The organism is bacterium (assembly GCA_028821235.1).
In the GTDB taxonomy this organism is placed as follows: domain Bacteria; phylum Actinomycetota; class Acidimicrobiia; order Spongiisociales; family Spongiisociaceae; genus Spongiisocius.
The window spans coordinates 1-57,403 of the sequence record JAPPGV010000035.1 but is presented as its reverse complement, the minus strand read 5'-3'; the positions used below and the strand labels follow the sequence as shown (position 1 = coordinate 57,403).

Annotated in this window: 50 protein-coding genes, 3 tRNA genes and 1 pseudogene (1 of these 54 cut by a window edge); 32 read left to right on the top strand and 22 right to left on the bottom strand. The window is 65.4% G+C overall.

Annotated features, from left to right (window positions below):
- The 9 genes and pseudogenes from OXK16_04265 to OXK16_04225 form a co-directional block, all read left to right on the top strand.
- On the top strand, positions 1-1,058 hold the 3' portion of the coding sequence (locus tag OXK16_04265) for an NADH-quinone oxidoreductase subunit D 1 (protein ID MDE0375160.1). Its footprint begins 127 nt before the window's first position; the window shows 1,058 of its 1,185 coding nt (coding positions 128-1,185); its start codon lies off the left edge, out of view; it ends in the stop codon at positions 1,056-1,058.
- On the top strand, positions 1,055-2,050 hold the full coding sequence (gene nuoH / locus OXK16_04260; GenBank protein MDE0375159.1) for an NADH-quinone oxidoreductase subunit NuoH: 996 nt from the start codon (positions 1,055-1,057) through the stop codon (positions 2,048-2,050). The genes OXK16_04265 and nuoH overlap by 4 nt, the downstream gene beginning before the upstream one ends.
- Positions 2,051-2,548, top strand: a pseudogene (locus OXK16_04255) (4Fe-4S binding protein).
- Positions 2,549-2,615: 67 nt separating this feature from the next.
- A complete protein-coding gene (locus tag OXK16_04250) occupies positions 2,616-3,182 on the top strand; it encodes an NADH-quinone oxidoreductase subunit J (protein MDE0375158.1) in 567 nt (188 codons plus the stop codon).
- Between the two features lie 22 nt (positions 3,183-3,204).
- A complete protein-coding gene (gene nuoK / locus OXK16_04245; GenBank protein MDE0375157.1) occupies positions 3,205-3,510 on the top strand; it encodes an NADH-quinone oxidoreductase subunit NuoK in 306 nt (101 codons plus the stop codon).
- A gap of 5 nt (positions 3,511-3,515) precedes the next feature.
- A complete protein-coding gene (gene nuoL / locus OXK16_04240) occupies positions 3,516-5,570 on the top strand; it encodes an NADH-quinone oxidoreductase subunit L (protein MDE0375156.1) in 2,055 nt (684 codons plus the stop codon).
- A gap of 50 nt (positions 5,571-5,620) precedes the next feature.
- Positions 5,621-7,204 carry an NADH-quinone oxidoreductase subunit M gene (locus OXK16_04235; protein ID MDE0375155.1) on the top strand — a complete coding sequence of 528 codons (1,584 nt, stop codon included), beginning with the start codon at positions 5,621-5,623 and terminating at the stop codon, positions 7,202-7,204.
- Positions 7,205-7,207: 3 nt separating this feature from the next.
- Positions 7,208-8,707 (top strand): NADH-quinone oxidoreductase subunit N, encoded by a 1,500-nt coding sequence (locus OXK16_04230; GenBank protein ID MDE0375154.1) that lies wholly within the window; start codon positions 7,208-7,210, stop codon positions 8,705-8,707.
- A gap of 92 nt (positions 8,708-8,799) precedes the next feature.
- Positions 8,800-9,780: an AAA family ATPase gene (locus OXK16_04225; GenBank protein MDE0375153.1), complete on the top strand. Its 981-nt coding sequence runs from the start codon at positions 8,800-8,802 to the stop codon at positions 9,778-9,780.
- A 247-nt stretch (positions 9,781-10,027) separates the two neighbouring features.
- Here the strand turns inward: OXK16_04225 and brxL are convergent, their stop codons facing one another.
- From brxL to OXK16_04210, 3 genes are read right to left on the bottom strand one after another with little or no spacing between them, the layout of a single operon-like run.
- Positions 10,028-12,052 (bottom strand): protease Lon-related BREX system protein BrxL, encoded by a 2,025-nt coding sequence (gene brxL, locus OXK16_04220; GenBank protein MDE0375152.1) that lies wholly within the window; start codon positions 12,050-12,052, stop codon positions 10,028-10,030.
- A gap of 7 nt (positions 12,053-12,059) precedes the next feature.
- Entirely contained in the window at positions 12,060-14,543 is a 2,484-nt protein-coding gene (locus tag OXK16_04215; protein ID MDE0375151.1) for a PglZ domain-containing protein, read from the bottom strand.
- Positions 14,540-15,280 (bottom strand): hypothetical protein, encoded by a 741-nt coding sequence (locus OXK16_04210; GenBank protein MDE0375150.1) that lies wholly within the window; start codon positions 15,278-15,280, stop codon positions 14,540-14,542. Before OXK16_04210 ends, OXK16_04215 begins: the two co-directional genes overlap by 4 nt.
- 162 nt (positions 15,281-15,442) lie before the next feature.
- Between OXK16_04210 and OXK16_04205 the strand changes: the two genes are divergently transcribed.
- Entirely contained in the window at positions 15,443-15,775 is a 333-nt protein-coding gene (locus OXK16_04205) for a hypothetical protein (protein MDE0375149.1), read from the top strand.
- On the opposite strand, the gene OXK16_04200 is transcribed toward OXK16_04205, so the two are convergent.
- The 5 genes from OXK16_04200 to OXK16_04180 all read right to left on the bottom strand — a co-directional run bounded on the left by OXK16_04200 (position 15,767) and on the right by OXK16_04180 (position 23,738).
- Entirely contained in the window at positions 15,767-17,236 is a 1,470-nt protein-coding gene (locus OXK16_04200; GenBank protein ID MDE0375148.1) for a hypothetical protein, read from the bottom strand. The genes OXK16_04205 and OXK16_04200 overlap by 9 nt on opposite strands.
- A gap of 1,155 nt (positions 17,237-18,391) precedes the next feature.
- On the bottom strand, positions 18,392-21,877 hold the full coding sequence (gene brxC, locus OXK16_04195) for a BREX system P-loop protein BrxC (GenBank protein ID MDE0375147.1): 3,486 nt from the start codon (positions 21,875-21,877) through the stop codon (positions 18,392-18,394).
- On the bottom strand, positions 21,874-22,467 hold the full coding sequence (locus OXK16_04190; GenBank protein ID MDE0375146.1) for a DUF1788 domain-containing protein: 594 nt from the start codon (positions 22,465-22,467) through the stop codon (positions 21,874-21,876). Before OXK16_04190 ends, brxC begins: the two co-directional genes overlap by 4 nt.
- A complete protein-coding gene (locus tag OXK16_04185; protein MDE0375145.1) occupies positions 22,454-23,224 on the bottom strand; it encodes a DUF1819 family protein in 771 nt (256 codons plus the stop codon). Before OXK16_04185 ends, OXK16_04190 begins: the two co-directional genes overlap by 14 nt.
- Positions 23,225-23,228: 4 nt before the next feature.
- The gene (locus OXK16_04180) at positions 23,229-23,738 is read right to left on the bottom strand and encodes a BrxE family protein (protein ID MDE0375144.1); all 510 of its coding nucleotides are present in this window, start codon (positions 23,736-23,738) and stop codon (positions 23,229-23,231) included.
- A 337-nt stretch (positions 23,739-24,075) separates the two neighbouring features.
- Between OXK16_04180 and OXK16_04175 the strand changes: the two genes are divergently transcribed.
- From OXK16_04175 to OXK16_04165, 3 genes are read left to right on the top strand one after another with little or no spacing between them, the layout of a single operon-like run.
- Positions 24,076-24,795 carry a DUF433 domain-containing protein gene (locus OXK16_04175; GenBank protein MDE0375143.1) on the top strand — a complete coding sequence of 240 codons (720 nt, stop codon included), beginning with the start codon at positions 24,076-24,078 and terminating at the stop codon, positions 24,793-24,795.
- On the top strand, positions 24,770-25,213 hold the full coding sequence (locus tag OXK16_04170) for a hypothetical protein (GenBank protein MDE0375142.1): 444 nt from the start codon (positions 24,770-24,772) through the stop codon (positions 25,211-25,213). Before OXK16_04175 ends, OXK16_04170 begins: the two co-directional genes overlap by 26 nt.
- The gene (locus tag OXK16_04165) at positions 25,210-26,976 is read left to right on the top strand and encodes an SLC13 family permease (protein MDE0375141.1); all 1,767 of its coding nucleotides are present in this window, start codon (positions 25,210-25,212) and stop codon (positions 26,974-26,976) included. The genes OXK16_04170 and OXK16_04165 overlap by 4 nt, the downstream gene beginning before the upstream one ends.
- 117 nt (positions 26,977-27,093) lie before the next feature.
- Here OXK16_04165 and OXK16_04160 read toward each other — a convergent pair whose 3' ends face one another.
- Complete coding sequence (locus OXK16_04160) at positions 27,094-27,924, bottom strand: polysaccharide deacetylase family protein (protein MDE0375140.1); 831 nt, start codon at positions 27,922-27,924, stop codon at positions 27,094-27,096.
- Positions 27,925-28,138: 214 nt separating this feature from the next.
- Here OXK16_04160 and OXK16_04155 point away from each other — a divergent pair, with 214 nt between their 5' ends.
- On the top strand, positions 28,139-28,501 hold the full coding sequence (locus OXK16_04155; GenBank protein MDE0375139.1) for a hypothetical protein: 363 nt from the start codon (positions 28,139-28,141) through the stop codon (positions 28,499-28,501).
- 32 nt (positions 28,502-28,533) lie between these two features.
- On the opposite strand, the gene OXK16_04150 is transcribed toward OXK16_04155, so the two are convergent.
- The 3 genes from OXK16_04150 to OXK16_04140 form a co-directional block, all read right to left on the bottom strand.
- Positions 28,534-29,295: a methyltransferase domain-containing protein gene (locus tag OXK16_04150; GenBank protein ID MDE0375138.1), complete on the bottom strand. Its 762-nt coding sequence runs from the start codon at positions 29,293-29,295 to the stop codon at positions 28,534-28,536.
- 148 nt (positions 29,296-29,443) lie between these two features.
- Entirely contained in the window at positions 29,444-29,704 is a 261-nt protein-coding gene (locus OXK16_04145; GenBank protein MDE0375137.1) for an acyl carrier protein, read from the bottom strand.
- Positions 29,705-29,939: 235 nt separating this feature from the next.
- Positions 29,940-31,076 carry an amino acid ABC transporter substrate-binding protein gene (locus OXK16_04140; GenBank protein MDE0375136.1) on the bottom strand — a complete coding sequence of 379 codons (1,137 nt, stop codon included), beginning with the start codon at positions 31,074-31,076 and terminating at the stop codon, positions 29,940-29,942.
- A 166-nt stretch (positions 31,077-31,242) separates the two neighbouring features.
- Between OXK16_04140 and OXK16_04135 the strand changes: the two genes are divergently transcribed.
- From OXK16_04135 to OXK16_04125, 3 genes are read left to right on the top strand one after another with little or no spacing between them, the layout of a single operon-like run.
- Positions 31,243-32,685, top strand: coding sequence for a thioredoxin family protein (locus OXK16_04135; GenBank protein ID MDE0375135.1), 1,443 nt, complete (start codon positions 31,243-31,245; stop codon positions 32,683-32,685).
- 9 nt (positions 32,686-32,694) lie between these two features.
- Positions 32,695-33,216: a UGSC family (seleno)protein gene (locus OXK16_04130; GenBank protein ID MDE0375134.1), complete on the top strand. Its 522-nt coding sequence runs from the start codon at positions 32,695-32,697 to the stop codon at positions 33,214-33,216.
- Between the two features lie 29 nt (positions 33,217-33,245).
- Entirely contained in the window at positions 33,246-34,439 is a 1,194-nt protein-coding gene (locus OXK16_04125; GenBank protein ID MDE0375133.1) for an acetate/propionate family kinase, read from the top strand.
- A gap of 21 nt (positions 34,440-34,460) precedes the next feature.
- Here the strand turns inward: OXK16_04125 and add are convergent, their stop codons facing one another.
- The 4 genes from add to OXK16_04105 all read right to left on the bottom strand — a co-directional run bounded on the left by add (position 34,461) and on the right by OXK16_04105 (position 36,862).
- A complete protein-coding gene (add, locus tag OXK16_04120; protein ID MDE0375132.1) occupies positions 34,461-35,570 on the bottom strand; it encodes an adenosine deaminase in 1,110 nt (369 codons plus the stop codon).
- A gap of 12 nt (positions 35,571-35,582) precedes the next feature.
- On the bottom strand, positions 35,583-36,371 hold the full coding sequence (locus OXK16_04115; GenBank protein ID MDE0375131.1) for a nucleoside phosphorylase: 789 nt from the start codon (positions 36,369-36,371) through the stop codon (positions 35,583-35,585).
- A gap of 84 nt (positions 36,372-36,455) precedes the next feature.
- The gene (locus OXK16_04110; GenBank protein MDE0375130.1) at positions 36,456-36,662 is read right to left on the bottom strand and encodes a type II toxin-antitoxin system HicA family toxin; all 207 of its coding nucleotides are present in this window, start codon (positions 36,660-36,662) and stop codon (positions 36,456-36,458) included.
- Positions 36,659-36,862, bottom strand: coding sequence for a type II toxin-antitoxin system HicB family antitoxin (locus tag OXK16_04105; protein MDE0375129.1), 204 nt, complete (start codon positions 36,860-36,862; stop codon positions 36,659-36,661). The genes OXK16_04110 and OXK16_04105 overlap by 4 nt, the downstream gene beginning before the upstream one ends.
- A 250-nt stretch (positions 36,863-37,112) precedes the next feature.
- Between OXK16_04105 and OXK16_04100 the strand changes: the two genes are divergently transcribed.
- Entirely contained in the window at positions 37,113-39,440 is a 2,328-nt protein-coding gene (locus OXK16_04100; protein MDE0375128.1) for a molybdopterin-dependent oxidoreductase, read from the top strand.
- Positions 39,441-39,491: 51 nt separating this feature from the next.
- Here OXK16_04100 and OXK16_04095 read toward each other — a convergent pair whose 3' ends face one another.
- A complete protein-coding gene (locus OXK16_04095; protein MDE0375127.1) occupies positions 39,492-40,559 on the bottom strand; it encodes an inositol-3-phosphate synthase in 1,068 nt (355 codons plus the stop codon).
- A gap of 107 nt (positions 40,560-40,666) precedes the next feature.
- Between OXK16_04095 and OXK16_04090 the strand changes: the two genes are divergently transcribed.
- The gene (locus OXK16_04090; GenBank protein MDE0375126.1) at positions 40,667-41,545 is read left to right on the top strand and encodes a LysR family transcriptional regulator; all 879 of its coding nucleotides are present in this window, start codon (positions 40,667-40,669) and stop codon (positions 41,543-41,545) included.
- Positions 41,546-41,564: 19 nt separating this feature from the next.
- Here the strand turns inward: OXK16_04090 and OXK16_04085 are convergent, their stop codons facing one another.
- From OXK16_04085 to mtnA, 5 genes are read right to left on the bottom strand one after another with little or no spacing between them, the layout of a single operon-like run.
- Positions 41,565-42,482, bottom strand: a complete 918-nt coding sequence (locus OXK16_04085; GenBank protein MDE0375125.1) for an ABC transporter permease — start codon at positions 42,480-42,482, stop codon at positions 41,565-41,567.
- A complete protein-coding gene (locus tag OXK16_04080; GenBank protein ID MDE0375124.1) occupies positions 42,483-43,595 on the bottom strand; it encodes an ABC transporter permease in 1,113 nt (370 codons plus the stop codon). It abuts the gene before it with no gap.
- The gene (locus tag OXK16_04075) at positions 43,588-45,111 is read right to left on the bottom strand and encodes an ABC transporter ATP-binding protein (protein MDE0375123.1); all 1,524 of its coding nucleotides are present in this window, start codon (positions 45,109-45,111) and stop codon (positions 43,588-43,590) included. The genes OXK16_04080 and OXK16_04075 overlap by 8 nt, the downstream gene beginning before the upstream one ends.
- 29 nt (positions 45,112-45,140) lie before the next feature.
- Positions 45,141-46,253 carry a BMP family ABC transporter substrate-binding protein gene (locus OXK16_04070; GenBank protein ID MDE0375122.1) on the bottom strand — a complete coding sequence of 371 codons (1,113 nt, stop codon included), beginning with the start codon at positions 46,251-46,253 and terminating at the stop codon, positions 45,141-45,143.
- Positions 46,254-46,308: 55 nt separating this feature from the next.
- Entirely contained in the window at positions 46,309-47,361 is a 1,053-nt protein-coding gene (gene mtnA, locus OXK16_04065) for an S-methyl-5-thioribose-1-phosphate isomerase (GenBank protein ID MDE0375121.1), read from the bottom strand.
- A 47-nt stretch (positions 47,362-47,408) separates the two neighbouring features.
- Between mtnA and OXK16_04060 the strand changes: the two genes are divergently transcribed.
- The 13 genes from OXK16_04060 to OXK16_04000 all read left to right on the top strand — a co-directional run bounded on the left by OXK16_04060 (position 47,409) and on the right by OXK16_04000 (position 57,267).
- Positions 47,409-48,716, top strand: a complete 1,308-nt coding sequence (locus tag OXK16_04060; GenBank protein ID MDE0375120.1) for an amidohydrolase — start codon at positions 47,409-47,411, stop codon at positions 48,714-48,716.
- A gap of 10 nt (positions 48,717-48,726) precedes the next feature.
- A complete protein-coding gene (locus OXK16_04055; GenBank protein ID MDE0375119.1) occupies positions 48,727-49,173 on the top strand; it encodes a cupin domain-containing protein in 447 nt (148 codons plus the stop codon).
- On the top strand, positions 49,160-49,963 hold the full coding sequence (locus tag OXK16_04050) for an SDR family oxidoreductase (GenBank protein ID MDE0375118.1): 804 nt from the start codon (positions 49,160-49,162) through the stop codon (positions 49,961-49,963). Before OXK16_04055 ends, OXK16_04050 begins: the two co-directional genes overlap by 14 nt.
- A gap of 10 nt (positions 49,964-49,973) precedes the next feature.
- A complete protein-coding gene (locus OXK16_04045; GenBank protein MDE0375117.1) occupies positions 49,974-50,756 on the top strand; it encodes an SDR family NAD(P)-dependent oxidoreductase in 783 nt (260 codons plus the stop codon).
- Positions 50,757-50,808: 52 nt separating this feature from the next.
- Positions 50,809-51,102 carry a putative quinol monooxygenase gene (locus OXK16_04040; GenBank protein ID MDE0375116.1) on the top strand — a complete coding sequence of 98 codons (294 nt, stop codon included), beginning with the start codon at positions 50,809-50,811 and terminating at the stop codon, positions 51,100-51,102.
- 60 nt (positions 51,103-51,162) lie between these two features.
- Positions 51,163-53,136 (top strand): bifunctional aldolase/short-chain dehydrogenase, encoded by a 1,974-nt coding sequence (locus tag OXK16_04035; protein MDE0375115.1) that lies wholly within the window; start codon positions 51,163-51,165, stop codon positions 53,134-53,136.
- Between the two features lie 28 nt (positions 53,137-53,164).
- A complete protein-coding gene (locus OXK16_04030) occupies positions 53,165-53,890 on the top strand; it encodes a nucleoside phosphorylase (GenBank protein MDE0375114.1) in 726 nt (241 codons plus the stop codon).
- Positions 53,891-53,921: 31 nt separating this feature from the next.
- Positions 53,922-54,746: a purine-nucleoside phosphorylase gene (locus tag OXK16_04025; GenBank protein ID MDE0375113.1), complete on the top strand. Its 825-nt coding sequence runs from the start codon at positions 53,922-53,924 to the stop codon at positions 54,744-54,746.
- Between the two features lie 67 nt (positions 54,747-54,813).
- Entirely contained in the window at positions 54,814-55,887 is a 1,074-nt protein-coding gene (locus tag OXK16_04020; GenBank protein ID MDE0375112.1) for an SAM-dependent methyltransferase, read from the top strand.
- A gap of 133 nt (positions 55,888-56,020) precedes the next feature.
- Complete coding sequence (locus tag OXK16_04015; protein ID MDE0375111.1) at positions 56,021-56,881, top strand: zinc metalloprotease HtpX; 861 nt, start codon at positions 56,021-56,023, stop codon at positions 56,879-56,881.
- An 85-nt stretch (positions 56,882-56,966) separates the two neighbouring features.
- A tRNA-Tyr gene (locus tag OXK16_04010) sits at positions 56,967-57,048 on the top strand.
- 33 nt (positions 57,049-57,081) lie between these two features.
- A tRNA-Thr gene (locus tag OXK16_04005) sits at positions 57,082-57,155 on the top strand.
- Between the two features lie 38 nt (positions 57,156-57,193).
- A tRNA-Met gene (locus tag OXK16_04000) sits at positions 57,194-57,267 on the top strand.
- Positions 57,268-57,403: the final 136 nt, after the last annotated feature.

Genomic DNA, 57,403 nt, shown 5'->3' with positions numbered 1-57,403 from the left:
CGGTCGACGGCGAGCGGGCCACCAACGTCCGCCCGGTCATCGGGTACATGCACCGCGGCTACGAGAAGCTGTCGGAGGTTCGCACCTACCCCCAGATCATCACCATCATCAACCGGATCGACTGGGTGTCGGGGTTCGCCAACGAGGTCCCGTTCGTGGTGGCGGCCGAGCGCCTGATGGGTGTCGAGGCCCCGCCCCGTGCGCAGTGGATCAGGCTGGTGCTGACCGAGATGGCGCGGATCTCCTCCCACCTGGTGTTCATGGCCTCCTACCCGCTGGAACTGGGCGCCGCCACGCCGCTCTTCTTCGCCCTCCGGGAACGGGAGAGGGTGCTGGACCTGCTGGAGTCGGTCACCGGAGGCCGCTTCCACCCCAACTTCAACCGTCTCGGGGGGGTCAAGCCCGTCTACGCAGCCGGCCCGGTCACCAAGAAGGCCGGTATGGACATACCTTCCGGCTTCCTGGCCGAGACCAGCGATGCAATGACGAAGGTGCTCGCCACGTGCGACGAGATCGAGAACCTGGTGGCGGGCAACGAGGTGTTCCTGGCGCGCACCAAGGACGTCGGGGTCCTACCCGCCGACATCGCCGCCTCCTACGGGGTCTCGGGGCCCAACCTGCGGGCCTCGGGTGTCGGGTTCGACCTGAGAAAGGTGTCGGACTACCTGCCCTACGCCGACTTCGACTTCGATGTCCCGGTGGGTCGCAACGGTGACTGCTGGGACCGGTGGTGGGTGCGCCTCGAGGAGATCCGCCAGTCGTGCCGGATCATCACCCAGGCCATCGACGGCCTGCCGTCGAGCCCGCTCCAGGCCAAGGTGCCCCGCATCATCAAGGTCCCGGCCGGCGAGACCTACGTTCGGGCCGAGAACCCGAAGGGCGAGATGGGCTACCACCTGGTGTCCCTCGGTGGTCTGGGTCCCTACCGCCTCAAGATCCGCTCCGCCTCGTTCTCCAACCTCTCGATCCTGCCCTGGATCCTTGAGGAAGCCCTGGTCCCCGACTTCATCGCCATCATGGGGTCGCTCGACTTCGTGCTCGGAGACGTCGACCGATGAGCCTGGAGCTGACCTTCTGGTGGCTGCTGGCCATCAAGCTGGCGGTAGCGGCGGCGGTGGTCCCGGTGATCGGCATGGTGATCGGCTATGCCGAGATGAAGCTCTCCGCCCATATGCAGAGCCGGGTGGGCCCGTACTTCGCGGGCGGGCGGTTCGGGTGGGCCCAGCTCATCGCCGACGGGGTGAAGTTCATCCAGAAGGAGGACATCATCCCCGAGGAGGCGGACCGCCCCGTCTTCAAGTGGGCGCCCGCCCTGGTGATGCTGGGGACGATGGCGTTGCTGGTGATCGTGCCTGTCCACCCTTCGCCCAGGTACGGGATCGTGCGCGACCTGGAGGTCGGGATCTTCTACGCCCTGGCCATCTCGTCGGTCAGCACCATCGGCGTGCTCATGGCCGGATGGTCATCGGCCAACAAGTACTCGATGATCGGCGGGCTCCGGGCCGCCGGCCAGCTGATCGCCTACGAGCTGCCGCTGGTGCTCGCCACGGTCGGGGTGGTGATCCAGGCCGGAACTATGTCGATGCAAGGCATCGTGTCGGCGCAGGTGGCCCAGGGCTGGCCTTTCCTCCTGACCCAGTTCATCGGCTTCGCGATCTTCATGATCGCCACCCTCGCCGAGCTGACCCGCCTCCCGTTCGACATGCCGATCGCCGAATCGGAGTTGGTGATGGGCTACGTCACCGAGTACTCGGGGTTCCGCTTCCTGTTCTTCTTCCTGGCCGAGTTCGCCAACATGTTCTCGATGTCGGTGATCGCCGCCACCCTGTTCCTGGGTGGCTACGGCTTTTGGGGCATCAACCCTGAGACCCTGCTGTCGCCGATCATCCTGTTCGCCAAGGTCGGGATCCTGATCTTCCTGATGATCTGGCTGAGGTGGACCCTTCCGAGGCTGAGAGAGGACCAGCTCCAGACCCTGGCCTGGAAGTGGTTGATTCCGATTGCGATCGTGAACATCATCGCGACCGCGGTACTGAAGGTGGTGCTATAGATGAAACTCCCCCGGCTGCCCTCCCTCACCAAGCTGCCCAAACTCGGCATGCTGTCCGGCCTGCGGGTCACCTTCACCACCATGCTCCGGACCTGGGCATTCAACCTGTCCGGCGGGCGGGTGGGCCTGCGGTCCACCGTCAACTATCCCAAGGTCAAGGAGACCCCCGTTCCGCGGGCGCGGGGGGTTATCGCCCTCGATCAGGAGGCCTGCACGGTGTGCATGCTGTGCGCCCGCCAATGCCCCGACTGGTGTATCTACATCGAGGGCCACAAGGAGATCAAGCCTCCGACCCGTCCTGGCGCGAGGCCTCGGGCCCGGGCCACCCTGGACCGCTTCGACATCGACTACGCCCTCTGCATGTACTGCGGTATCTGCGTGGAGGTCTGCCCCTTCGACGCCCTGTTCTGGACTCCCGAGTACGAGTACTCGGAGTACGACATGGGGCCGATGATGCACGACATGGATCGTCTCCAGGACTGGATGGAGACGGTGCCCAAGGGCCTGGGGGCCCAATCGTGACCGCGGCGCCGGTCCGTGGTCGCCGACCGGCAGGACGGGTCGGATGACCTTTTCCGAGTGGATCGCCGAACCCGTCAACTGGGCCTTCCTGGCCATGGCGATCCCAATGGTGATAGCGGCGCTCCGGGTCGTGACCAGCCGGAACGTGGTCCACGCCGCCCTGTTCCTGGTCCTGGCCCTGGCCGCCTCGGCCGGGCTGTTCATCCTGCTGTCGGCCGAGTTCGTGGCCTGGGTGCTGGTCCTGGTCTACATCGGTGCGGTGGTGGTGCTCTTCCTGTTCGGCATCATGATCACCCGAGCTCCGATCGGGCGGGAGACCAACCTCAGCCACGACACCCGCTGGCCCGCTGCGGTCGCCGCGCTCGGGGTGTTCGCGGTGACCTTCTGGCTCATCAACGCCGTCGCCACTCAGATGGGCGGCTTCAGCGAGCCGCTCCCCGCGGTGGGCCGGGCCACCGCCACCGGGATCCTGGGCGAGGGGTTCATCAACCGCTACCTGATCCCGTTCGAGGCGGTCGGCTTCGTCCTGCTGGCGGCCCTCATCGGCGGGATCACCCTGGCCCGCAAGGACCTCACCCCCGCCGAGGAGGAGGAGGGAGCCCGGGTATGACCCCGATCCGCCGGAGCCCGGCATGGTCCTGACCCAGTTCCTGGTCCTGGGGGCGCTCCTGTTCTCGATCGGGGTGTACGGCCTGCTGTCGCGCCGCAACGCCGTGACGGTCCTGCTGGCGGTCGAGCTCATGCTGGCTGCGGTGAACATCAACCTGATCGCGTTCGAGGCGTTCTGGAACACGGCTGCCGCCCACGGCCAGATCTTCGCCATCTTCGTCATCACCATCGCCGCCGCCGAGGTCGGGATCGGCCTGGCCATCATCCTCCTGGTGTTCCGTAACCGCGCCTCGGGCAACATCGACCAACTGGACCTGATGCGATGGTGAGCGCGGTGGCCTCGGCACCCCTGATCCTGGCCGCCGGGGACGGCGGAGCCGGCGACTTGTCGTCCGGCGGTTTCTTCGCCGAGACCGCCTGGATCATGCTGGTGTTGCCCTTCGCGGCCTTCCTGGCCATCATCCTGGTGGGCAAGCGCATGAAGAGCCTCGGCGCCGAGCTGGCCATCGGCGCCATGGGGGTCAACCTGCTGTGGGCCAGCGTGCTGTTCGTCCAGAACATGACCGGAGGCATCTACCGCGAGGTGAACCTCACCATCGCGGAGATCGGCACCCTCGGGATCACCGATCGCAACCTGTCGTTCGAGCTGGGGTTCGTGGTGGACGGCCTGTCGATCATGATGTATTGGGTGGTGGCCTTCGTGGGCTTCCTGGTCTTCGTCTACGCCCACGGCTACATGAAGGGCGACATCCGGGTGCCGTGGTTCTTCGCCTCCCTATCGCTGTTCGCCGGCTCGATGCTGGTGCTGGTGGGAGCGCCCAACCTGATCCAGCTGATCATCGGCTGGGAGGGGGTCGGTCTGGCCAGCTACCTGCTGATCGGCCACTACTGGGAGGAGAAGGAGAACAGCGACGCGGCGGTCAAGGCCTTCCTGACCAACAAGGTGGCCGATGTAGGCCTGATCCTCGGGACGATCCTCCTGGTGCCGGCGTTGGGCACGTTCCGCTTCTCGGCGCTCAGCGCAGCGGCCGATGCCCACAGCGACCTGCTGGGAGGGGTAGCGGTGGCCGGCGCGCTGCTGCTCTTCTTCGGGGCCATGGGCAAGTCGGCCCAGTTCCCGCTGCATGTCTGGCTGCCGGACGCCATGGCGGGCCCCACCCCGGTCTCGGCCCTGATGCACGCCGCCACCATGGTCACCGCCGGCATCTACCTCATGGCCCGGACCTTCCCCCTCTACCACCAGATGGCCACCGAGGCCCGGCCGTGGATGGTGACGATCGCGGTCATCACCCTGTTCGTGCTCGGCTTCCTGGCGCTGGTGGCCGACGACCTGAAGCGGGTGCTGGCCTACTCCACCGTCTCCCAGCTCGGATACATGATGGCGGCGGTGGCGGCCGGCGGGTACACGGCAGGCCTGTTCCACCTGTTCACCCACGCCTTCTTCAAGGCATTGCTGTTCCTCGGAGCCGGGTCGGTCATCCATGCCGTCCACTCCAACAACATGAGCGACATGGGTGGCCTGCGCAAGGAGATGCCGGTCACCTTCTGGACGTTCGTAGTGGGATCACTGTCGCTGGCCGGCGTGATCCCGCTGGCCGGTTTCTGGTCCAAGGACGAGATCCTGGCCACCCTCGGCCACGAAGGGTACACCGCCTTCATGTGGGTGGCGATCCTGGGGGCGTTCGTCACCGCCTTCTACATGACCCGAGCCGTTGCCCTGACCTTCTTCGGCACCTACAAGGGCCACGGCCATCCCCACGAGTCCCCGCCGGTCATGACCGCCCCGCTGGTGGCCCTGGCGGTTCCCAGCGTCATCGCCGGCCTGCTCAACATCCCCGGGGTGTCATGGGGCCCGATCCGGAACTTCACGGATTGGGTGGGCGCCCGCATCGTCCCGATGGGGGACTACCACCCCAAGGCCATCGAATGGGAGCTGGCCGCCTACGGTCTGATCGCGGCGGTGGCCGGCATAGCCCTCGGATGGAGGCTGTTCGCTCCGGACGCTGAGACCCAGCAGGCGAGGGACCGGCTCCGGATCCCCGTGCTGTACCCGCTCCTCCACAACAAGTACTACATCGACGACCTCTACATGAAGGGCGTGGTCAACCCGATCAAGGGTCCCCTGGCCCGGGCGATCGACTGGGTGAACGGCTACGTCATCGATGCGGTCATCAACGGCGCCGGCGCGGTCACCGCCTGGCTGGGAGGGCTGGTCTACGGCCGCTTGGACCAGCAGGGCATCGACCTGTTGCTCAACGCCGCCGCAGGCGGAACGAGAGGTGCCGGCGGGAAGCTGCGGCTCCTCCAGAGCGGCAAGGTGCAGCAATACGCGGGCGCCTTCGTGGTGGGCGCCCTGCTGCTGGTAGTGGCCTTCGTGCTGGTCACCTAGAAGCGCATCCGACAAGGAACCCGAGAGAAGACAGAGGAAGGACGAGCGACATGGACTGGTTCGAATCCGCGGGGCTCAGCCTCATCGTGTTCCTGCCCGCTGCGGGCGCGCTAGCCCTGTTCGCCGTGCCGAAGGCCCGGGAGGACGCCCAGAAGTGGGTGGCCCTGCTGACCACCGGCCTGACCGCGGTGCTGGCCGTTGCGGTGGCCGCCAACTTCAACTACGGAGGGTCGGAGAAGTTCCAGTTCGAGGTCTCCCAGAGCTGGATCCCGGCCATAGGCGCCCGGTACCACATCGGGGTGGACGGCATCAGCCTGCCGCTCCTGGTCCTCTCCGCGGTGGTGACCGTGCTGGCTGTCATCTACTCGTGGGACCACTGGGAGGAGCCCCGCAACGTCCGGGGCTTCCTGGCCCTGATCCTGCTCCTGGCCACCGGCATGAACGGAACGTTCGTGGCGCTCGACCTGGTGCTCTTCTTCATCTTCTTCGAGCTGGTCCTGCTGCCCATGTACTTCATGATCGGGATCTGGGGGGACAGCGCCAAGCGCCGCATCCCGGTGCTGGGCCGGACGGTGACGATGCGGCTGTACGCGGCCATCAAGTTCTTCCTCTTCACCCTGTTCGGCTCGGCCTTCATGCTGCTCGGTTTCCTCGCCCTCTACTTCCGGTCCGGCGACTTCCTCGGGGACAACACGTTCGACATCCCGACCCTGATCGAGCTCGGGTCGCGGAACGCCTTCGGGAGCGGCACGTTCGCCTTCCTGGTGTTCGGGGCGATGTTCCTGGGCTTCGCCGTGAAGGTGCCCATGTGGCCCTTCCACACCTGGCTCCCCGACGCCCACACGGCCGCGCCGACGGTCGGCTCGGTGCTCCTGGCGGCGATCCTGCTGAAGCTCGGTTCCTACGCCTTCCTGCGGATCAGCATCCCGATCCTCCCCGACATGGCCCGGGAGTGGGCGCCCTTCATCGGCCTGCTGGCGGTGATCGGCATCATCTACGGCTCCCTGGCCTGCCTGGCCCAGACCGACGTGAAGCGCCTGATCGCCTTCTCCTCGGTGGGGCACATGGGCTTCGTCATGCTCGGCATCGCCACCATGACCGATGTGGGCTTCAACGCCTCGCTGATCGGCATGGTCGCCCACGGCCTGATCACCGGCCTGCTCTTCTTCCTGGCCGGCTCGATGCATCACCGTTACCACACCCGCGAGATCGCCCGCCTGGGCGGCAACCAGAAGCTCATGCCCTGGATGGGCGGCATCTTCGCCTTCACCGCCATGGCCTCGCTGGGACTGCCCGGCCTGGCCGGGTTCTGGGGCGAGTTCATGTCGCTCCTGGGCGCCTACCGTCCCCTGGCCGGGCTCAGCCTCAGCCAGTTCCAGACCTACATGGTGATCGGCGCCGTCGGGACCGTCCTCACCGCCGGGTACATGCTGTGGATGCTCCAGCGGGTCAACCTCGGCGAGCCCAAGGCCGAGTGGTCCGAGCACGAGTTCCATGACGTGGAGCCCACCGAGTGGCTGGCCTGGGCGCCGCTGATCGTGGCCATCGTGGCCATCGGCGTCTACCCGCGGATCGTCTTGGGGGCCACCACCGACGCGGTGGTGAACCTGGCCCGGACCGCCTTCGGAGGCTGATGGATGGACCTCGACTACCACGCGCTCGCGCCTGAGCTGGTCGTAGCCGCCACCATCCTGGTGGTGCTGGGGCTGGATGTGGCGCTGCCGCGTCCCCGCAAGTACTGGACCGCCTTCGCCGGGGTACTGGGCCTGGCGCTGGCGGCGGTGCCGCTCCTGACGCTGGCATTCGGCGACGGTCCCGAGACCAGGTCGATGCTGGGGGGGCTCTACGTGGTGGACGGGTTCGCCCTGGTCCTCAAGGCGGTGTTCATCGTGGGCGGCTACCTGGTGCTGCTGATGTCGGTGTCCTACATCGAGAGCGACCGCTACTACCAGGGCGAGTACTACCTGCTGATGCTCACCTCGATCCTGGGCTCGCTGGTGATGGCGTCGTCCCGGGACCTGATCACCCTGTTCGTGGGCCTCGAGCTGGTCACCGGGCCCCTGTTCCTGCTGGCCGGATGGCGCAAGGGCGACGCCAAGTCCAACGAGGCGTCATTGAAGTTCTTCATTCTCGGCGTGCTGTCCACCGCCATCCTGCTGTACGGCATGTCGTTCCTCTACGGGCTGACCGGCTCGGTCACCTACGAGGGCATCCGGGAGGCCGGGGCCGACCTGCTCGACAGCGGGGCCTTCCGGCTGGCGGTGCTCTTCACCCTGGTGGGCTTCGGCTTCAAGGTGACGGCGGTGCCCTTCCATTTCTGGGCGCCGGACACCTACGAGGGCGCCCCCATGCCCGTCACCGCCTACCTGTCCGTCGGATCGAAGGCGGCCGGCTTCGTCGGGCTGTTGCTGCTCTGCTACAAGGCGCTGCCGTCGGTGACCGAGATTTGGGGTCCGGCGCTGTGGGTGCTGGCGGCGCTGTCGATGACGCTGGGCAACCTGACCGCGCTGCGCCAGGACAACGTGGTGCGCATGCTGGCCTACTCCTCGATCGCCCAGGGGGGCTTCATCCTGGTGCCGTTCGCGGCCGCGGCGGTGAGCAACGATCCGGCGGTGATCCAGGAGGCGGCGTCGGCGACCATCGTCTACGTGATCATCTACGCCTTCATGAACCTGGGCGCCTTCGGGGTGGTGATAGCAGGCGCCCGCCGGACCGGCAGCACCATGATCGACGACTGGGCCGGGATGTGGCGCTACGCCCCCCGCCTCGCCGTGCTGGGCGCCATGTTCTTCTTCTCGCTGGCCGGCATCCCGCCCCTGGCCGGCTGGTACGCCAAGTTCGCCATGTTCCTCGCCATCCTGCGCCCCGGCAACGCCTGGGCGACCACCCTGGCGGTGATCGCGGCGGTCAACGCGGTGATCGCGCTGGTCTACTACGCCCGGATCGCCAAGACCATGTGGATGGATCACGTGCCCGAAGGCGCCACCCACACGGCCACGGCCGCCAACCCGCTGAGCGGCTCACTTGCCCTCGCCCTGGGCATCTCGGCGATCTTCGTGGTGGTGGCCGGCATCCTCCCGTTCGAGTTCGCCGGAGTCTTCGCCGACCTGGCCAAGGTGGTGACCACCGGCATTTGACATGAGGAGGCGCTATGGGCGGAGCTGCACGGGTCGCCGTCTGATCTCTGATAGACTCCACCAGCCTTCTGCCTACAGAGGACTCCTAAACGATGAAACTCCGTACCGTATATATCAGGTTCTTTCGCGCATTCAACTTCGACTATCTCCGGGCGAACCACTCTCAGGCTGTTGCGTATCCTTGGGACACGACCGAGGACGGCCGCTTTTATCCGTACATTAGGCTTGATATCGACCCTGAGTTGACCTGCATAGTCGGGGCCAATGAGTCTGGTAAGAGTCAGCTTCTCCAGGCGATTGAATGTGCAATGGGTACGAGAAGGCCGAAGCCTTCCGACTTCTGTCGTTACTCGTCATACTTTACTGTATCTGAAGAAATGAAAGTGCCTCACTTCGGCCTTCACTTCGATAAGGTCACACAGGATGAAGAGGATTCGATCATTGGAATAATCGGCAATGCTGAAATTACTAGCTGCTCTTCGTTCCGCATCTTCCTAACCGACAACACAGAAAGCTACTTGTACCTTGATAACCAATCTACACGCCACCCTCTCTCCACCGAAGAAATCCAGCAACTCAGGAAGCTGTTGCCAAGGCTTGTTCATATTAATCCTAACCTTGCCATTCCCAACAGCGTACCGATATCGATTCTCGCCGATACCGATGACCAGCTCGGCACCGGTCAGACCGTAACTCGCCTTGATCGGTGGGCACTCGTCGACCCGATTGTCGCTGGCGCACCTACGCTTCTGCCACGACTTGGAGATCCAGCTGCACTGGTGGAGAAACTTGGGATCATACTTCAGGGTACAGGTTCGCGGATGGCGTCTACAGGCACCGGAAACCAAGGACATGAAGCGGAACTCCAGCTCGCCCACAATCTGTTGATGAAGGTTAGCCGGATTCATCCTTCTGCGTTCGCTGAACTTCAAACTGCCTTGAGAAGAGCTGACGAAGGCATGGCGAATGCAATTGTAGCTACCATGAATAGGCATATTGATAGCCACCTAAACCTTACGAAATGGTGGTCTCAGGACAAACAGTATAGAAAAGGAACTGTCGTTAGACCGTGATCTAAATGAGGCCATCGATGACAGAGAAACTCTGGAAAAGATACTCGATAACTTAAAATATGCCGAGATCTATGCGAGCCAACCGGAGGCCTTCACATCCGGTAGTGAGCAGGACACAGTCCAGGCTACGGAACAAGGCGATACACCACGGAGCGCCTCGGAGGAGGGTCCTGAGGGTAACTGACTCACGACTGAGCCCCTCCGTGGCTCAGTACTTGCCACCTGTCGAGGAGACAATCTCGTGTTGCTACTGCCAACGGATGTGGACGTATTCAATAGCGTCGGCGGTGTTTAGTAGACGTGTCGCATTGTTTAGACGGACGTAGAAGTTGGCTTCTCCTTTCTTGCCCTTTGTGAAGGTCGGGGAGGTACCCGGAGCCACACCCACGCGGCAGACTGTTCCTTCTGGGTAGCTGTCGAATTGGAACTTCACGGCGGCAGCGGCTATGGGGCCGAGAAGGTTGTCCAACAGACCGTTCAGCCAGAGAGCGAAACCGTCCGGATTCTGCTTGCTGCCTAGTGTCTTGAGATCTTTGTCGATTCCGAATACTTCACCAGAGTCGGTGACACCGATGAGGAGGGTGCCGCCTTCAGCGTTCATGAAGCCGGCGATCGACTTGACGACCATCTGCTCGATGACAGGATCCCGCTGCTTGGTGTGGAGGTTGATGCGTCCGGTTTGCTTGAACTCGACGTGCTTGGACTCACCCTGGCTAATGAGTTCTTCGGTCGAGACCGCAGTCGGGACCTTGCCCCAGGCAGCCGAGGCTTCGGCGGCTGTTCCAGACTCGAAATCGAACTGGGTGCCCAAGTCGTCTGGCTGCTCGGCGACGTCGACCCAGTACTCGTGGCCTGTGTCGCGCTCGACGTAGCTAAACGCGGTTTTCGCGTAGTCGTGTGGCGCCAGCTTTTTCAGTTGTTCCTTGACCCGACGTCGCCCCTCTAGCGCGAACTCCAAGTACTCGCGCAGTTCGGCGTGGGTCCATTCGCCGTGGGGGTGGAGGATCTTGAGCAGGCCGGAGACGGTCTTTCGGACGGCCTTCTCGTCTCGGGCTGACAGGTGGCTACCTAGAGCGAACTCGTTGTCGATGGCCCGGACGAAGCTCTGCTTGCGCAACTGGCGGAGTGCTTCGGCGAAGTAGTCGGATACGAACCCGAAGTGATCTGTGAAGAGGCGGGATTCGAGCTTAGGGGTCTCCCAACCCGGTAGGTAATAGTGGAGCCGGTCGAGGAAGGCGACGTCGATCATCGTCGGTGGCAGGTCGGCGAACAGATGGGCCGCCCGGACCAGATCGCTGTGAGGGCGGCTGGTGTTCCCGACAAGCACGATCGACGCTTCGGCGGGTACCTCTTCCTTCCCGCGGGCGAAGGAGCCGGACTCCATGTAGTCCTTGAGCATGTTGATGACGGTGCCATCGGACATCTTCAGCCCGGCCACCTCGTCGAAGGCGACGGTATCCCAGGTGCCCAGCAGGCCGACCCGGCCCGTTGACAGGTTCACGAAGAGTTGGGCGACGGTGACCTTGCCTCCAGAGATAAGGATGGCGTTGGGGTTCGATTCCCGATAGACGAAGCTCTTACCGGTTCCCCACGGTCCGAGTTCGATCAAATTGAAGTTCCGTTCCGCCATTGGGAGCAGGCGGCATATGGATAGGAGTTTCCCACGCTGGTCGTACTCTCGGGGTTCGAGGCCGATCGTGCGCATCACGAGGTCGAGCCAGGCTGCCCGGCTGAACCGGCGTCGCCCTTCGATGAACTGGTCCGCGTCGAATGCGGCAACCTGGATTGGCTTCAGCCCGCGAATGTAGAAGGGCCGTTTCTGAACTTCCTCATCAAGGGCGTTGTACACGAGATCCAGTTGGCACCATGCTCCGCCCTGGAGCAATCGGTCGTACTGGTAGACGAGGTTTTCGGGAATGTGGACGAACTTGTCGTTGAAGTTCTGGAGGTGGGCCCAGAACTTGTCCTCGCTGGCGAGAAGGCGGACATCCACCTTGTCGATGAGTCTGTACTGGCCCTTCTGCTTGACCCGTGCCTTGGCGAGTTCGGATTCGTCGGGTCGGATGAAGTTGTCCTTCAGGGTCTGGTTCACAACCATCAGCCCGGTCTCGATGGCGAACGGATCATCGGAAGCGCAGTACTTTCCGAGTAGAAACTCCAGCACGTAGACGGGCACGTTCGCGCCGACCTTCACCTGGCGGACCAAATCCTTGCGTACGACACGACCGGCGAAGGTCTCGTTGGCGAGCTTGTCGAGTTGATCGAGTTGCATCAGTGCGTTAGTCAAGTTCGTCCTCTACCACCACCGGAGACGCGACGGGCGCCGTCGCCGATGCGAGCTTCAGGCCGGTTCGGGCGTCGAGTACCTGCAGATTCACCTCGGTGTTGGCGCCGAGGTTCTCGATGACCAGGAAGGTGAGGACGCTCGACCGGCCGGTGCCGACCGTCACCGTTCCGGTGTCAGGATCGTAACCGTCTCCCGAGACGACCCGTGCGACCGGTGGGCCACCACCCGATCCGGCGAAGACCCGTACCCTCACTTCGTTTGTGAAAAGGTCCCCATCGAAGGAAATGGTGGCGGCAAAGATTCCGGTGGTTATGCGGCCTCCGGCCACGGTGATGCCAACCTTCAGCTTCTGCGGTTCGGGCGCCCGCCTTGACTCGACGACGATGACAGGAACGATTAGTTCCTGAGGCGAGAGCCCTCCGTGGAAGAACTGGCGGGCTCCGCCAGCCCGGAACACAGCCAAGCCTCGGGGCACTATGAGGTCGAGGTCTCCTGGTATGCCGCATGAAGCGATGGGCACGCGCGCAGTGGCCTGGCGTGGGTTGGCGCCCCGACCGACGAAGACCCGTCTCTTGGTGATTCCGACTCCTCCCGCGGGAGGGTCAACCGTGCGTTGGGCGCCGAGGCTCTGGCTGAGCGCGATGAAGCCGTGATCAGCGCTGATGATGACACGCTCGACACCACACTGGGCGAGCCGCGCGATCACGTTGGCTAGGAGGCCTATCACGGTCTGGAAATGTGACCAGGCCACCGACAAAAGACCTGACTCGCCTGCCGAGTCGACTTCTTGTGATCTAACCAGGATGAGGTCGGCACCTTCTATCGCGTTACCGAGTGCCTTCTCGCCCTTTTGCGAGGCATCGTTGAGATCAAGGTCGGCCACGCTCCCATGCCGCGCACGCAGCAATTCGCGTCTTTGGCGAACCGAGTTGACCCGTGTCCCGCCGATACTCACACGTAAGCGGTTTCCCTCCAGTTCGAGTCCCAGGTCTGATGCGGCACCTGGTAGCAGGTTGGCCATACCCACCTGGGTGATCGTGGGTGCGGCCGCGACCGCAGCGTGGATGGTTACATTCTTGGTGATGTGGCCTAGGGCGTCAGCGAGTTCCATGCCCAGTTCGTAGCGGAGCGCATCGACCCAGACGTAGGCGGTACGTCCCTGACCCTCGGCGACAAAGCGGTCGTGAACCTCACCTTGGCGGATCAGACCGTCCGTTTCGAGGGCTTTATCGGTCACGGAGGAGACGAAGCGATCGAGGAGATGATCGAGCCACGTCTCGTAGGCGATTCGAGCTGCATTGAGAGTGTCCTCCAAGTCCCCGAACCTCCGGAGTTCGGAACGGGCCAACTCCAGTCGGCGGTGCGCTCTGTCGACCAGCCATCCTTGTTCCACATACCAAGCCAGCATCTCGCACGGTCCCACTTCTAATGGCGGATTGGCCTTGGCGAGTTCTGCGTGTAGGCGGGAGATGGCTTGGACAGTGCGCCATCGGCCTCCCCATCCTGAGTTCGGGTCCGACACCCAGGGGCTCACCTCAAGACGGCGCTCGGCGATTTCGAGAGCCTTGCCATAGTCGGTTTCCTGTATAAAACGGATTGATCGCCCAAGGAGGACCTTCTCTAGGGCCGGTGTGCCGACGGCATCCTCGAGGCCGGGCCGCCATTGGAGGCTGTCGGCGAGCGCGAGGCGGGTATCGGCAGCCGTCGCGAGACGCCGATGAGCGGCTAGACCTCCGGTTGCTCCGCGTAACCGTTCCAAAAGGTCCTGCGTACTCCGGCGTTGGGACGCTGAGAGGGAGCTGGACGCCGTCTGGAGAGTGTCCGGTAGCGGTCCCCCGATCACCCGAGAGATGTCGGCCAGGAGCAGGTGCTGGAATATGTCATGCCGGAGTTCGTCCGACACCCCGGCGACATCGGCGCCCACCGTTTGGTTCGCCATGGCTACGACCGCATCCCACAGACCGGCGTTACTGAGATCATCGTCAGAGGCGCCGGTGAGGACATTGACGAGAAGTTCGAGCGGCGTGAGCGTTCCCATTACTCGGGTCAGACGTACATCGGTCTCTCCCGGCCCCTCAGCGGCCATCTCGGCCTCTCGGAGTGTCCGAGCCTGTTCGGATATTGCTGTGATCCTGGCCGGGGAGAGTGTGCCCCTCAGAGATTGGCGAACCAGGGTTGACAGCCTTCGGGTGAACTTTCCCGCCGCGTCGCGTACTTCCGCGAGGGGGTCATCGTCTTTGATGGGAGCGGGGGTGTACACGACCAGACGGGGCGGCCGGTCACCGGAAACCGCGCTCTCGACTCTTCGTCTGAGATCGTACCAACTGCCGTTGAACGGCTCGAAGAGAACATCCTCCGGCGCTACCGAGGAGGCAACGTCCTTGTACTCGCCTCCCCGATCTTCCCAGATCACTAACCCGTAACGCTGGACCTTTTGAGCCAACTGCTTCGTGAGGGCCGCTCTCAGAGTCGTCATAGCTCATCCGCCCAGTTCGTCACGGAGGCCCACGGGTACTTTCCCGCCTTGATGTTCGCTCGCTCCTTCGCGGCTTCCTTCCAGGCCGGGAAGAGGCCGGCAAGTGGTGCGGCACACAGCACGATGCCATCGTCCAAGTCCGGAACCCACCCGAGCCGAGCTACCCGTTCTGCCTCGTTTCTGAATACGCGCAACTCCTCGGCCAAGCCTTGCTCCGCATCGAGCACAGCCGCGAGTTGTATTGGGGAACGGCCTCCTACTCCGTCCTGCTGGTCGCGGCGCAGCCGGGAGATCTCGACCTCGGCAGCGTTGAGGCGCGCGGTTGCGGCCGCTTCGATAGCGTATAGTGTCTCCCGGCCGAGTGAGGGAGCGTATACACAGACGCCCCATCCGCCGGAGGGCACGTAGAGCGGCCAGTAGATCGGTGCTTTCCGACGCGACTTCGTGTAGCGCTTGAGATGGTCGTTGAAGAAGTGCTTGCGGAGGTGATCCCGCAGGTCCTTGCCCTTGAGATGCTTCATTACATCAACTACGAGCCGTTCGGCATCGCTGACCAGCAGTGCGGCTACGGCTAGGACACGTTCAACGATATCCCATGGATGACCCGGCTGATCGAACAGTAGTTGTCCAGGCGGGACGTCCACCTCGTAGCCGGGTGGAGTCGACCGGGCGGGCAGGCCTCCGTCCATGAGCATCCCGGGTGGGTAGATGGGCACGGGGTCGAACAGATCACCCAACGATGGCATCCTGACACCCGCCAAGCGCATGTCCCACCGACCCGCCGCTGCACCAACCAGATAGCTCAACAAGGCCGCGGCTGATCTTGGCAGCTCGCCGGACGGCAGGATGCCAGTCTCCCGACGGTATGACTCGATCTGGCTCGGAGGGCGTTCCAAACCGTGGGCAATGACCTCGAGCCGCCGATCGGCGAAGAATGTCAGGTTGGCAATAGCACGCGACCCACCGCGTCTGTCAATGAACTCTCTGATGACCTTGTGGATCGGATCCTCGAGCAGACGGTGAAGCTTGCCTTCATCAAGGGGACCCGGCCGATAGGAAGCGGGGTGTGGCCCGACTTCCACGTTCAGATAAGCGTTTGCTTCATCGTCCAATGCGGCCACCTCATGGAGGCGTTGTTCAATCTTCTCGGTAAGTTCTATAATGCGAAGATGGCGATCACCATCACGATTCACCTTCTCGGCTACCGCCTCTGGAATCGTCAATCATATTAGGAGTTCGTTCATGATAGACGGAGCTTTGAAGAGCCTGGAGGTCTCATCAGAAGAATCTTCATATCGTCGAAGATCAGCGACCTCAAGGGCCAATCGAGATAACTGCGTATCTTTATCGAGTTCTGGTAACCAAGGGAGGCGTTGAACGGACCCAACGGAGTAGCGCTTTGCAGGACTTCCTGACCGTGTACTCTCCGCCGATCCAAGTGAGGCAGCGAGGAGCACATTTGTTAACCGACTCATCAGGAATCCAAGCATGGCACCTCTATCGACTGTTGGGAATATTCCATGACCAACGTGGGAAAAAACGGTACCAACTGGAAGGATTCTGGGCCCGAAACCGCTAGTGGTCCTCTCGGGCCACGTGAGGCCGCGTCGGAAGTAGAACTGGGTACTCTGAACGCGCGAGCCCTTGTAGTTTCTTAGGGCATGGCCGTCCTTGCCGTAGTCGACTACGAGGTGAATATCAGCCCAGAAGGGACTGTACTCACCTCCCTTGGCAAAGGGAGCCCAGCGTTTACCAGACTTGGACTCCTCTCGTGTACGGGCGATTTGGGACGGGTTTACTTCCCAGAAGGCACGTACAAATCGAAAGTTATCCCCTGTTGCCAGTCCTTGACGGACATCTCCTGCCATACCCTCAAGGGCTGGGTGATCCGTGAAGAGACGCCGGATGGCCGGACTCATCCAATAGGCAATGGGTGATCCCGGGACGGTGTGGAGATCGTGCGGCGGCATCCGGAATATCCTGTCGTCCTCCTCTTGCCGTCGTCGGATCTCGATAGCGGCTACGAGCCCGGCGGGCTTGTCGGTATCCTTTAGGAGGCGGATGAAGGTTGCTTTCTGGCCAAGTGCTGCGGTTGAATTACCGAGGACGTAGGCGGCAGCCTCAACCTGTGCCCCTTCCATAACCCCGTAGCCGAGGTCCGCGACGGTGACGAGGTCATAGCCGAGGACTACGTCTTTTCGCCACGCCTGGAAGGTCTTAAGGAACATCCCAGCCCGTGACGTGATTGCCCCTACGTATCCGACACCAGGTTGGCACAGTTCCAGACCACGGCCAACGAAGGCGGCGAGCAGGTTGTAGTCCTTGGTGGGGATCCACGGGTAACTGGCCTTGAGGTAGGGCTTTGTAGATGGCACCGGCTCTCCGAAGGGTGGGTTCTGGAGTACGGCGTCGTAACGACAAAGCAATGCCATAACGAAACGCACTGCGTCGTCGGCTTCGGCGGCTAGAAGGCGCTCTGCCGGGGAAGCAGTGGTGGCGTCTGCGAGGCTCTGGAGGTTCGTGACGAGCTCTTCCGTGTGTCTCAGGATCACCGCCGGCTCAATCGCCTCAGCGAGTCCTTCTTGTGGTGTACCGGCAATTGCGGCACGGATTTCGCCTTCGATGCGGTCCTCGATGCGTAATAACGGTCCGAGAACGGGGGCATCGTGGAGGGCTTCGGTAAGGGCCTTCATCAAGGTCTGCTGAGTTGGTGTGAGGTGTTCCAACATGGAGTCCATACCTGTCGCGGTGGCGGGGACGGACCTGGCGCAAACGATGTTGGGCCTTGGGAGCGACCCGGTCGGTCGAGAGCGCCGGGGCGCGGAACAAGAGGGCGGCAGAGGCGACCTGTGTGCATCGGGGGTCGATCTCGATTCCCCAGAGGGATCGGACGATGTGCGGTGCCGCGTCGGAGGGTGATTCACCCGAGTGTTGCCAGGCGCGTTCGAGCAGGTCGTAGGCGGCGAGGAGGAAGTGGCCGGATCCGCATGCCGGATCGAGTACCTTGACATCTTCGAGTTTGATTGGTTGCTCTTGTTCGGTGGGCGGGTCTACAAGCAGAGGTAGATCGTCGATCAGGGCCGAGTTCGGATCGGCGTCGAGTAGACGTCGACCCAAGCTGTTCTGGACGAGGAAGTCGACTACGTAGCGCGGGGTGAAGAACTGATTGCGGACGGCTAGTTCGCGACTGTTTCGAGGCGCCGGTGACGCATCGCGCATGGCGCGACGCTCGTCTGCGGTGTTGAAGAACTGGTAAGTCCATCCCAGACAGTCCGACGCCGTCCACAGGCTGGCATTGGCGGGATCGGAGAAGAGTCCCACGAGGTGTCCCACCGCGATCGGGCTCGGCGCGAGTGCGAGCAGGGGGTTGCGCGGATCGAAGAGGTTGGGTACATCGGGCGCCAGTTCATCACCGCACAGCTGCAGATAGGTCCAGTACCCGTTCGTGTCGTCCGCCGTGAGCAGGGGTGCCAATTCCCGGGTGTTTCGGTATCCCAGTGATCGGTCGCCCCGGGCCAGTGACTCTGGAAGCAAATCGAGAGCTTCCGCGATCCGGATGGCTACGAGACGGTTGAGGTGGGTGAATACGGCTTCTCGGAGAAGTCGGGCGACCGCGTCCGGGGCGGAGTGACCCTCGCTACGGAGATGCTCTACGACCTCCACTATTTCGCGACGAGAAGCAAGGCCTGCTTCGTCAAGTTGCAAAGTCGACTCCGCGGCTACGGTGCCATCGCCGTCGATGCCGAATCGACCCGAAGCTTGGGTGGCCAGATCGCGCTCCAGCAGCGCACGCCCGCGACCGATCAAGCGTCCGAGCTTGCTGCGCTGATCGGTGTCGAGGGCGTCGGTCATTGGAGGCGGACTTGCTTACCTTCTGCCAACTCCGCAGCAATGGCCTGGCGGATGCGATCGAGGATGGGGTCGATCTGGTCCTCGGCGGTAATGGGCTCCGCGATGAGGTCGCCCACACGGACCCAGGCGAGTTGCCCGCTCGCTCGTAGATCCTCAAGGTGATGCGTAGCCTCCCTAGCCCTTGCGCGTGCGCTGTCGATACGTACTTCCAGTTCGTAGGCGTCCGCCGAAGTCAAGTCATCGGGTGGGATGAGTTGCTCGATAGGCCGTAACGTTTCGGCAACCGCGCCGTCGGCCACGTCTTTGAACTCTCGTCTCAGGTTCGCCCTGGTCTCATCGATGACTTCGTTGAGACGATCTGCTGCTTCCTGTGCGGCTGCCTGCCGTCGTTCGGCGAGGCGCCGTGTGAGGGCCAAAATCCGGGGGGTGTGATCGACGAGGTCACCGGCGGCAAGAAGGTCGACTAGTTCCGCGTGCTCCTGCACGAACGCGGTGGGCAGGCCGCCGGGAGAGCGGCTTGCCTCTCGCTGAGCGGCTCGGAGATCGTCGGTTGAGTTATCCAGCAAGTCGCTCAAGCTGGCGACGGCTGCGCTCCCGTCTGTTAGATCCGCCCAAGTACTGTGGGCCGTGGTGACCACCTCGACATCGTCGCCGCTGATGAGCCGCCCGATGATCCCTTGCGCGCGAGTAACTGATCGGGGTATGGCTATGCCAAGGCCCGTCAAAGAAGCGATGACCCGGACCGTTACTTCCCGGTGGGGGCCAAAGGTGTCGCGAACTGAATCGGCAAGTACTTCGGTGGAGGGACCGGAAAGGTATTGCCCGTAGTGTTCGAGCCTCTTGGCAAGATCGACCCGCAAGTCGATCGGGACGTCGGTGTGCGTCGGGGGACGGAAGGCAGCAGCTCTGAACCGGGGCAGGGTTCCGAACATTTGGTCGAGGCGTCGGTCGCTGGCGTTGACGATGAGTTGCCCCTGATGGATGGTCTCGACCATACCGGTCCGTAAGGCGGCTGCGCACAGTGCTTGTACGACTTCGACCTGTGCCCCGAAGGGCGGTTTGGCAAAGTGAGTCTCCAGGTAGGCGCCGGTGGCTTCATAACCGTATGAAGCTCGCTTGCTTACTTCGCTGACGAGGGCATCGAGCGGGCCTCGATTGGTTACCAGCACGTATCCATCGGGAGTGACTTCCACCAAGCCGATGCCCTCCTCTCGGAGGTCCTCTGGCAACGTGGCGAGGTCGGTCGTGCGGAGTAGTTGGATCACATCCTTACTCTTCATGTTGGCGGTGAACTGATGCAGTTGGGGATAGATCTCATCCAACCGTTCGCCGAGAAGGCGTTGTACCGTTGAGCGCAGGCGGGTGCCGTCGATGTCCTCGATGCGTCCACGGAAGATCACCCTGCCGGATGTCAGGTCACGGGTCAACCGTTGCATGGCTGTCGCCTCATACCGACGTTCGCGCTCGCGTTCCTCGGCCAGGAGTCCGACATCGGCCGTTGGTTTGTTGGGTGTGTCCCGCCGCTCGATCATGACACGGCTCCGATGCAGATCCAACAGCGCCTCCCATGTCTCCGACGCCAGTACGTAGACCCAATACACGACCTCCTGATTGGCAGACTCACGTGACTCCGCCCGCAGATCGTTACGTTCCGCGTCGTCCGCCTCGGCAATGTGTAGCGGAAGTTCCCCGGGCACGACCTTCTCGCTTTCAACCGTGACCTCGACTCTGAAGGTTCGGCCTCGAGTAACGGTAAGGCCGCGCAAGGCCTGTTTGAGCATCTCGCGCCGGAGACGTACCGATGCTCCTGGCGTCAGATCGATTCCTCGCCGGTCTTTCTCCCAGTCCTTCTGCTCGGGTGATTGCAGCTTGTAACCGTCGTTTGTCTCGCGCAGGCGATCATCGGTGACCAGGCGGGCAAGAGCGGCATTGATTCTGTCCTGTTGATTCTCGCCCGCGATCTCGGAATGGAGCAGAGCGGCGATGTTCTCCGCTGACAGTGGCAGAGCGGGAATCTCGACGCACAAGGCGGCGACCTTCATCACCCGAGCTTCATTGCTGTCGCTGCCGTACCGGTCGGCCACCTGAGCGACCTCGGATCGCCATGAGGTGGGGATCAGTTCCTCGAGCAGCTCGAAGGATCGGTCGAGGGTGACAAGGGTTCCGACCTCGCAGCTACCGAGCCCATGTCTGGGATGGGCGATGAGTTGCTGGGCGTGCTTGATGAGGGTGCGGTTCGAGCCGCCGACGGTGGGAGAGGCGCCTCCATGAGTGCGCCGTACCGACACCGCGTCGATGAGGAGCTGAATCTGGTGAGGGAGAAGGGGGTAGAGACGGACCAACTCGTCCTCGGAGGGCACGGCGGAGCGGGTCGGAGAGGACAGGCGGACGTTGCGGATCAGCTGGTTGCGGTGCGGCCTGATGGCTTCGCGCACGGACCGTTGCGCCTCGTCGGTCTTGTCGAGCACCCGCCTACCGGTTACCTCGTCGATGTCGGAGGGCAAAAGGTCCACCCGTAGCGGGAACCTCGCCTGTGCCCGTGCCAGCTCGACCTGCTTTGCCTCCAGACTGTCGACTACGTCGTTGAGCGTCTCCTGAGATGTCACAACGAGCCAAAGGCTTCCGCGCCGCTTCTGGAACGCCTCGGCGAGCCCCTGCAGGTCCAGCATCCGCTGCACCGAGCGGGCGATGTACTGGCCGGCCTCGTCTACGACGAAGGCGAGCCGCCGCGCCTCGCCCCCGCGCCGCTCCAGCAGATCGAGAGCGCGTGCGGCGAACCAATCAGCGTCGATGTCGGGCGCCTCGAACTCGCGGGCCCACCTGGGAATCCCACGACCGTTCCCGTAGACGGCATCCACTGCCCGCATGGCGTCCCACGTGGCAAGCGCGGTGAAGCGGCGCTCCTTCCATGGTTTCCCGATGATCGACGCAAAGGCGCTCTCGAAGTCCTCAAGTTTCCCATCGCCCTCTATGGTGTACTCCAGTTCGGCGATCTTGAAGTTACGGGAGTAGTCGAGCCGGTCCAGCAAAGCCCGGTAGACCGGTAGGACGACCGACTCACCCTCCCTGGCCACGACATTGGATCCGGTCGCCAGATTCAGCAGAACCGTCTGTGTGGGCGCTTGGGCGTGGATCGTGTTGAGCAATGCTCGCACGCGGGGGGCGGATGTCCGTCCGAAGAACCGGTCGGAGGCAGATTCACCCATCACGATCGGATTCCAGAGCAGGTAGCCGAGAACCTTCGCCCAACTCGACTTTCCCGAGCCGAAGAATCCCGAGACCCAAACTGTGCAGGTCTCATTGGGATTGTTAATCGATTCCTGGTAAGCGTCGAGCACGGTTTCCAGTTCCTCAAGGATGTGCCTGGTGGCTACATACTCGTCGAGTTCGCCGGCGATGATGTTCTCATCACCCACATCGACTTTGATTACCTCCTCGATGACCCGATGGATGTCACGCCGGAATAACTCTTTGATCTTCATACAGATGCCTCCCTGGGCACGATCAACGCCCGGTACCCGTAGGCGGGTTCGTTACGGCCCATGAAGCGCAGGCCGTACTCACCGGACAGACGGCCCGGATAGAGAAGCGTGACCGGACGGACGAGGCGCCCTCGTAGGTCGTCGAGCAGGGTTGAGGTTCGATAGGCGGGGTAAAGCGCCCCCGCCCGGTACAAAAACACCGCGGTCCGGTCGCCACAGTCGGCTACCTCGCCGATGACACGATCCGGAAGGGTGGGCGGCTCGCGGAGTATTTCCCCAACCGCTGTATCCACCTCCCGCAACGCCGACGAGTTAGATGCCTCAGTCGCCTCGCGTTCGTGTGCGATCAACTCCTCAAGGTATCCGGATTCTTCGAGAGCTTGCCAGAACAGGTCCGCCAGCGAAATCGCCGCGCAGTTGATACTACGAGGGGTCGCCTCGAGCCATCGCCGCAGGTCCCCCAGGTCGCGCCGAACCTTCCACTCCTCGGTGGGCAGGTACTGGTAGAGAATGAACGGGGGCTCGCCACCAGTAGCGAAATGGGTGACGATGCGCTCCCCAATCGCGAGCAGTTCCTCACGCAGCGGCACCAGTGACCTCCTCCAGCCGCTCAACCAGCCAGTCGACGCGCACTGAGGACCCCGCTCGTGAAAACCGCAGGACGCCGAGGAGGGCGGCGCGAACGAAGAGATCCTCCACCATCTCCTCGTTGAGCAGCCAACGGCGCCAGACTCGGCTGGTCGCCAGCGCGTGCGACGAGGCACCCTGCTCGTGTTCCCGCCAGAGGACATAGGCGAAACCGCGTGGTGTCATCGCGGGGGGTGCGATCTCCTTCCGCCTGCCGCCGGTTGCGCCCGTCAGAATCCCGAAGTCTCTCAGGGTTGAGAGCAACCCTTGGGCGGACCGCGATCGGACGCTTTCGCTCCACTCGGGTACCTTGCCGGACTTTGCCAGTTCGCCGAGCCAGCCAAGCGCGTCGTGAATCTCGACCGACAGTCGACCTTGTCTCCACCGTTCCCAAATCGGTCCCTCCGCGAACGCAGCCAACAGGTCATCGTCCCGCGACGTTTCGTAGTAGCAGGCCTCCGTGAAGGCCCGCCTATCCGGGACCAGGCCTTTCAGCGCCGGGAGGAGGTGTGAGCCTGGTTCTACATAGCGCCTCTGAATCACCCAGTAGAGAAGGTCGTCGATCCTGGCTCTCGAAGGCTTGCCCAACAGGTTCTCAGACGAGATTCGGTGAAGGTTCTCATCGGGCGATAACCCAGGAACCCACAACTCGACCACTCGTAGGGTGTCTTCCAGAACTGCGCCCCCCTTCAGCAGGCGCGAGGTGTATTCCTTGCCCATCCCGTCAAGCCGCCAAGTCGAGATAGGGCGCTCGGAACGACTCGTCGAGATCGAGATAGGCGGCTCCGAGGCGGCGGGCGATGCTTTCGAGAGCCTCCATGTCATGGTGGTTGGGCATCCTCACTCTCCCCAGCCGCAGACCGCCGGCCAGAACCTCCCCATGCGCAGGCTCATCAGTCCAGTCGCGGATTCGGCTCATGGCCGTGTCGGCATTCCATTCGCCCAGTTCAACCAGAAGCTCGTCCACGCCGTCGGCGGTTTTCTGTTCCGAAAGCCAGGCCGTCGCCCACCGGCGGAAAGGTAGCTCATCGGAAAAGAGGTGCAACGCCGACTTGCGCTCTGCAAGAGCGTCCTCGTGCCTCCGGCGAGCAGACAGGACGTCGAGTTCCAGCGCAGCCGACCGCCAGGTACGAGGCAGCATGCGCTCCAAAACGAAGGAGCCCACCTCGTCAAGGCCGTGGCAGTTCCACCAGCCTCTCATATCAGCCTCGCCAAGGCGCGCCACACCGAGCACGAGCCGAACTGTACGACCGACGCCGTTGGCGGTAGATCTCCCGGTTATCCCAAACCCCTCAGCAGCACATCAGATTATTGCAGATTGCCGCCATCGACTCCCTATCGAAGCGGTTGACTCATTGCCCCGAGTTCGGCACAACCCAGGTCCCCTAGGCATGATAAAGGACGATGCACGTGCCGCATAAAGGATGATGCACGTTCCCCACTCCCGAGGGTGCCGACATAGGCCCAAGGTTGTGACCACCGGCATCTGATGCGCGCGCATCCGGGGCGCCGGTGCCGTGATAGTTGCTCCTTCAGTGCTTGAATGAGGGATAAGGCAGGAGGAGCCGACCATGACCATCGATTACGCCAGGTTCGTCGACCCGCTTTACACCATTACCGAGGCGGCCGACATCGTGAAGGTTCCTCCTACCACGCTGACCACATGGGCGCGAGGCTACGTGAGGCGACCCCCAGGCCGTCCCGAAGTGCGGGGCAGTCCGATAATCACCAGCGTGGGTGAGCCGCGGCGGAACCAGCCACTGATCCCGTTCGTCGGGCTGACCGAGGCAACGGTGCTGGCTGCTGTCCGAGGGAGCGGTGTACCCATGCAACGAATCAGGCCCGCCTTGAAGAAGCTACAGGAAGGGCTGGGCCTGCGCCACGCCCTTGCGCACAAGAGGCTGTATACGGATGGGGCCGAGTTGTTGTACGACTTCTCGGAGCGCCATCCTGATGAAGAGGCAGGTCGCGCCGCGCGACGGTTGGTGGTCATCCGCAACCGTCAGTGTGTCTTCACAGAAGCGATCGAGGAGTATCTACAAGGCTTCCAGTATTCCGAGGACGGCTATGTGGAACTTTTTCGAGTACCCGCGTATCGCCACGCGCAGGTCGTGGTGGACCCCACCCGATCATCTGGGGCACCCATCTTCGTAACGGGCGGATACCGGGTCGAGGATCTGGTTGGCCGGTTCCTTGCCGGCGAGTCAGTCGCGGAACTCAGGGAAGAGTTCGGTATTCCTACGGATCAGATAGAGGACGCTGTACGTGTCGCATCCCGAAGGGCTGCCTAAGCTCTTTCTCGATCGAAGCCTCGGCCCCATAAAGGTGCCGCGACTCCTCCGTAAGTTCGGTTTGCGCCTGGTGACGCTAAGCGAGCACTATGGCAGGCCGAGAGATCAGAAGATTCGTGATGCCGAGTGGCTCGAGCTCGCCGGCTCGAACGGTTGGATTGTCTTCACCAAGGACAAGCGCATCGGCCGGCTCCGAGACCAACGTGAAGCGATCATAGGCAACCAAGTACGGTGTTTCTACCTTGCCAACCAGAACGTTGCTGCTGAGGAGATGGTGCGTCGCTTTCTTCGGAACCTTCCTCGTATCGTTAAGGCGTGCGACCATCCAGGTCCGTTTCTCTATGCCGTGCACAAGACCCAGATCAGAAAGATGCCGATTCCACATCCTCCCACCGTTTTCAGTGATGGGCTGACATGACCGTCGAGGGCATCTTGGTGGTGGTGATTCTCGTCGGGATCGTGGCGCTGTTCATCTCCGAGAAGTACCCCCTGGACATCGTGGCCATGCTGGGCCTGGGAGTGCTGCTGGTGCTCGGTCTGGTGACGCTCCAGGAGGGCTTCTCCGGCTTCAGCAACCCGGCGACCCTGACCGTGGCCTGCATGTTCGTCCTGGGCGCCGGGGTGCAGAAGACGGGCGCAACCGCAGCGGTGGGACGGCTGATGGTGCGGTTCAGCCGGAACCACTACACGGCTCTGGTGGTCATCATGGTGACGATCACCATCATGTCGGCCTTCGTGAACAACACGGCTGCGGTGGCGGTGTTCATACCCCTGGTGACCCTCCTCGCCAACCGCCGGCGGCTGTCGGCGTCCAAGCTCCTGATACCCCTCTCCTACGCCTCCCAGTTCGGCGGGGTGTGCACCCTGATCGGCACCTCCACCAATCTCCTGGTCAGCTCGATCTCCGAGCAGGCCGGATACGGGTCGTTCAGGATGTTCGAGTTCACCCGGATGGGGCTCATCCTCTTCGTGGCGGGAGTTGCCTACTTCCTGATCTTCGGACGGTGGCTGTTGCCCGACCGCCAGGTGAAGGAGCTGGCGGACGCGTATCACCTGGGCGAGTACGTGACAGAGTTGAGGGTCCGGCACAATTCCCCGCTGGTGGGCCGCTCGGTGCTCGACAGCAAGCTGGGCGAGGACCACGACATAACGGTCTTGCGGGTCCTCGATGCGGGCGAGGAAGGATGGGCTCCCCTTCGCCGGGTCATCCAGCCCGAGGACGTGCTGCTCGTGCACTGTTCCCTGCCGGACCTGATCCGCCTCCGCGGCACGATGGGGCTGCGGATAGACGCTGACTTCACGTTGCGCGACGAGACCCTCCAGACCGAGGACCTGCGCCTCGTCCAAGTCCTGGTGGCGCCTGATTCGGAGCTGATAGGGCGCACACTCAAGGACTTGGACTTCCGGAGCCGCTACCGGGCGCTGGTGCTGGCGATGCAGCGCAAGGGCGAGACCATCAACGACAAGCTCAGATCGATCAAGCTCGACGTGGGCGACTCCTTGCTGGTACAGGCGCAGGAAGCGGCGATCCGGGACATGCGCGACAGCAGCGACTTCATCGTCCTCAACGAAGTACCCGGCTCGGTCCTGCGTCGTAAGGCCCCGCTGGCCATCGGGATACTGGTGGCGGTCGTGGGTCTGGCCGCCTTCGATGTCCTGCCGATCCTGGCCGCCGCCCTGCTCGGCTGCGTCGCCCTGGTGATGACCCGCATTCTCCGCCCGGAGGAGGTCTACCACGCCATCAACTGGCAGGTCATCTTCCTTCTGGCCGGGGTGCTCCCCTTGGGAATCGCCATGAACACCAGCGGAGTCGCCGGCGTCATGGCCGAGTTCGCAGTCGGATTGGTGGGTGACATGGGACCGGTGGCCGTCCTTGCGGCCATCTACCTGCTGGCTGCCCTCATGACCGAGACGATGAGCAACGCCGCGGCGGCGGTGCTACTTGCTCCGATCGCCATCTCCACCGCGGAGCAGATCGGAGTGGATCCCCAGCCGTTGCTGATGGCCATCACGTTTGCCGCCTCCACCGGGTTCTCCACGCCGGTCGGCTACCAGACCAACACCATGATCTACAACCCAGGGGGGTACAAGTACACCGACTTCCTGCGCGCCGGGATGCCGCTCAACATTCTCTTCTGGATCCTGTCCGTCATCTTCATCCCCCGCCTCTGGGCGTTCTGACAAGACCCGGCGGCGCGGCCGGACTCGCATCCGTAAGGCTCTCCACGTTCCTGCTGGAGCCGGTCGCCGGCGCGGGGCAGCGTCGACTCACAAGAGATCGGAAGGGGAAGGCGGTTGCTATTGCCCCGGTGCTGGCAGTGACCTCCAATGAGCGTTGATCTCCTCCCCGTTTGCGATCCATGCGTCCATCTCGTGGGCGAGCGTGATGGTCCGCCGCAACGTGTCGATCCGGTATGGACGGCCTGTGACCTGGGGGTGGTTGACGAGGGTGAACAGCCCACCTACCTCCCGGATCCCTTCGAGTTCGCACGACCACACGGAAACGACGTGGTCATTGGTCGTGACCGGATTGACGTGCGGTGCGGGGTAGGCATTGGGTGAGACCATCGCGAATCCCCAGTCGTCGGCTGCCCAGTGCATCGGAAGTTCGAGAAGCGAGAGGCCGTCGATGTCGTGGAAGTACGGAATGACCGAGTCCATGTAGTTCGACGTGTACTCGACGCCCCTCTCGGCGAGGATGCGGTTGGTTGCCGGGCTGATCTCGGCCACCGGCGCGCGGTGGCCGATGGGCGCTCGGCCCGACATCTCCGTGAGGATCCGGATGCTGAGTTCCACTACCTCGATCTCCTCCTCCTCGGACAGGAGGTCCGGACGCTCGTGCATGTGGCCGTGCAAGCCGAGTTCGTGTCCACCTGAGAGGATCGCTTCAACCGCACCCGGATAGCGCTCGGCCACCCACGTGGGTACGAAGAAGGTGGACGGGACTTCGAGTTCGGCCAGGACGTCGAGGATGCGGTAGACGCCGACCTTGGGGCCGTACGCGGCCTGTGACATGGTGATCGGGAGGTCGGCGTTGCGCCGGTCAACGGAGAGCAGCCACGACTCGCCGTCGAGGTCGAACGAGAAGAAGGCGGCCACAGCCTTGCCACCGGGCCATTTCGGGTCCATCCTCTCCTCCTTCACGTTGCTGACTCACGGACGCTGACGGTCAGCAAAGCGACGCGGATCCCCTGCCGGCCATGTCGCGATTCTATGCCGGGAGGCCCGGTCGCGCCTCGAAGTTGTCGAGCGGATTGGCCAGGCGTTGAACTCATGGCCATGGCGGCGCCTATCGTTTCGAGGACAGGGCAGGTTCAAGACTTGCGTCTTCAAGAGGTGCCAAGTGAGGGTCGTCGGAATCTACAACGCGGACGGCGGGATGTCGGGTGAGCTGCGTTACTCCGTGGACAAGGTCCTGGGCAGGAGCGACTGCGGATTGTGCGAACTGACCCACGGTTGGAACGCCTTCGGCAAGCGATCATGGCGCGAAGCCTGCCGGGCGAGCGCCGTGCCGATCGAGTTGATCCACCGGGACATGGCCACGGAGTTACAGCTAGCCGCGGCCGGGTCCCTACCGGCCGTGCTGGTGGGGGATGAGGGAACCTGGCGCGTGGCCGCGGACAGGAAGTTGATCGCCTCCCTGCGCAAGGATCCGGCCGGGTTCCTTGACCACCTCGAGCGAGAACTCCGCGGCGATACGGGGTAGGAGAGTCCCGATCCCGCCCTACTCGAGGATGATCACGGGTTGACCGCCAGCACTTCCGCGTGGAGGAAGGCCCAGAAGGCGTCCGGTCGGCCGGTCCAGCGCCGGAAGGCGGCGGATATCTCGACCAGTTCGGAGCGGGTCGCCAACCCGTTCCTGGTTGCGTGTTCGGCGAAGTCGCTCTCGACGATCCGCACCTCCCAGAGACCGCCCCAGGCGATGCGCTCGTCAGGCGTGGCGTAGGTCGTGGTCCGCGTCGTGACGACAGGATCGGCGAACCCCGCCCTCATGACCCAGGACAGCAGGAAGCGCCCGGCGTCGGCCTCGCCCCCGTTGGCCGAGGTCACCTGGTGATACAGCTCGCGCCACCGTGTGAGAGTCGGATCTATGGGGGAGTGGACCATCGTCCCGTAGTCGGCCTCGCGTACCGCAAGCAGGCCTCCGGGCTTGAGGACCCTCCGGGCCTCTCGCAGGGCCCGGACGGGTTCGGCCAGATGCTGGAGCAGCTGGTGGGAGTAGACCACGTCGAAGTAGCCGTCCCCCCAGGGAAGGTCATAGGCCGAACCGAGCCGGAAGGTGGCGTTGTCGATCCCTTGGTCCGTCACCAGGCTGCGACCCGCCTCCACCATCTCCTCGGAGGCGTCCAAGCCGATCACGCGCCCTGCCCGTCGAGCCAGCCCGGCGGTTATCGTCCCCGGCCCCGAACCCATGTCGAGCACCACTGTCCCGGCACGCAGGTGGGGCAGCAGGAATGCGGCGCACTCCTCGGCCGTGCGCTGCGCAAAGGTGCTGACGATGGCCTCGTGGTACCCGTGGGTATAGAGCTCGTTGTCGGGCCGCTTGATCGTTTACTCCCCGGTCAACCCTCGTCCAGAGGCTACAGATCACCCCTAGGGCTGCGACCCAGGCGTCTTCAGGGGCGTCCTGGCCCGACAAGAGCGAGGACTACGAACTTGTGGCCGAGGCCGCCTTGCTGTCGAGGAAGTCAACGACCTCTTTCAGCGTCCTGAGCGAGACACACTCCTCAACGGTGAACTCGACGTTGAACTCCCGGGAGACAAGCTTGGCCAGAGCAATGATGTCCATCGACGATACGCCGGCGTTCACAAGGCTGACTTTCGGGTCACTCGGAATGTCAAGGGCTTGGCCGTCTACCTCGATGTTGCTGTTGACGAGATTTATAAGCCGTGCTTCGGTATTACCCATTAATAATGACCTTCCCAGGCGGGTTGTCATTGGTCGGGATGACCGTAGCCGTGTGGCATATCCGTGTCAATGGGCAGGGAGCTCCTGTCAGATCCTGCGGCCTGCTCAGGAGAGTTCAAGTGCTCGCCGCGCAGACCGACGCAAGCCCTCCGGCCCGTTGAACGCGGCCGGCGGGATCAGGAGCCTTGGTCGTGTGCCGGACGGTCTATCCGTCAGGGGTGTCGAGGTCTCCCGGTCAGCGGGCGGGCGGTGCGTAGATCAGGCCGCCCTCGGTCCACCGGGCATTGATCGAACCGGCTCGGGTGATGCCCAGAGGCCCCAGGTTCCGCACATGGATCTCGTCGTAGTTGCCCACCGCGCGGATGGCCTGCGCGAAGGCGTCGGCCGGAAGACCCATCTTGGTCTGCAGCTCGTCCTCGCCCACGCCGAGCAGGCGGCCCGCCTCCGGATCGGGCGGGTCGGCCACCATCTCGTCGATGTTGGCGGAGGTGATGCCCTTCTCGTCGGCGATCACCAGCGCGTACACCGTCCAGTTGATGATGTCCGCCCACTGGCTGTCGTTCTGGCGGTACATGGGACCGAGGGGTTCCTTCGAGATCGGGGATCTCGGGAAGATGATCCATTCGCCCTCGCTGATCTCCCCGTTCGCTACGGCCGAGAAGCGCTCACCGAACAGCCGTGACCCGTCAGAGGTGATGAGGTCGCACGAACCTCCGCGGAACAGTTCCATCGCCTCGGGAGTTCCTTCGGTGGTCACCAGCTCGATCTCGGCGCCGGCAACCCGGGCGCCTTCGGTGATGTTCTTCTCGGTTGTCGTACCGGCGTTGGCGCAGACCCGGGCGCCGTCCACGTCAGCCACCGTCGATGCATCGGTGAACCCGAGTTCGGCCTTGCCCATGATCCGCTGGCCGTCGTAAAAGGTGGTGGGGCCGAAGTCGCCGCCCAGTTCCGTGTCCCTGCTCTGGGTCCAGGTGGTGGTACGGAACAGCACGTCGACCCCGCCGGCGGCCAGCACGGTGAACCGCTCGGCGGAGGTGGTGCCGACGAACTCCACGGCGTCGGCGTCGCCGAATATCGCGGCGGCTACCGCACGGCAGAAGTCGGCGTCAAAGCCGTTGTACGAGCCGTCCTCTTGGGGCTCCGCGAAACCGATCGCGCTGTCGCCAACCCCGCAACGCAAGGCGCCGCGGTTCTGAACCCGGGCCAGGGTGCCTCCGGTGGGCGGTGTTGCCACGGTCACCTCCGCGACCGTTGTCGCCACCTCTCCCGCGGACGTGGCGGCGGTCTCCGCCGGTGTCGTAGTTGCTTCGTCGCCTGTGCAAGCGACGAGCGTCAGGGCCAGCACACCAAGCAGCGCAACGACTCGCTTCATCGACATGAGGGAACCGGCTCCTTCGTGAACACCGATACCTTCGCCACAACGCTGGTCCTTCCGAACGGGAGCGCGCGTGTCAAGGCTAACCAGGCCCCCGAGGCTCGCCGAGAAGAAGGTTCGATGGCTATCTTGGAATCGTGACACCGGAGAGGACCTGCAAGCCATGAGCCTGCCCATCGCTGACGGATTGCTGGTGGTGGTCAAGGATGACTGCGAGACCTGCCATCTGGTGGTACCCGTGCTGGCTGAACTCGCCGGGCGGGAGGACGGCGTGGTGATCGTCTCCCAGGATCAAGCCCGCTTTCCCGAGGGTTTCGAGGTGGTCCACGACGGGGAGTTGGACATCTCGTGGCGTCTCGATACCGAGACGACCCCCACCGTGTACCGGATAGAGGACGGTGAGGTGGCCGACGAGCAGGCCGGGTGGTACCGCTCCGGATGGGAACGCGTGACCGGAGCGACCGGCCTGGGGGCCGGACTTCCGGAACAGCGGCCTGGATGCGGCTCGGACACGATGCTGCCCGACAACTACCAGAGGCTTCTCCGGCGCCATTCGCCCTATCCCATGTTGTCGCAGCGCATCGAACTCGGGACTGCCGAGGATCCCGTGGAGGCCGCCTTCGCCCGGGGATGGACGGACGGCCTTCCGGTCGTTCCTCCGACCGAAGAGCGGGTGGCGCGGATGCTGGAGGGCACCGATCTTCCTCCCGCCCAGGTGCTATGCACCCTCCCACCCGATCTGGCCGAGTGCACGGTGGAGAAGGTGGCTATCAACGCGGTGATGGCCGGCTGCCGGCCCGAATACCTGCCGGTGGTGCTGGCCGCGGTGAAGGCGGCGGCCGGGCGCGGTTTCAACATCCACGGGGTGTCGGCCACCACCTATTTCTCAGGGCCGGTGCTGATCGTCAACGGGCCGGTGCGGAGGCAGATCGGGATGAACCCGGGAGTCAACGTGCTCGGCCAGGGCAACCGGGCCAACCTCACCATCGGGCGGGCTCTCAACCTGGTGGTCCGCAACGTCGGCGGCGCCCGTCCCGGTGGAGTCGATCAGGCGACCTTCGGCAGCCCGAGCAAGCTCGCGTTCTGTTTCCCGGAGGACGAGGAAGGCTCTCCCTGGGAGTCTCTGGCGGTCGAACGGGGCTTCTCGCCCGAGGAGTCCACGGTTACGCTCTTCGCCGCCCACGGACCGCTCGAGGTGGTCGACCAGAAGTCCCGCACTCCCGAGTCGCTCGCCAGGACCCTGGCGCTGCAGCTGCGGATGGTCGCGCACCCGAAGCTGGCGGGAATGTCCGAAGCGATCGTCGTAGTCTCCCCCGAACATGCCCGGCTCTTTCGGCGGGCGGGTTGGACGAAGGTCCGTCTGGGCGAGGAGATCCACTCGCTGCTCACGCTCCCGACCTCGGAGATGGTGGCCGGGGCGGGCGGGGCAGCCGAGGGCATGCCGCCCTGGCTGGCGGACCGGCGGGAGGAGATTCCGAAGTTCGGCCCCGAAGGTCTGTGGTTCGTCCATGCGGGCGGGGACGCGGGAGGATTCTCGGCGATAATCTCGGGCTGGGTCGGTGGCAGGGCCGGCTCGGAGATAACCACCGTGGCGATCGACCATTAGAGGTGCTTCATGACGACACTGTTGGATCCGACCAGCGAGAGAACCACCGGGGAGCGGCCCATCAGCCCTCGTCCCGCCGACATCGCGACCGGAACGGTCGGCCTGCTGGATATCTCCAAGCCTCGTGGTGACGTGTTCATCAGGAGGCTGGACGAGTTGCTGACCGAGATGGGGGTGGCGGTGCGCCATTACCGCAAGCCCACTTTCTCGAAGCCGGCGCCGCTCGACCTGCGCCGCCAGATCGCCGCCGAATGCGGGGCGGTGATCGAAGCCCTGGCCGACTGAGGCTCCTGCGCGTCGTGCAGTGTGCACGACATAGTCGATCTGGAAGACCTGGGCGTGCCGGGCGTGTTCGTGGCCTCTGACCGCTTCGCGCAGGCGGTCGACGCACAAGGCAAGGCCCTTGGCATGCACCCCCGCCGGGTGCTCACCGACCATCCGATCCAGCAGCGTACCGACGAGGAGATGCGGGCTCTCGCCGAAGCGGCCTTTCCCGCCATCCTCGCCGCGTTGACGGCCGGGCAACGCTAGTAGCCCCGGAGCACCCGCAAAGGGATCAGGTGCTCGTACTGGTCATCAACTGCGGCAGCTCGTCGATCAAGTACAAGCTGTACGGGCCGGGGGCGGAGAACCTGCTCGCGGGCGGGATCATCGACGGTATAGGAGGGGAACGGCCGAGACACCTCCACGCCGCAGGCGACCAGGAGTTCGAAGCAGAGATAGAGGTCGGGGACTACCGGCAGGGGGTAGCCGCGATCGTCAAGGCCCTGGCCGGGTGGGGGTCACCACCGCCGATCGGCGACCCGTCCGAGATCGTCGGGGTGGGCCACCGGGTTGTGCATGGAGGTGACCGTTTCTCCGAGTCCGTGGTGATCGACCGCGCGGTCATCGAGGAGGTCGAGTCCCTGGGCGCATTGGCCCCGCTCCACAACCCGGCCAACCTGGCGGGTGTCCGGGCCGCCCGCGAGCTCCTGCCGGGAGCCCTGGGGGTGGCCGTGTTCGACACCGCCTTCTTCTCCACGCTTCCCCCGCACGCCTACCGGTACGCGGTCCCCGAGCGTTGGTGGCGGGACTTCGGGGTGAGGCGGTACGGGTTCCACGGCATCAGCCACCGGTACCTGGCGGAGCGAGCCGCCCGGTTGCTGGAGAACCCCCGGCCCAACCTGGTGACCCTCCATCTCGGCGCCGGCGCCTCGTCATGCGCGATCCGGGACGGGAAGGCGGTGGACACTTCCATGGGCATGACGCCTTTGGAGGGATTGGTGATGGGCACTCGGAGCGGCGACATCGATCCGGCGGTGGTGTTCCACCTACTGGAGGCGGGGTTGCCCGTCTCCGAAGTCCGGCGAGGTCTGCAGACAGAGGGGGGCTTGCTCGGCCTGAGCAGGATATCGTCCGACTTCCGCCGGGTTGCCCACCGCGCCCGTGCCGGCGATCGAGCCGCCGCCCTGGCCGTGGAGGCCTTCGCCCACCGGGTCCGCCGGTATCTGGGCGCCTTCCTGGTACAGGTCGCGCCATGCGACGGGGTGGTCTTCTCCGGCGGCATCGGGGAGAACAGCCATGAGGTCCGTAGTCGCATCCTGAGCGGTGTGGAGACGCTGGGCCTGGTCGTGGATCCCGCCCGCAACCGTGGCGAGGGGGAGAGGCGTATCTCCGCCGACACCGGATCCCTTGACATATGGGTGATCCCCACCGACGAGGAGTCCCTGATAGCCCGGGACACCTCCCGTCTCCTCAACGACCGCGTGTCCTGAGAGGGGTCACGCGGAGCATCGTCAGCGCTTGGAGGTTGCCTCCAAGCCGTGCGTGCGGGTCCACGCGTCGAACTCATCGAGAAACGACCGGCGTAGAGCGGGCTCGCACAGGGCGGCCGTGAAGGCGTTGCGAGCGATCCGGGCCAGGTCCGCCGGTCCGTAGCCGAATCCGGTGGACAGCAGCCGGTACTCGTCGTTCAGGGTGTTCCCGAACATAGGCGGGTCGTCGCTGTTGAGCGTGACCGTCAAGCCCATCCCGTCGAGGTGCGGGAAGGGGTGGAGAGCGAGACGCTCGCAGACCCGGGTTCTCAGGTTGCTGGTGGGACATACCTCGAGAGGTATGGCGCGGTCCAGCAACATGGCGAGGAGGTGGGGGTCCTTGATCACCCCGATGCCGTGACCGATGCGATCCGCGCCGAGCGCTTCGATCGATCCACGAACGTGACCGGCAGCCCAGGGCGCCAGCGACTCTCCGGCGTGCGGGACCCTCCCGAGGCCCTGCCGTCCGGCCTCGCGGAAGGCATGCGCGAAGGGTTCCGGCGGGCGCCCCTCTTCGTTGCCTCCGATTCCCAGGGCCACCACACCGTTCTCCTGGCCCTGGAGTGCGTAACGGAGCGTGGTGTCGGCCGGATGGGGGTCGTAGACGCCTCCCGGGCCGGAGAAACAGAAGTTCCGGGCGATGTCGAACACCCAACGCATCTCGACTCCGAAGTCCGCCCTGGCTCTGCTCCGCCCCTCTTCCAGGCCGGTGAGGATCGCGTCGATTGTCAATCCCTTGTCGAAGATGTGCGTGTGGTTGTAGGGGGAGACCGTCAGCTCGCTGTAGCGGATGTTCTGTTCCGCCATGGCGGCGCCCGCCTGGTAGGCGACCAGCGCGAAGTCATCGGGCGTCCTGATCAGGTTCTGGACGGCCGTGATCACCCGGATGAAGTCCGCGAAGTCCGTGAACTCGAACCAGTCGGCAAGCCGGTCCGGATCGGTGGTGGGCAGGGTGTGGACGAGGTCGTGGCGCCGGGCCAACTCGACAGCCGTGGCCGGTTGGACGGACCCCTCGAGGTGGATGTGCAGCTCGGCCTTTGGCATCCCCGCGATCAAGCGGTCCAGCTCGGGGGAGGCCGTTCGGTCGCTCAACCTCACGCCCGCCTAGGGAGCGGAATGCTCCGTGTCGTGCCTGACGATCGCCTCCAGCGCGATCGCGATAGCGTTCTCCCAGGCCTCCACGAGACGCTGGTTGCCGTGTTCCCCCCGGTCGTAGTCGAAGTCGGCCTCCACCAGGCTCCCGGACACGCCGCACACCATCGCCGCATGGACCCCGCGGAGCTGGGCCACCGTGAGGATGGCGGAGCTCTCCATCTCGATGTTCAGCAGACCGAGCCTCGCATGGCGCTCGATCCACTCGGGCGTCTCCGCGTAGAAGGCGTCGTCGCAGGCGCCGAGGCCGATGTGCAACCCGAAACCCGCCTCCCGCCGCCGCTCTTGCGCCGCCCCGATGAGAGCGTGCACCAGGAAGTGGTCGGCGATGGCCGGATAGGTGTCCGGTACGTAGGCTCGAGAGGTGCCGTCGTTGCGGAGCACCCCGGTGTTGATGACGATGTCTCCCGTCCTGATTCCGGGCTGGATACCTGCGGTGCTGCCCACCCTGATCAGGTGGGTGGCACCGGCGTTCACCAGCTCCTCGGCGGCGATGGAGGCGGACGGGCACCCGACACCGGTGGACATGGCGCTGACCTCGATGCCCCGGTACCTGCCGGTGATCGTCCGGAACTCCCGGCTGTCCGCCACCGGTTCGACATCGTAGAGATGGGTCGCGATCCGATCGACCCGGGCCGGATCCCCCGGCAGGAGCACGTAGCGGCCCACGTCCCCACGGCGGATGCGGGTGGCGTACTGCCGCGCGTCCTTGTCGATAGCCGACTTGTCGAAGGTTCCCATGGCCGTATCCGTTCAGGGGTCGTGGTCCGCTGACCAAGGCTAGTGAGAGTCGGGCTTGCCACCCTGCGGGTGTTGGCGCGCCGGCTACAAATCCGTCTCTTCAATACCGGCCAGCTTCATGAGGTGTCTTTGCAGACCGCGCTTGAGAGTGGTGTTTCGGTGGACCGGTACAGAGATGCGGGCATCGGAGCCGCGCTTGGTATAGATGTGGTGACTGCCCCTTATACGGGCAAGTTGCCAGCCGCGTACCTCCAGCAGCCGACATAGGCGCTTGCCGCTGACTGCCTTCATACGGCTATTTCGATAATCCTGCCCCCGTCCGGAACTGCACCGTTGTCCATCGCCACCGAGAGGCAGCCTTCGACCGCTTCGTAGATGTTGGATAGCAACTCTTCGAAGGAGTCCCCCTGGGTGGCGCATCCTGGTATGGCCGGCACTTCTGCCCAGTATCCACCCTCTTCAGCTCGATGGACGATAACCGACAGTTTCATGGGCTCTCCTACCAACCGCACCCCGGATGGTTTTCCGAATTACACGCCAGAAGAGTCTACCGAATCGTGGCTGCCTCCCCTGTGGTGCGGTGGCTCTTACGCTGGTGGAGGGTTCGCGATCACGAACCAGTTTCCCATACTCAGATTGCTCTTGGACGAGGCTGGCGTTATGACGGGTGTCGGGAAGCATCCCTACCAGTGGGGATTCCCGGCAGCTCATGGCCTCGCGGCTCGTACAATCCCAGGGGTCATGATCACACCCGAATCGGATAGCGGCGCCTCGAGCCTGACGCTGACGCACTGGGGCGCCTACGAGGTCGAAGCCTCGGGCGGCGCCATCAAGGCGGTGCGGCCGTTCCGGCACGATCCCGATCCGTCCCCCATCGGGGACTCCCTGGCCGACATCGGGCGATGCCGCGTCGGTATGCCGTCGGTCAGGGAGAGCTGGATGGAGGCCGGTCCGGGAGCCGCTACCCACCGCCGCGGCAGGGAGCGCTTCGTGGAGGTCGGCTGGGATCATGCCCTCGACCTGGTAGCCGCCGAGCTCGACCGGGTCCGGATTGAGTACGGCAACCAGGCCATCTACGCCGGTTCCTACGGCTGGGCCAGCGCCGGGCGCTTCCACCATGCCCAGAGCCAGCTTCACCGCTTCATGAACTCGATCGGCGGCTACACCGGCTCCGTCAACACCTACAGCCTGGCGGCGGCCGAGGTCATCCTTCCCCACGTGGTAGGAAGCCGCTGGTGGGCCCTAGAGAAGGTCCACACCTCGTGGGATGTGATCGCCGCTGAGACCGACCTGATGGTGGCGTTCGGGGGCATTCCGGTGAAGAACAGCCAGGTGGACTACGGGGGTGTGGGACGCCACGAGGTGAGCGGCTGGTTGCGGACGTGTGCCGAGCGGGGCGCCCGCTTCGTGAACGTGTCACCCATCGATGACGATGTCGCGGACTATGTGGATCCGGAGTGGGTCCCGATCCGGCCGGGTACCGACGTCGCGTTGATGCTGGCCCTCATCCACACCCTGATCGAGGATGACTCCTACGATCGCGACTTCGTCGGGCGGTACTGCGTGGGCTGGGAGACCCTGGCCGCCTATATCACCGGTGACACCGACGGGGTCCCCAAGGATCCGGAATGGGCCGGACCGATCACCACCGTCCCGCCCGAGCGGATCAGGTCGCTGGCCTGCGCGTTGGTAACGGGGCGCACCATGATCAACGCCAGCTGGTCCTTGCAACGGGCTCACCATGGCGAGCACGCCATCTGGGCGGCCGTCGCCCTCGCCGCCGCCATCGGGCAGATCGGCCTTCCCGGAGGCGGTTTCGGCATCGGGTACGGGGCGGTGGCGGCCCTCGGAAACGGGTTCGACAAGGCGTGGCTGCCCCGTCTGAAGCCGGGGCGGCCGGTCATCGACTCCTTCATCCCGGTAGCAAGGATCGCCGACATGCTGGCCGGGCCGGGCAAGGAGTACGAGTACGACGGCGCAACCCGCACCTACCCGCACATCCGCCTGGTCTACTGGGCGGGCGGCAACCCCTTCCACCATCACCAGGACCTGAACCGCCTGCGCGGGGCCTGGCAGCGTCCCGAGACGGTGATCGTTCATGAGCCCTTCTGGACGGCCACCGCCAGGTACGCCGACATCGTGCTGCCCACCACCACCGCCCTGGAGAGAAATGACATCGGCGGCAAGCCCAGCGATCCGTATTTCTTCGCCATGAAGAAGGTCATCGAGCCGGTGGGTGGCGCCAGGGACGACCATGACATTCTCGGCGCCCTGGCCTCCCGCCTCGGCACGGGAGATACCTTCTCGGAGGGTCGCACTGCCGACGGTTGGGTTCGGTTCATGTACGAGCAGTACCGGCGGAGCGAACCGGGGAGCCCCGCCTTCGAGGAGTTCTGGCAGGCCGGGTTCATCGACCGCGGGCTGGGGGGCGGGGAGCCGAAGCGGGTGATGCTGGAGGAGTTCCGAGAGGACCCCGACCGGTATCCGCTCCGTACCCCGTCGGGCCGGATCGAGCTCTACTCCGAGCGCATCTCCGGTTTCGGATACGACGACTGCCCGCCGCATCCGGCCTGGATGCCTCCGGGCGAATGGCTGGGCGAAGCGATCGGCGAGGCCGACTTGCACCTGATCTCCAACCAGCCCTCCACCCGGCTCCACAGCCAGCTGGACCACGGGTCGAACAGCCGTGGCGCGAAGGTCGCCGGTCTCGAACGGCTACGGATGCATCCCGATGACGCCGCCCGGCGGGGTATCGAGGACGGCGACGTGGTCCGCGTCTTCAACGACCGGGGCGCCTGCCTGGCCGGGGTGACGATCACCGACCGGATCCGGCGCCGGGTGGTCCAGCTGGCCACGGGGGCCTGGTACTCGCCGGGCGTCGGGCCCGACCTGGATGGCACCTGCCTGCACGGCAATCCCAACGTACTCACCGCCGATGTCGGAAGCTCGAGCCTGGCGCAGGGGCCCACCGCCCAGACCTGCCTGGTCCGGGTGGAACTATGGCCGGGAGCGCCTCCGGCCCATCACGCCTTCGACCCACCTGAGATCGTCGCCCTGGGAGAACGGTAGATCGAGCAGACCGGGGAGAAGAGCGAGGAGGATGCTCTCTCCCCGGCGACCTTATCCGTCGATGAACGCCTCGAGGGCCTCGCGGGCGACCTCGTCCCGCATCTGGCGGGGTGGTGACTTCATGAAGTAGGCGCTGGCCTCGTAGAGCGGCCCGGCGATACCCCGGTCCAGACCGATCTTGGCGCACCGCAGCGCGTCGATGACCACCCCGGCCGAGTTGGGGCTGTCCCAGACTTCCAGCTTCACCTCGGCATTGAGGGGAGTGTTCCCGAAGGCGGTCCCCTCGAGGCGGATGTGCGCCCACTTGCGGTCGGTGAGCCAGGGCACGTGATCCGAGGGGCCGACATGGATGTCTTCCACGGGCATGCGGGTCTCCAACTGGCTGGTGACCGCCTTGGTCTTGGACTCCTTCTTGGAGACGAGGCGGCTCCGCTCCAGCATGTTCAGGAAGTCGGTGTTCCCGCCGAAGTTGAGCTGGTAGGTCCGGTCCACCTTCACCCCCCGGTCCTGGAAGAGGTTGACGAGGGTGCGGTGCAGGATGGTGGCGCCGACCTGCGACTTGATGTCGTCGCCCACGATGGGCAGTCCGGCCCGGCGGAAGCGGTCTGCCCACTCCTCGGTGCGTGCGATGAACACGGGGATGCAGTTGACGAAGGCGCAGCCGGCCTCCAGGGCTTGGCGGGCATAGAACTCGGTGGCCTGCTGCGATCCGACCGGTAGGTAGGAGACCACCACGTCGGCGCGCGTCTTGCGGAGTTCCTCCGCCACATCTACCTCGGCCGCCGCCGACTCCTCCACCACGCCGTTCAGGTAGGCGCCGATCCCGTCCAGGGTCGGCCCGCGTTGCACCGTCACGTCCAGATAGGGGACCTCGGCGAAGGCCGTGGTGTTGTTCTCGCCGGCCAAGATCGCCTTGGACAGGTCCTGGCCCACCTTGGTGGCATCCACGTCGAATGCGGCCACGAACTGGATGTCGTCGATGGCGTAGTCGCCCAGCACCGGATGCATCAGGCCCGGAATGGTCTCGTCCGCGGCGGCATCGCGGTAGAACTCGACCCCCTGTACCAGTGAGGAGGCGCAGTTCCCCACCCCTACGATCGCTACCCGTATCCTGCTCACACGTACCCTCTCGACTCGGATCTCCGCTGAGTCTGGCGCGTGGATTGATTCAGTCAAATAGACGAGGCTCCTATAATCCATAGATAATGGTTATGGATTTGCCGGCCTTGAACTTCCGGAGCCTGCGTTATCTCCAGGCGGTGGAGCGCCACGGAACGTTTACCGAGGCAGCCTGGGAGCTGGGCGTCAGCCAGCCCGCCCTCTCCCATTCATTGGCCGAGCTCTCCCGACGGTTGGGGGTGCCCCTGTTCAGGAAGGACGGGAGGAGGCGAGTGCTCACCGAGGCCGGGCAGCGGGTGGTGCGCTATGCGGATCGCGTGATCGGCCAGACCGGGGATCTGATCCGATGGCTGGACAGCTGGCAGCGGGGAGAGGTCGGCTTGCTCCGGGTAGGGCTGATCGACACTGTCGGCCTCTACACCCTTCCATCCGGCCTGTCCCGTTTGCAAGGGGAGCAGCCCGGGATCGATCTCCAGTTGGTGGTTGCCGAGTCGGAGGAGCTGCTGTCCATGCTGGATCGATACCAGGTGGACCTGGCGCTGGTGGTCGGCCCGGCCGGTTCCCGCTACAACTCGGAGGCCATCGCCACCGAGAGGATGCATGTCTACTCCTGGCGGGATGACATGGCCGGCTCGTCCGACTCAGGCTCGGACGTAGCCACCCCGGCGGGCTGGGCGCTCTACCCGCCCGCCTCTCGCACCCGGCTGCTCATCGACCAGGGGTTGGCGCAGTTGGGCATCCATCCTGAGGTGGCTCTCGAATCGGCTCACCCAACTGTGCTCCGCCAGATGGCGGTTCTCGGCTACGCCCGGACGGTGCTACCCCGGCAGGTGGCGACGGCTGGGGAGGACTTGGACCTGACGGAAGGACCGCTGGTGGCTCTGCGGCAGATCGAGGCGGTGTGGAGGTCGGACGAGGATCTCGATCCACGTGCCGCCCGCCTAATCGAACTGGTCAAGAGAGGCGACCCCACCGGAACACCCTGATTCGGCGAAAGGCCCCCGGCTAGCCGCCGGTGGTGAGGTCCAGGAGCCGGGCGAAACGCTTGCGGGCGGCGATCAGGGCGATCAGGGTCACCAGGAACGGCAGGGCATCCGTGATCTGGACGGGGAGCCCGTTGCCCTGGAGTCGGAACCCGAGCCCCTCGGCGAAGGCGAACAGCAGGCTGGCGCCGAGCACCGCGAACGGATGGGCCCGGCCCAGCATGACCGCCACCACCGCCACCCAGCCCCTTCCGCTCGACATGTTCTCGGCGAACTGCACCACGTTCCCGAGCGCCAGCTGGGCGCCGGCCAGGCCCGACAGCACGCCGGAGGCGATCACCGCACCGTACTTGTAGGCGATGGGGCTCACCCCGAGGGACTCGGCCGCCAGCGGACGCTCACCGACCCCGCGCAACCGCAGCCCGATCGGAGTGCGGAACAGGACGAGCCAGAGGAAAGGCACCAGCAGGAAGGCCACGTACGCCAGGATGGTCTGGTTGAACAGGACCGGCCCTATCCAGGGGATGTCGGACAGTCCGGGGATGGCCAGCCGTTCCAATCCGTCGATGCGTTCGTGCTGGAACACCCCCCGCACCCCGAATATCTGTGGGAGGAGGAAACCGGTCAGCCCGATGGCCATCAGGTTCAGGGCGATGCCGAGCACGATGGGGTCGCCGCGCCTGCTCACCGCACCGAAGGCCAGCATGAGCGATATCAGCACCCCGGCGCCCACCGCGAACACCACTCCGAGGCCGCTGTAGACAGCCAGGTAGGAGCCGGCCACCGCCGCGAAGGCACCGGACAGCATCATCCCCTCCATGGCGATCTGGAAGACCCCCGCCCGCTCGCAGATCATTCCTCCGAGCGCGGCCAGCAGGATGGGGATCATGGCTCGGACCACCGAGTCGAAGAGGGCGGCGTCGAAGAGCTGGTCGAACATCTAGACCTCTCCGACTCCGGCCGGCTCGACCTCGCCGACGGATACGTCCCGGCCGGTTCTTCGCTTGAACCAGGTGAAGGTGAGCCGGCTGGCCACCGCCACGATCACCAGGGCCTGGAGTACCTGGGCGAGGCGCCAGGAGACTTCGGCGTTGCGCTGCATGGCCAGGCCTCCGATCTGGAGGCCGGAGAAGAGCAGGCCGGCCGCCAGGATCAGGAGTGGATGGTTGTTGGCCAGGAGGGCCACCAGGAGTCCGGTCCAGGCCAGCCCGCTCAGCACCAGCTCTCCGTCGATGTAGCGGTAGGCATCTCCCAGGATCATGTGGGTGCCGATCACGCCGCCGATGGCGCCGGCCACCGCCATCACGTAGACCGTCTGGCGCTCCACCTGGATGCCGCCGTAGCGGGCGAAGCGCCCGTTGAGGCCGGCCATTCGGGTTTCGTAGCCCGAGACGCTGCGTCCGTAGACCACCCAGATGACGATGACCAGGATCACCACCAGCAGAAGCGAGTAGCTCACTCCACCGAATATGGGCATCTTGGGCATGCGGGCGGTGTCGGGAACCTGCTCGGTGGAGGTGAGGGTCACGCTGTCGTCCAGCAGCCGGAACCGCACCAGGTAGCCGGTCATGGCGCGGGCCACGTAGTTGAGCAGCAGGCTGGTGATAAGGATGGGAAGTCGCAGCCGGGTCTGTCCCAGGGCGGGAAGCATGGCCCAGAGGGCCCCGGCCAGACCGCCGATCACCATGGCCACCGGGATGACCACTTGGCCCGGTCCCGGCATGTAGATGGCCACGACGGTCCCGGCGAGGCCGCCCACCACCATCTGGCCCTCGCCGCCCAGGTTGATGACGCCCGAGCGGAACGCCACCGACACGGCCAGCGCCATCCCGACGATCGGTATGGACCGCGCCAGGGTGTTGCGCAACCCCGAGCCCGTGACCGCGCCGTCGAACATCTCCCGGTAGGCGAACCAGGGATCCCCGCCGGTCAGCCAGACGATCGCCCAGCCCAGGGCGAAGGCGAAGACCAGCGAGAACAGGGCGGGATGCCCCGCCACGTTCCCTATCTTCGAGCCGAGGCCGACCGGGGCGCCCTGCGCCTGCTCAGCCACTGAGCGCCTCCTCGTGCGCGCCGGTCATGTAGTAGCCGATGCCGGCCTCGTCGACTTCCGCCGGATCCAACTCGGCCACGATCCGCCCGTCGAACATCACCAGGATGCGCGTGCTCAGGGCCAGGATCTCGGACAGCTCGGCTGAAATGAGCAGCACGGCCCCGCCCCCGTCACGGAACGTGATCAGGCGATCATGGATGAACTCGATGGCCGCGATGTCGACGCCGCGGGTGGGCTGCTCGGCGATGAGCAGCGGGGCGCCATGGGACATCTCCCGGGCCACCACGACCTTCTGGAGGTTCCCTCCCGAGAGGTTCGATACCGGGGAGTTGATGGGCCCCGACCGGATACCGTAGGTCTCGATCAGGCGCCTGGCGTGATGGCGCACCGCCTTGCGGTCGAACCACCCCTTGCTCTGGAACCCTTCCCTTCGCTGGTGGCCCAGCAGCAGGTTGTTCGACACGGTTGCCCGGTGGCTGGTGCCCACCCCGTAGCGATCCTCCGGTATGTATGCCATCCCGGACAGACGGCGCGTCAATACCTCGGAGGTGGTTATGTCGTTCCCGTTCAGGTGGATCGAGCCCTCGGGCACGTCCCGGAGACCGGTCACGGCCTCGATGAGCTCGCTCTGGCCGTTGCCGGCGATCCCGGCCACGCCCACGATCTCACCCGACCGCACCTCCAGCGATACGTTCTTTACCGTCTCCCGCCCGTGCTCGCCCGTTACGGTGAGATCGGTCACGGTCAGCACCGCGCCTCCCGCCTCGTGGGCGGGCGCCCGGCGGTCCAGATCGACCTGCCGTCCGGTCATGTGCCGGGCGATCTCGGTGGGATTTGTCTCGGCGGTGACGAGATCCGCCACCGACCGGCCGTCCCGGAGCACTGTCACCCGGTCGGAGACGGCCATCACCTCGCCGAGCTTGTGGGTGATGAACAGGATGGTGCGCCCCGCGTCGCGCAGGCGCCTGATGACCTCGAAGAGCTTGTCCCGCTCCTGGGGCGTGAGCACCGCGGTGGGCTCGTCGAGGATCAGGATCTGGGCATCCCGGTAGAGGGCCTTGAGGATCTCCACCCGCTGCAGCACCCCTACCGGCAGTGTCTCGACCACGGCGCGAGGGTCGACCGCCAGGCCGTACCGCTCGGCCAGGGCCCCCACCCGCTCCACGCCGGCGGTCCGGTCGATCATGCCCCGCCGGGTCGGCTCGTCCCGGAACACCACGTTGTCGGCCACGCTCAGCGTTGGGAAGAGCCGGAAGGCTTGGTGGACCATTCCGAGCCCGGCCCGGATGGCCTCGAGCGCCGAGGTGAACCTGACCCGCTCGCCGTCCACCAGGATCTCCCCGGCGTCGGCCGGGTACAGGCCGAACAGGATCGACATGAGGGTGGTCTTGCCGGCGCCGTTCTCACCCACCACGGCGTGGATGTGGCCGGCCTCCACCCTCATGTCGATGGCGTCGTTCGCCAGGACACCGGGGAATCGCTTGGTGATGCCTCGGAACTCGAGGGCCAGGCTCATTTCAGTTGGCGGTCAGGACCCGGTTTCGATCAGCCGAACAGCGGATCGGTTACGACGATCGAGCCGTCGATGATCCCCGCAGCGACCTTCTCAACCTCCGCGACGATGTCCGGATGATCGGCAATCAGGCACTCGCTGGTGGCAAGGTCGGGGTGGAGGGCCATCACGCCGGTGCCACCCTCGGCCAGACCGAAGGCGACCATCGGCCCGGCAGTACCGGCCAGCACCTGTTCGATGAGCTGGTCGACCACCGCGTCCACGAGCTTCATGTTGTTGTCGACTATGTACCCGGGGGCTTCCGGACACTGGTTTATGTCCACGCCGTAGGACACGAATCCGGCTTCCGCCGCCGCTTCGAACACACCGCCGTTGGAACCGGCGCCCACGGCGAAGATGTGGTCCAGTCCTTGCGCGGCCAGCGAGAGGGCCAGTTCCTTGGCCCGGGCCGGGTCGGAGAACGGGTTGTCGCCGGCGATGAACACCGCCGAGTTCTCGATCGAGGGATCCACCGACTGGGCGCCGACCCAGAAGCTCTCCCACCAGCGCTTGAAGAAGGGGATGTCGAGAGCCACTACGGAGCCGATCTTCTTCGCCTCCGACAGGTGGCCGGCCATAACGCCTAGCAGGTAGGCGCCCTCGTGCTCGCGGAACACACCGCAGTGGAGGTTGGGGGCCGGTTCGTCCGGGCAGGAGTCGATGAGGATGAACTGCTGGTCCGGGTTGGCCTTGGAGTACTCGTCCGCCATCTCCGTCAGCGTGAAGGTGGTGAGCACGATCACGTCCGGAGCCTCGTCGATGGCTGCCTCTATGTTGGCCCGCCTGGTGGTGTCGTCAATCGACTCGAAGGTTTTCCAGGTACCGCCGTGGCGCTCGGCTGCCCGCCTGGTGCCGACCTCGCCCAGGATCAGGAAGCTGTTGACGCCCATCGGGTTGGGGGTCACGTAGATCAGGCTGATCGGGTCCTCGGGCGCCATCGTGGTGGTCGGCGCGGCTGTGGTGGCCGGCGCGGCTGTGGTGGCGGGCGCGGCTGTGGTGGCGGGCGCGGCCGTGGTGGCGGGCGCGTCGTCGCCGGAATCCCCGCAGGCGGCCCCCACTACGGCCAGTGCCAGAATGAGCACCAGGATCTTCAGGGGTCTGGACATGGGTTTCTCCTCCCTCAGAGCGGACGTTCCGCTGGTGTGTCTGTCACGGTGATGACTACTCAGTGGCCGGTCGGCGAAGCTCCCCGAGCGGCACCGACCGGAGGCTATCACCTCGATCAATCCTGACCACCCGCCGATCGGTCACGATCGCGGTGATCAGGGCGTGCGGCGTGATGTCGAAGGCGGGGTTGGCGGCGTCGGTATTCGCAGGAGCGGTAGCACGATCCCGGACGGACACCACCTCTCCGGCGTCCCGGTCCTCGATGGGGATGGCGTCACCCCCGGGAGTGTCCATGTCCACGGTCGACTCCGGGGCGACCACGATGAAGGGGACCCCGGCGTACCGGGCGCCGAGAGCCAGGGAGAAGGTTCCGATCTTGTTGGCCGTGTCCCCGTTGGCGGCGATCCGGTCGGCGCCGGTGAGCACCACGTCGGCTTGACGCCGGGCCAGCATGAAGTTGGCGGCCGAGTCGACCAGGATCCGGTGGGGAGCGCCCATGCGGGCCAACTCCCAGGCGGTGAGGCGGGCGCCCTGGAGGAGCGGCCGGGTCTCGAGCGCCAGAGCCTCCGCGAGCGTGCCCCGCTCGTGCAAGGTCTGTATCACCGCCAGTGCGGTACCGCGCTCGATGGTCGCCAACCCCCCGGTGTTGCAGATCGTCATCGCCCGGGATGCTGCCCGCTCGGTGACCAGCCCGGTCACGAGATCGGCCCCGTACTCTCCCATGGACACGGATGCGGCGATCTCCTCGTCCCGGATGGCGAGCGCCTCGGCCAGCACACGGTCCAGGCCCTGCGCGGCGAGGGGGGCCACCCTGTCCACCATGCGGGCCAGGTTCACCGCGGTGGGTCGGGCTTCCCGAAGGGAGAGGATCGCCCGGTCGAAGTCGGGTCCGGACGTCCCGTGGGCCCGGATGGCCAGCGCCACCCCGAGGGCTCCGGCCACGCCGATGGCGGGGGCGCCCCGTACGGACAGGCGGCGGATGGCGGCCACCATGTCGGGGACTGTTTCGATCCGCATCACCTCGTAATGGTCGGGAAGCCTGGTCTGATCGACCATCGAGACGCCGCCGTCTATCCAGTCGAGCGGACGGTCACCGAGTTGCTGCATGACCTTTATGCTACATGGGCCACTTCCACCTGACCGGGGGCGAGTAGATGGACCGCTACCAAGCCGATCTGCTGATAACCATGTCCGAGGGGCGGACCCCCATCTCGCAAGGGGTGGTGGACGTGGAGGGGGGACGGGTGGTCTGGGCCGGCCCCGCTTCGGAGGCGCCCGACCAGGCCGGGGCGCCGGTACACCGGATCGACGGCATCCTGATGCCCGGACTCGTCAACCTCCACGCCCATACCCCGATGATCCTGCTGCGCGGCGCCGGAGAGGGGCTGCCGGTGGATCGGTGGCTCCACGAGGTCATGTGGCCCCGGGAGGGGCGCCTGACCCCCGATGACGTGAGGGTGGGGATGCTGATGGGCGCAGCCGAGCTCCTCTCCAACGGCGTCACCACCTCATCCGAGATGTACTTCTTCGGGGAGTCGGTCGCTCAGGGGGCTGCCGAGGCGGGCCTCCGGTGCGTGGTGGCGGCTCCGATCATCGAGGACGCCCAGCTCGACCTGATGGGCACCTGGCAGCAGCAGTTGGAGGAGATGGTCGCCACCCGGGACCGGTGGGCATCAAACGAGCTGATCGAAGTGGGCCTGGGTCCTCACGCCGCCTGGTCGGTGTCACGGGAGTGCCTGGAGATGGTGATCGGGATCGCCCGCGAGCAGGACATGCTGGTTCACATCCACGTGGCTGAGCAGGAGTGGGAGGACGCGGCGGTGCGGGAGCTGTCCGGTGGCCTGTCGGCGCCCGCCTACCTGGAGTCGCTGGGCATGCTGGAGGCAAGGGTGCTGGCCGCCCACTGCGTGTGGCTGTCGGACGAGGACATGGAGATATTCGGCCGCCACGGAGTGGGGGCGGCCCATTGCCCTTGTTCCAACTCCAAGCACGGCTCGGGCCTGGCCAGGGTCGAAGAGATGATCCGGGCCGGGATCAAGGTGGGGATCGCCACCGACGGTCCGGCCTCTCATCACCGGCTCGACCTGTTCGAGGAGATGCGCACCGCCATCCGGCTGGCCCGGATCCACCGGGGGGACGCAGCCTTCATGCCACCCCACGAGGCGCTCCACATGACCACGGCCGGGGCCGCCGACGCCATCGGGCGCTCCGACCTGGGCCGGCTCGAGCCGGGTTCCCGGGCCGACATGGTGCAGCTGTCACCGTCAGAGTCGGCTCTGCATCCGGTCGTGACGGACGAGGACGACCCGGTGTCGCGCCTGGTGTGGTCGGGGTCGCCCCGGGCAGTCCGCTCGGTCTGGGTGGGCGGGGAGCAGGTGGTCAGCGAGGGCCGGGTGCTTACCGTGGACGTTGACAAGGTGACGGCGGAGGTGACCGAGCGCGCCCGGTGGCTGGCCAAGTGAGAAGTGTCGTGTGACCGGCGCCGAAGTGGCCGAGTTGCTGGGTCTGGCGCCGTTGCCGTCCGAGGGGGGAATGTGGGCCCAGACCTGGCGGGACCAGAACGGCACCGCCATCTACTACCTGATGCAGCCGGACGACTTCTCGGCCTTGCATCGACTGGACGGGCCGGAGCTCTGGCACCACTACGCAGGCCATCCGGTGGAGATGCTGTTACTCGAACCGGACGGCGGGGCCAGACGGCTGCTGCTCGGCGACGACCTGGCGGCGGGGGAGCGCCCCTTCGTGGCGGTTCCCGGAGGAGTGTGGATGGGCGCCGGAACGACCGGAGACTGGTCGCTGGTGGGAACTACCATGGCGCCGCCCTACCACGAGGAGGGATTCGAGTTGGGTACCTACTCCGAGTTGGTCGGCCTCTACCCGGACGCAGCCGACCTCATCGCCCGTTATGCCAGGGAGTAGCTCCGGCGCGCCGGCGTCGGGCCCCCTGGGGGCGCCGGACGAGCTGATCTCCCTGGACGGCCGGGTGGTGGCCGTGACCGGCGCCGGGGGCAACATCGGGGCCGGTATCGCCGCGAGGATGGCCGCGGCCGGCGCCACGGTGGTCTCCCACACGCGGTCCTCGCCGGCCGAGCCCATCACCGGCCGCTCCGGACGGCCCGGGCTGGTGGTGACCGCCGACCTGACCGACTCCGGCGCGCCGCGCCTCCTCGTCGACACGGCTCTGGAGCGTTACGGCCGGCTGGACGGCCTGGTCAACAACGCCGCTATCCAGACGGTGGCCGGCTTCGCCGAACTGACCGATAGCGAATGGTCGGAGATGATCGCCACCAACCTCACTGCCACCCACCGGCTGACCCAGGCCGCGGCGGCCGCGATGGCCGCCCAGGAATCGGGAGGGTCGATCGTCCATATCGCCTCCATAGAGGGGAGCTACCCGGCGCCCGGGCACGGGCACTACTCGGTTTCCAAGGCCGGGATGATCATGCAAGCACGGGCCGCGGCCCAGACCTACGGCGGCGCCGGGGTCCGGGTCAACGTGGTCTCTCCCGGCCTGATCTCCCGTCCCGGCATCGAAGATGCCTGGCCGGATGGGGTAGGGCGCTGGGAGAAGGCCTGCCCGCTGGGGCGCCTCGGCACCCGCGAGGACATCGGGGACGCCTGCGTGTTCCTCTGCTCCGACCTGGCCCGGTGGATCACCGGTGCGGAGCTGGTGGTGGACGGCGGCGTGATGGCCAATCCCACCTGGTGAGGTCGTTCCCGTGAACGCGACCAGCCTCGAGGGCCGGGCCTACCTGGTGACCGGGGCGGCCGGCGGGATCGGGGAGGGGATCGCCCGAGCCATCGTCGAGGCCGGCGGGATGGTGGCGCTGGTGGACGTTGACCTGGACGGCGCCCGAGCGACGGCCCGCAGGGTCGGGTCGACCGGGACATCGTCCGCCGCCTTCCGGGCCGACGTGTCCGATGCGGACGAGGTCGAGTCGGCGGTGGAGAGCACGGTGCAGCACTTCGGCCGCATCGACGGCGCGGTCAACAACGCCGGGGTGGTGACGCTCGACGAGGCCTGGGAGGCCACCGGTCCCGACTGGAACCACCAGCTCGAGATCAACGTCACCGGGTCGTTCCTGGTCGCCCAGGCTGTCGGGAAGCGGCTCAAGGCCTCGGGCGGGGGCAGCATCGTCAACGTGGCGTCCAACTGCGGCAAGGTGGGTTACCGCAACATGGCCGCCTACAACGCCTCCAAGTCGGCGGTCCTCGGCCTCACCCGGTCCCTGTCCATGGAGTGGGCCGAGCACGGCATCAACGTCAACGCGGTCTGCCCGGGCGGGGTCGACACCCCCATGCTGGCCGGGGTGGCCGAGTGGCTCTCGCCCCGGCTCGACATCCCGTCCGACGAGCTGCTGGGATCGATGGGGCCGGCGCAGTTGGGCAGGCGCATCACCCCGATGGAGGTGGGCCGGGTGATCGCCTTCCTGCTGTCGGACGCGGCGCACATAATCCGGGGCCAGGCCATCAACGTGGACGGCGGCGACACCTGGTACTGAACCCTGACTCACTCCTGTTCCCGAGGCGGGAAGGGCGGTACAGTTGAAATCCATGGCGGGCGCTCTCACAGCCGTAGCCCGGGTGCGGGCCGTTCCCGGATCGGAGGAGACCGTACGGGACGCGCTCATCGCGATGGTCGCGCCCACCCGCGAGGAAGAGGGTTGCCTCGTTTACCGGCTCCACGAGGTCGGCAGCGAACCCGGGCTCTTCTGCTTCGTCGCCCTCTGGCGTAGCGAAGCCGACCTCGACGCGCACCTCGACGAACCCCACATCGCCGATGGCCTGGCCGCCATTGCGGACCATACCGAGTCGGTGGTGGTCACCCGGATGACCCGCATCGCCTGATCCTGACCGGCCACCGGTTCTGGTCTCTAGTCTTGCCCCGGCACGGCTTGGGAGATTCTGATGGATGACAGGTGGGACGACGCTGAGGCGGCGGCATTCGAGGGGCCGCTGGGCGAGTGTGTCTACGGATCCCGCCTGCTGGGGAGCGACCCCTTCCTCGTGCTGCACGGCGGCGGCAACACATCCGTCAAGGCGCCCTTTCATGACATAACCGGACGCACCATCGACGCTCTCTACGTGAAGGGCTCGGGGTGGGACCTGGCCACCATCGAAGCGCCGGGCTTCACACCCCTGCCCGTCGACCGGCTCCAGGACCTGCTGTCGCTCGACTGGCTCTCCGACCCGGACATGATGCGGGAGCTGTCCGCCGCCCGGCTCGACCCGGCCGCCCCGCAACCTTCGGTCGAGACCCTGCTGCACGCCTTCCTGCCCTACCGGGCCGTCCAGCACAGCCATGCGGACGTGATCGTCACCCTCACCAACCTGGCCGACGGGGAGGGGCGGATCCGGGAGGTATTCGGAGGCGACGTGCTGGTGGTGCCCTACGTCATGCCCGGCTTCGACCTGGCCCGGCTGGTGGTGGAGATCTGGCGCGATCAGCCGCACGAGGGCGCCACCGGAATGGTTCTCCTCAACCATGGCCTGTTCACCTTCGGGGATACCACGAAGGAGGCATACGGCCGCCATATCGAGCTGATCACCAGGGCCGAGGAGTGGCTCGACGCCCGCGCCCCGCTGGCGCCTTCCCAAGACGAGGCGGGTCTCCCTCCGGCAGCGCCGGTAGCGCTGGCCCGGCTCCGCAACCAGATCTCGGCTGCGGCAGGCAAGCCGATGATCATGACCCGCCATACGAACGCCGCGGCGTCCCGCTTCGTGGGCCGGTCCGACCTGGAGAGCCTGGCGAACCGGGGCCCGCTCACTCCCGACCACGTCATCCGGACCAAGCGGTTTCCCATGGTGGGCACCGATGTGGACGCCTACGTGGACAGGTACTGCCGCTACTTCGAGGAGAACCGGCACCGCGCCCGGACCGAGTTGACCATGCTCGATCCGGCGCCGCGGGTGGTGGTGGACAGGGAGTTGGGTCTTCTGACCGTGGGCGAGACCGCCAAGGCCTCCGGGATCGCTGCCGACATCTACCAGCACACCATGCCCGTTCTAGAACGCGCCGAGGACCATCTGGGCGGGTACGTGGCGCTGGAGGCGGGCCATCTGTTCGACTGCGAGTACTGGGATCTGGAGCAGGCCAAACTGCGCCGGGCGGGCAGGCCTCCGGAGTTCGCCGGCATGGTGGCGGTGGTGACCGGAGCCGCTTCGGGCATCGGCCGGGCCTGCGCTGCGGCCCTGCTGTCGAGGGGCTGTGCGGTGGTCGGTCTGGACCGTGACGGAGCGGTGGTGCGCGCCTTCAATGGCCCGGCCTGGCTGGGCGTGGCGGTGGACGTCACCGACGGCGCCGCCCAGCAGGCGGCGATCGATGCGGGGGTGCAGCGGTTCGGAGGCATCGACATCGTGGTGCCGGCGGCCGGGGTGTTCGGCAAGGCCCAGCCGGTCGGCGAGCTCGACGAGGACCGGTGGCGGGCGACCCTGTCCGTCAACGCGGACGCCGTGGCCACCCTCCTCGCCGCGGTCCATCCCTTCCTGGCCTGTTCCCCGGTGGGAGGCCGGGTGGTTGTGATCGCATCCAAGAACGTCGCCGCTCCCGGCCGCGGCGCGGCTGCCTACTCCGCGTCGAAGGCGGCCGTCACCCAGCTGGCCCGGGTGGCGGCTCTCGAGTGGGCGGATGACGGGATCCGGGTCAACCTGGTCCACCCGGACGGGGTGTTCGACACCGGACTCTGGGACGAGGGTCTGATCGCCGAGCGGGCCGCTGCCTACGGGCTCAGCGAGGCCGAGTACCGGACCCGGAACCTGCTGTCCGCCGAGGTGACGTCTGCCGCGGTCGCCAGGGTGGTGACCGAGCTGTGCGGGGATGTGTTCGCGGTGACCACGGGAGCGCAGGTCCCCGTGGACGGCGGCAACGAACGGGTGGTCTGAATAGGCTGCCGGTCGAGGAGGTGTTTGGATGGCTGAGCTGACCCCGATCCTTCGGGTGGATCCGGATGAGGTGCCCGAGCGGGTGCTGGTGATGGGCGATCCCGCCCGGGCGGAGCTGGCCTCCCGGCGCCTCGAGGGCCGTCGCCTGCTGGGCAGCTTCCGGGAGTACGTGACCTACGGAGGGACCCATCGAGGCGTCGACGTGGCCGTGGCTTCGCACGGCGTGGGATCGCCGGGAGCGGTCATCGTGTTCGAGGAGTTGAGCCGCGCCGGCGTCCGCCGGATCATCCGGACCGGAACCTGCGGGGGTCTCGCCGTCGAGGTCGAGGACGGCGATCTCGTGATCGTCACCGGCGCCATCCGCGCCGACGGTGTCACCGACGCCATGGTCCCCGCGCCCTTCCCGGCGCTCGCTTCGGTAGACGTGGTCACCGCGATCCGCCGGGCGGTGGCATCCACCGAGCACCACTCCCACGAGGGCGTGGTGCTCACCCACTCGCTGTTCTATCCGGGCGAGGTTCTCGGAGGCGACCTGGAGTTCTGGCACCGGGCGGGCGCCATCGCGGTCGAGATGGAGTGTGCCGCCCTGTTCGTCAATGGCTCGCTCAACTCGGTGACCACCGGGGCGGTGCTGGTGGCGGACGGCAATCCCCTACACAGGGAGGAGGGTGGTTACGATCCGCACCGCCAGGTGGTCTATGACGCGGTGGAGGCGATGATCGACATCGGACTGGATGCCCTCATCGACGGCTGACCGGCCGTCCGGCAGCGGATACGAGGTGGTAATGGGCGATCTGTACCAGCGTCTCACGGAGGCGGCGGAGGTCCTCAACCGGCTCACCGGGCGGGACGCCCACGATGTGGTGGCCGTGCTGGGCTCGGGTCTCGGCGGCTATCCCGACACCCTCGACGGGGCGGTGGCGGTCCCGTACTCGGAGATACCTGGCTTCCCGCAACCATCTGCACCCGGGCACGCCGGCACGGCCTACTCCCTCGAGATGGGCGGCAACCGGGTGTTGCTCTACTCGGGCCGGGTCCATCACTTCGAGGGCTACAGCCCGACCGAGATCGTCTTTCCGGTGCGAGCGGCCATCATGGCCGGCGCCCGCAAGGTGGTCCTAACCAACGCCTCCGGTGGATGCACGCCCGGCATCGATCCCGGCGATCTCGTACTCCTGACCGACCACATCAACCCGACCGGTCTCGGCCCCTTGCGCGGCGACAACGATGAACGCCTCGGAACCCGGTTCCCCGACATGACCGACGTGTACTCGCCGTCGCTGCGCCGGAAAGCCGTCGCCGCCGCCTCCTCGGTGGGGATCTCAATGCATGAAGGTGTCTACATGTGGTGGCGCGGGCCGATGTTCGAGACCCCGGCCGAGATCAGGATGGCCATCACTTTGGGCGCCGACCTGATCGGGATGTCCACCGTGCCGGAAGCCATCGCCGCTCGCCACATGGGCGCGGAAGTGCTGGGAATTTCGCTGTGTACCAACCGGGCCGCCGGGTTGGCCGGCCGCAAGATCACCGGCGAGGAGGTCATCGAGACGGCCGGCCGGGCAGCCGGAGATCTCCGGGCGCTCTTCGACGCCCTGTTGCCTAGTTTGTAGTTTCCAATTGCTAGTCTCTAGACACTATAATACTATGTTAACTAGCAACTACCGCTGAGGGCTCGTTATGAAGCGGAGCGGGCTCGAGGAGCGGATCCGCCGCCTGATCCACCGTGAGGGGCCGATCCCGTTCGACCGCTTCATGGAGATGGCGCTCTACGACCCCGACGGCGGGTACTTCGCTTCGGGGCCGCTGCGGTCCCGGGCCGAGGGGGACTTCCTGACCAGCCCCGAGACGAGCGGCGAGTTCGGGGCCACGCTCGCCCGCTTCGTGGGCCAGGAGTTCCGGCGGCTGGGCCGCCCGGCCGGGTTCACCCTGCTGGAGGTGGGCGCGGGGTCGGGCACCCTGCTGTCTCCGCTGCTGGGTGCGCTGGACTGGACGCCTCGAACCGTGGCGCTGGAGGCCTCTCCCGCGGCCCGGCAGGCACTCCGCCAGGCGCTCCCGGTTGTCGAGGTGGTGCCGGACCGCCGGGAACCGGATCGCTTCCGGGGAGTGGTCATCGCCAACGAGGTCGTGGACAACCTTCCCGTGGCAATTGCGGTACGGGCGGAGGACGGGGGCTGGTCGGAGCGCCGGGTCTGGTCAGAAGGCGCCGATCTGGTGCTGGTGGAGGCGCCCGCCCGTCCCGATGTGCTGGCCTGGCTGGAGGCGCATGCCGCAGATGTGCCCGCCGGTGGGGTGGTGGAGTGCCAGCCGGCGGCCAGCGACTGGATGGGTCGGATGATCGATCTGCTCGAGGCCGGCGCGGTCGTGGTCATCGACTACGGGGACACTTCGGAAGGACTCCTGCCCCGCCGGCGTAGGGGTGGGACGCTGCGTACCTACCGCGCCCATCACCTCTCCCGGCATCCGCTCGACGAACCGGGCTCGATGGACATAACCGCCGACGTCGACTTCTCGGCTCTGGCCAGAGTCGCCACCGACCGGGGAATGCATACGAGGTTGTGCCGCCAGGACGAGTTCCTGTCCGAGCTGGGGTTGGGCGCCAGGAGGGAGGAACTACGCCGGCGGGAACTGGCGGAGGCGCGGGGCGGCGATCCGATCGAGCGGCTCCGTCTCCGGTCGAGGGTGAACGAGATCGACACCCTGCTGCACCCCCGGGGTTTCGGCGACTTCCGGGTCCTGGTGGCCACCCGATAGCGGTCCTGGGAGGGTGCTGAAAGAGACGGGGAAGGGTTGGCTTACGACACTTTGACCTGGGGTTTTATTGCCTGCCACCTGGCCAACTGGACATTTTTCAGTACCCTCCTGGCACCATTATGATCCGATCACCATGAACAACCTGAAGACGGTCGCGCTGTTGAGCCTGATGAGCGCGCTCGTCTGGATGCTCGGATGGGCGCTGTTCGGCGGCTCCCAGGGCATATACATCGGTTTGGGGTTCGCAGCCCTGCTCAACCTCGGCGCCTACTTCTTCTCCGCCAAGATGGCCCTCGCCATGAGCCGGGCCCGACCCGTAACCGAGAAGGAGCTGCCCAAGGTCTACGGCATGGTGCGCCGCCTGGCCGCCTCGTCGAACATGCCCGTGCCCTCTATCCACCTGATCGATTCCGCCCAGCCCAACGCCTTCGCCACCGGTCGCAATCCCAAGAACGCCGCCGTTGCCGTCACCACGGGCATCCTCGAGATCATGCGGGATGACGAACTCGAAGGGGTAATCGCGCACGAGCTCTCCCATGTCCGCAACCGTGACATCCTGATCTCTTCGATCGCCGCGATGCTCGCCGCCGCCCTGTCCATCTTCGCCCGGATGGCCTTCTGGTTCGGGGGCGGAGGCCGTCGCAACAACAACGCGATCGGCCTGGTGGTGGCCCTGGCCGCAATGATCCTGGCGCCGCTGGCCGGCATGGTGATCCGGATGGCGATCTCGCGGGCTCGCGAGTACCAGGCCGATCGCTCGGGCGCCGAGATGACGGGCCAGCCGCTCAGCCTGGCGCGGGCCTTGCAGAAGATCGGAAGCGCATCGGGACGGATACCGATGGACGTGAATCCGGCAGTCAGCCAGCTTTTCATCGCCGACCCGCTCAAGGCGTTCGGCCGGAGACGTCCGGCCGGAGCCGGCCGGATGTTCTCGACCCATCCGCCCATCGAGGAGAGGGTTCGCCGGCTCGAGAACATGTACTACCGGATCTGATTGGCGGGCGCCGCGTGCTTGTTTCCGCGGCGGATCGGAGCGACTAGCATTCTTGCGCCAGAAACCGGTGGCGTCTGCCACCCGTGCCGGGATGCCCGAGCGGCCAAAGGGAGCAGACTGTAAATCTGCCGGCGATGCCTTCGGAGGTTCGAATCCTTCTCCCGGCACCGGCGCGGACGGTTGGTCGTCCGCCCTAACAGGCCCCCTTAGCTCAGTAGGCCAGAGCGCCTCCATGGTAAGGAGGAGGTCTCCGGTTCGAATCCGGAAGGGGGCTCGGCAGGCAGGTGAACAGCCTGCCCTGCCTAAGGGCCAGGCGGCGTAGCTCAGTCGGTAAGAGCGCTCGACTCATAATCGAGAGGTCGGCAGTTCAAGTCTGCCCGCCGCTACGAGCGGTCGGTTGTCCTGCGCGGGATGGCCGGCCCGCCGAACGTATGTACCAGCAAGCTGCTACACGAGGAGAGGATCGTTATGGGTAAGGAGCGTTTTGTGCGGGATAAGCCGCATGTGAATGTTGGGACTATG

What these genes read in the sequence shown, in the direction of transcription:
- OXK16_04075 (MDE0375123.1), bottom strand. Translation starts at nt 45,111, where the DNA reads ATGAGCCTGGCCCTCGAGTTCCGAGGCATCACCAAGCGATTCCCCGGT.
- OXK16_04135 (MDE0375135.1), top strand. Translation starts at nt 31,243, where the DNA reads ATGAGCCTGCCCATCGCTGACGGATTGCTGGTGGTGGTCAAGGATGAC.
- OXK16_04100 (MDE0375128.1), top strand. Translation starts at nt 37,113, where the DNA reads ATGATCACACCCGAATCGGATAGCGGCGCCTCGAGCCTGACGCTGACG.
- OXK16_04110 (MDE0375130.1), bottom strand. Translation starts at nt 36,662, where the DNA reads ATGAAGGCAGTCAGCGGCAAGCGCCTATGTCGGCTGCTGGAGGTACGC.
- OXK16_04050 (MDE0375118.1), top strand. Translation starts at nt 49,160, where the DNA reads ATGCCAGGGAGTAGCTCCGGCGCGCCGGCGTCGGGCCCCCTGGGGGCG.
- OXK16_04175 (MDE0375143.1), top strand. Translation starts at nt 24,076, where the DNA reads ATGACCATCGATTACGCCAGGTTCGTCGACCCGCTTTACACCATTACC.
- mtnA (MDE0375121.1), bottom strand. Translation starts at nt 47,361, where the DNA reads ATGCAGCAACTCGGTGACCGTCCGCTCGACTGGATAGACGGCGGCGTC.
- OXK16_04250 (MDE0375158.1), top strand. Translation starts at nt 2,616, where the DNA reads ATGACCTTTTCCGAGTGGATCGCCGAACCCGTCAACTGGGCCTTCCTG.
- OXK16_04085 (MDE0375125.1), bottom strand. Translation starts at nt 42,482, where the DNA reads ATGTTCGACCAGCTCTTCGACGCCGCCCTCTTCGACTCGGTGGTCCGA.
- OXK16_04025 (MDE0375113.1), top strand. Translation starts at nt 53,922, where the DNA reads ATGGGCGATCTGTACCAGCGTCTCACGGAGGCGGCGGAGGTCCTCAAC.
- OXK16_04040 (MDE0375116.1), top strand. Translation starts at nt 50,809, where the DNA reads ATGGCGGGCGCTCTCACAGCCGTAGCCCGGGTGCGGGCCGTTCCCGGA.
- OXK16_04035 (MDE0375115.1), top strand. Translation starts at nt 51,163, where the DNA reads ATGGATGACAGGTGGGACGACGCTGAGGCGGCGGCATTCGAGGGGCCG.
- brxL (MDE0375152.1), bottom strand. Translation starts at nt 12,052, where the DNA reads ATGCAACTCGATCAACTCGACAAGCTCGCCAACGAGACCTTCGCCGGT.
- OXK16_04230 (MDE0375154.1), top strand. Translation starts at nt 7,208, where the DNA reads ATGGACCTCGACTACCACGCGCTCGCGCCTGAGCTGGTCGTAGCCGCC.
- OXK16_04185 (MDE0375145.1), bottom strand. Translation starts at nt 23,224, where the DNA reads ATGGGCAAGGAATACACCTCGCGCCTGCTGAAGGGGGGCGCAGTTCTG.
- OXK16_04070 (MDE0375122.1), bottom strand. Translation starts at nt 46,253, where the DNA reads ATGTCCAGACCCCTGAAGATCCTGGTGCTCATTCTGGCACTGGCCGTA.
- nuoK (MDE0375157.1), top strand. Translation starts at nt 3,205, where the DNA reads ATGGTCCTGACCCAGTTCCTGGTCCTGGGGGCGCTCCTGTTCTCGATC.
- OXK16_04225 (MDE0375153.1), top strand. Translation starts at nt 8,800, where the DNA reads ATGAAACTCCGTACCGTATATATCAGGTTCTTTCGCGCATTCAACTTC.
- OXK16_04200 (MDE0375148.1), bottom strand. Translation starts at nt 17,236, where the DNA reads ATGAAGGCCCTTACCGAAGCCCTCCACGATGCCCCCGTTCTCGGACCG.
- brxC (MDE0375147.1), bottom strand. Translation starts at nt 21,877, where the DNA reads ATGAAGATCAAAGAGTTATTCCGGCGTGACATCCATCGGGTCATCGAG.
- OXK16_04165 (MDE0375141.1), top strand. Translation starts at nt 25,210, where the DNA reads ATGACCGTCGAGGGCATCTTGGTGGTGGTGATTCTCGTCGGGATCGTG.
- OXK16_04145 (MDE0375137.1), bottom strand. Translation starts at nt 29,704, where the DNA reads ATGGGTAATACCGAAGCACGGCTTATAAATCTCGTCAACAGCAACATC.
- OXK16_04030 (MDE0375114.1), top strand. Translation starts at nt 53,165, where the DNA reads ATGGCTGAGCTGACCCCGATCCTTCGGGTGGATCCGGATGAGGTGCCC.
- OXK16_04015 (MDE0375111.1), top strand. Translation starts at nt 56,021, where the DNA reads ATGAACAACCTGAAGACGGTCGCGCTGTTGAGCCTGATGAGCGCGCTC.
- OXK16_04140 (MDE0375136.1), bottom strand. Translation starts at nt 31,076, where the DNA reads ATGAAGCGAGTCGTTGCGCTGCTTGGTGTGCTGGCCCTGACGCTCGTC.
- OXK16_04160 (MDE0375140.1), bottom strand. Translation starts at nt 27,924, where the DNA reads ATGGACCCGAAATGGCCCGGTGGCAAGGCTGTGGCCGCCTTCTTCTCG.
- OXK16_04020 (MDE0375112.1), top strand. Translation starts at nt 54,814, where the DNA reads ATGAAGCGGAGCGGGCTCGAGGAGCGGATCCGCCGCCTGATCCACCGT.
- OXK16_04060 (MDE0375120.1), top strand. Translation starts at nt 47,409, where the DNA reads ATGGACCGCTACCAAGCCGATCTGCTGATAACCATGTCCGAGGGGCGG.
- nuoH (MDE0375159.1), top strand. Translation starts at nt 1,055, where the DNA reads ATGAGCCTGGAGCTGACCTTCTGGTGGCTGCTGGCCATCAAGCTGGCG.
- OXK16_04105 (MDE0375129.1), bottom strand. Translation starts at nt 36,862, where the DNA reads ATGAAACTGTCGGTTATCGTCCATCGAGCTGAAGAGGGTGGATACTGG.
- OXK16_04115 (MDE0375131.1), bottom strand. Translation starts at nt 36,371, where the DNA reads ATGGGAACCTTCGACAAGTCGGCTATCGACAAGGACGCGCGGCAGTAC.
- OXK16_04235 (MDE0375155.1), top strand. Translation starts at nt 5,621, where the DNA reads ATGGACTGGTTCGAATCCGCGGGGCTCAGCCTCATCGTGTTCCTGCCC.
- OXK16_04215 (MDE0375151.1), bottom strand. Translation starts at nt 14,543, where the DNA reads ATGACGACTCTGAGAGCGGCCCTCACGAAGCAGTTGGCTCAAAAGGTC.